The organism is Variovorax sp. OV329 (assembly GCF_900114785.1).
Taxonomy (GTDB): Bacteria; Pseudomonadota; Gammaproteobacteria; order Burkholderiales; family Burkholderiaceae_C; genus Variovorax.
Window position 1 is genome coordinate 392,526 of sequence record NZ_FOUG01000003.1, and the last position, 54,923, is coordinate 447,448.

The 54,923-nt window shown below is 68.4% G+C and carries 55 protein-coding genes (2 of these 55 cut by a window edge); 23 read left to right on the plus strand and 32 right to left on the minus strand.

The features are described from left to right. Positions 1–426: the end of a M20/M25/M40 family metallo-hydrolase gene (locus BM345_RS07000; RefSeq protein ID WP_254789636.1), read on the plus strand. 810 nt of this gene lie to the left of the window's left edge; only the last 426 of its 1,236 coding nucleotides appear in the window; the start codon falls outside the window, past its left edge; the stop codon is at positions 424–426. A gap of 15 nt (positions 427–441) precedes the next feature. On the opposite strand, the gene BM345_RS07005 is transcribed toward BM345_RS07000, so the two are convergent. Then, complete coding sequence (locus tag BM345_RS07005; RefSeq protein ID WP_093377078.1) at positions 442–1,668, minus strand: D-amino acid dehydrogenase; 1,227 nt, start codon at positions 1,666–1,668, stop codon at positions 442–444. Between the two features lie 155 nt (positions 1,669–1,823). On the opposite strand from BM345_RS07005, the gene BM345_RS07010 reads away from it, so the two are divergent. From BM345_RS07010 to BM345_RS07020, 3 genes are all read left to right on the plus strand, one after another. After that, positions 1,824–2,708 carry a transporter substrate-binding domain-containing protein gene (locus tag BM345_RS07010; RefSeq protein ID WP_093377081.1) on the plus strand — a complete coding sequence of 295 codons (885 nt, stop codon included), beginning with the start codon at positions 1,824–1,826 and terminating at the stop codon, positions 2,706–2,708. A 108-nt stretch (positions 2,709–2,816) separates the two neighbouring features. Beyond that, positions 2,817–3,713 carry a ZIP family metal transporter gene (locus BM345_RS07015; RefSeq protein WP_093377085.1) on the plus strand — a complete coding sequence of 299 codons (897 nt, stop codon included), beginning with the start codon at positions 2,817–2,819 and terminating at the stop codon, positions 3,711–3,713. A gap of 107 nt (positions 3,714–3,820) precedes the next feature. Then, positions 3,821–4,066, plus strand: a complete 246-nt coding sequence (locus BM345_RS07020) for a hypothetical protein (protein ID WP_093377088.1) — start codon at positions 3,821–3,823, stop codon at positions 4,064–4,066. 27 nt (positions 4,067–4,093) lie between these two features. Here the strand turns inward: BM345_RS07020 and BM345_RS07025 are convergent, their stop codons facing one another. The 3 genes from BM345_RS07025 to BM345_RS07035 form a co-directional block, all read right to left on the minus strand. Beyond that, on the minus strand, positions 4,094–5,005 hold the full coding sequence (locus tag BM345_RS07025; protein WP_093377091.1) for a sulfurtransferase: 912 nt from the start codon (positions 5,003–5,005) through the stop codon (positions 4,094–4,096). 32 nt (positions 5,006–5,037) lie between these two features. Then, complete coding sequence (locus BM345_RS07030; protein ID WP_175544926.1) at positions 5,038–5,961, minus strand: DMT family transporter; 924 nt, start codon at positions 5,959–5,961, stop codon at positions 5,038–5,040. 75 nt (positions 5,962–6,036) lie between these two features. Beyond that, positions 6,037–7,179: an aromatic ring-hydroxylating oxygenase subunit alpha gene (locus BM345_RS07035; RefSeq protein WP_093377097.1), complete on the minus strand. Its 1,143-nt coding sequence runs from the start codon at positions 7,177–7,179 to the stop codon at positions 6,037–6,039. 180 nt (positions 7,180–7,359) lie between these two features. On the opposite strand from BM345_RS07035, the gene xseB reads away from it, so the two are divergent. The 5 genes from xseB (at position 7,360) to BM345_RS07060 (ending at position 12,994) form a co-directional block, all read left to right on the plus strand. Then, positions 7,360–7,608, plus strand: a complete 249-nt coding sequence (xseB, locus tag BM345_RS07040) for an exodeoxyribonuclease VII small subunit (protein ID WP_093377100.1) — start codon at positions 7,360–7,362, stop codon at positions 7,606–7,608. Positions 7,609–7,619: 11 nt separating this feature from the next. Continuing rightward, on the plus strand, positions 7,620–8,534 hold the full coding sequence (locus tag BM345_RS07045) for a polyprenyl synthetase family protein (protein WP_093377353.1): 915 nt from the start codon (positions 7,620–7,622) through the stop codon (positions 8,532–8,534). Between the two features lie 21 nt (positions 8,535–8,555). Continuing rightward, positions 8,556–10,451, plus strand: coding sequence for a 1-deoxy-D-xylulose-5-phosphate synthase (gene dxs / locus BM345_RS07050; protein WP_093377103.1), 1,896 nt, complete (start codon positions 8,556–8,558; stop codon positions 10,449–10,451). Positions 10,452–10,548: 97 nt separating this feature from the next. After that, a complete protein-coding gene (locus BM345_RS07055; RefSeq protein ID WP_093377105.1) occupies positions 10,549–11,631 on the plus strand; it encodes a TRAP transporter substrate-binding protein in 1,083 nt (360 codons plus the stop codon). 376 nt (positions 11,632–12,007) lie between these two features. Continuing rightward, a complete protein-coding gene (locus BM345_RS07060; RefSeq protein ID WP_175544927.1) occupies positions 12,008–12,994 on the plus strand; it encodes an exostosin domain-containing protein in 987 nt (328 codons plus the stop codon). A 12-nt stretch (positions 12,995–13,006) separates the two neighbouring features. On the opposite strand, the gene BM345_RS07065 is transcribed toward BM345_RS07060, so the two are convergent. From BM345_RS07065 to BM345_RS07075, 3 genes are read right to left on the minus strand one after another with little or no spacing between them, the layout of a single operon-like run. Next, the gene (locus BM345_RS07065; RefSeq protein ID WP_254789621.1) at positions 13,007–13,456 is read right to left on the minus strand and encodes a hypothetical protein; all 450 of its coding nucleotides are present in this window, start codon (positions 13,454–13,456) and stop codon (positions 13,007–13,009) included. A 35-nt stretch (positions 13,457–13,491) separates the two neighbouring features. Continuing rightward, entirely contained in the window at positions 13,492–15,051 is a 1,560-nt protein-coding gene (locus BM345_RS07070; protein WP_254789623.1) for a TRAP transporter large permease, read from the minus strand. A 24-nt stretch (positions 15,052–15,075) separates the two neighbouring features. Beyond that, complete coding sequence (locus BM345_RS07075; protein WP_093377111.1) at positions 15,076–15,615, minus strand: TRAP transporter small permease subunit; 540 nt, start codon at positions 15,613–15,615, stop codon at positions 15,076–15,078. 199 nt (positions 15,616–15,814) lie between these two features. Between BM345_RS07075 and BM345_RS07080 the strand changes: the two genes are divergently transcribed. Beyond that, entirely contained in the window at positions 15,815–17,104 is a 1,290-nt protein-coding gene (locus BM345_RS07080) for an SUMF1/EgtB/PvdO family nonheme iron enzyme (protein ID WP_093377113.1), read from the plus strand. On the opposite strand, the gene BM345_RS07085 is transcribed toward BM345_RS07080, so the two are convergent. Next, a complete protein-coding gene (locus BM345_RS07085; RefSeq protein ID WP_254789625.1) occupies positions 17,101–18,228 on the minus strand; it encodes a substrate-binding domain-containing protein in 1,128 nt (375 codons plus the stop codon). The two genes, BM345_RS07080 and BM345_RS07085, sit on opposite strands and share 4 nt — an antisense overlap. A gap of 115 nt (positions 18,229–18,343) precedes the next feature. Between BM345_RS07085 and BM345_RS07090 the strand changes: the two genes are divergently transcribed. From BM345_RS07090 to BM345_RS07105, 4 genes are all read left to right on the plus strand, one after another. Then, positions 18,344–19,084, plus strand: a complete 741-nt coding sequence (locus BM345_RS07090) for an ABC transporter permease (protein ID WP_093377116.1) — start codon at positions 18,344–18,346, stop codon at positions 19,082–19,084. Beyond that, positions 19,081–19,785 carry an ATP-binding cassette domain-containing protein gene (locus BM345_RS07095; RefSeq protein ID WP_093377119.1) on the plus strand — a complete coding sequence of 235 codons (705 nt, stop codon included), beginning with the start codon at positions 19,081–19,083 and terminating at the stop codon, positions 19,783–19,785. Before BM345_RS07090 ends, BM345_RS07095 begins: the two co-directional genes overlap by 4 nt. A 23-nt stretch (positions 19,786–19,808) precedes the next feature. After that, on the plus strand, positions 19,809–20,648 hold the full coding sequence (locus BM345_RS07100) for an ABC transporter substrate-binding protein (protein ID WP_217653970.1): 840 nt from the start codon (positions 19,809–19,811) through the stop codon (positions 20,646–20,648). Positions 20,649–20,760: 112 nt separating this feature from the next. Further along, a complete protein-coding gene (locus BM345_RS07105) occupies positions 20,761–21,144 on the plus strand; it encodes a nuclear transport factor 2 family protein (RefSeq protein WP_093377122.1) in 384 nt (127 codons plus the stop codon). Positions 21,145–21,150: 6 nt separating this feature from the next. Here BM345_RS07105 and BM345_RS07110 read toward each other — a convergent pair whose 3' ends face one another. From BM345_RS07110 to modA, 3 genes are read right to left on the minus strand one after another with little or no spacing between them, the layout of a single operon-like run. Continuing rightward, the gene (locus BM345_RS07110; protein WP_093377126.1) at positions 21,151–21,837 is read right to left on the minus strand and encodes an ATP-binding cassette domain-containing protein; all 687 of its coding nucleotides are present in this window, start codon (positions 21,835–21,837) and stop codon (positions 21,151–21,153) included. A gap of 13 nt (positions 21,838–21,850) precedes the next feature. After that, positions 21,851–22,504, minus strand: a complete 654-nt coding sequence (gene modB, locus BM345_RS07115; protein ID WP_093377129.1) for a molybdate ABC transporter permease subunit — start codon at positions 22,502–22,504, stop codon at positions 21,851–21,853. Positions 22,505–22,521: 17 nt separating this feature from the next. Beyond that, on the minus strand, positions 22,522–23,289 hold the full coding sequence (gene modA, locus BM345_RS07120) for a molybdate ABC transporter substrate-binding protein (RefSeq protein ID WP_254789626.1): 768 nt from the start codon (positions 23,287–23,289) through the stop codon (positions 22,522–22,524). 61 nt (positions 23,290–23,350) lie between these two features. Between modA and BM345_RS07125 the strand changes: the two genes are divergently transcribed. Beyond that, the gene (locus tag BM345_RS07125; RefSeq protein WP_093377131.1) at positions 23,351–24,145 is read left to right on the plus strand and encodes a TOBE domain-containing protein; all 795 of its coding nucleotides are present in this window, start codon (positions 23,351–23,353) and stop codon (positions 24,143–24,145) included. Between the two features lie 7 nt (positions 24,146–24,152). Here the strand turns inward: BM345_RS07125 and BM345_RS07130 are convergent, their stop codons facing one another. Further along, entirely contained in the window at positions 24,153–25,292 is a 1,140-nt protein-coding gene (locus tag BM345_RS07130) for a helix-turn-helix domain-containing protein (protein WP_175544928.1), read from the minus strand. A gap of 209 nt (positions 25,293–25,501) precedes the next feature. Between BM345_RS07130 and BM345_RS07135 the strand changes: the two genes are divergently transcribed. The 8 genes from BM345_RS07135 to BM345_RS07170 all read left to right on the plus strand — a co-directional run bounded on the left by BM345_RS07135 (position 25,502) and on the right by BM345_RS07170 (position 34,812). Continuing rightward, positions 25,502–25,978, plus strand: a complete 477-nt coding sequence (locus BM345_RS07135) for a (2Fe-2S)-binding protein (protein WP_093377137.1) — start codon at positions 25,502–25,504, stop codon at positions 25,976–25,978. A 17-nt stretch (positions 25,979–25,995) separates the two neighbouring features. Next, entirely contained in the window at positions 25,996–28,440 is a 2,445-nt protein-coding gene (locus BM345_RS07140) for a xanthine dehydrogenase family protein molybdopterin-binding subunit (protein WP_093377140.1), read from the plus strand. A 16-nt stretch (positions 28,441–28,456) separates the two neighbouring features. Beyond that, positions 28,457–29,248: an FAD binding domain-containing protein gene (locus tag BM345_RS07145; protein ID WP_093377142.1), complete on the plus strand. Its 792-nt coding sequence runs from the start codon at positions 28,457–28,459 to the stop codon at positions 29,246–29,248. Between the two features lie 9 nt (positions 29,249–29,257). Further along, positions 29,258–30,259, plus strand: a complete 1,002-nt coding sequence (locus BM345_RS07150; RefSeq protein WP_093377145.1) for an AAA family ATPase — start codon at positions 29,258–29,260, stop codon at positions 30,257–30,259. 28 nt (positions 30,260–30,287) lie between these two features. Next, on the plus strand, positions 30,288–31,499 hold the full coding sequence (locus BM345_RS07155) for a vWA domain-containing protein (protein ID WP_093377147.1): 1,212 nt from the start codon (positions 30,288–30,290) through the stop codon (positions 31,497–31,499). Between the two features lie 49 nt (positions 31,500–31,548). After that, the gene (locus BM345_RS07160) at positions 31,549–32,115 is read left to right on the plus strand and encodes an SRPBCC family protein (protein ID WP_093377150.1); all 567 of its coding nucleotides are present in this window, start codon (positions 31,549–31,551) and stop codon (positions 32,113–32,115) included. A gap of 43 nt (positions 32,116–32,158) precedes the next feature. Further along, positions 32,159–33,163 carry an XdhC family protein gene (locus BM345_RS07165; protein WP_093377153.1) on the plus strand — a complete coding sequence of 335 codons (1,005 nt, stop codon included), beginning with the start codon at positions 32,159–32,161 and terminating at the stop codon, positions 33,161–33,163. Positions 33,164–33,861: 698 nt separating this feature from the next. Then, complete coding sequence (locus tag BM345_RS07170; protein ID WP_254789637.1) at positions 33,862–34,812, plus strand: Bug family tripartite tricarboxylate transporter substrate binding protein; 951 nt, start codon at positions 33,862–33,864, stop codon at positions 34,810–34,812. A 46-nt stretch (positions 34,813–34,858) separates the two neighbouring features. Here BM345_RS07170 and BM345_RS07175 read toward each other — a convergent pair whose 3' ends face one another. The 20 genes from BM345_RS07175 to pheA form a co-directional block, all read right to left on the minus strand. Beyond that, positions 34,859–35,782, minus strand: a complete 924-nt coding sequence (locus tag BM345_RS07175; RefSeq protein ID WP_093377158.1) for a LysR family transcriptional regulator — start codon at positions 35,780–35,782, stop codon at positions 34,859–34,861. Between the two features lie 28 nt (positions 35,783–35,810). Then, on the minus strand, positions 35,811–36,215 hold the full coding sequence (gene mnhG / locus BM345_RS07180; protein ID WP_093377161.1) for a monovalent cation/H(+) antiporter subunit G: 405 nt from the start codon (positions 36,213–36,215) through the stop codon (positions 35,811–35,813). Next, entirely contained in the window at positions 36,215–36,493 is a 279-nt protein-coding gene (locus BM345_RS07185) for a K+/H+ antiporter subunit F (protein WP_093377163.1), read from the minus strand. The genes mnhG and BM345_RS07185 overlap by 1 nt, the downstream gene beginning before the upstream one ends. Further along, complete coding sequence (locus BM345_RS07190; RefSeq protein ID WP_093377166.1) at positions 36,490–36,981, minus strand: Na+/H+ antiporter subunit E; 492 nt, start codon at positions 36,979–36,981, stop codon at positions 36,490–36,492. The genes BM345_RS07185 and BM345_RS07190 overlap by 4 nt, the downstream gene beginning before the upstream one ends. Then, complete coding sequence (locus BM345_RS07195) at positions 36,978–38,696, minus strand: monovalent cation/H+ antiporter subunit D (protein WP_093377168.1); 1,719 nt, start codon at positions 38,694–38,696, stop codon at positions 36,978–36,980. Before BM345_RS07195 ends, BM345_RS07190 begins: the two co-directional genes overlap by 4 nt. Then, on the minus strand, positions 38,693–39,037 hold the full coding sequence (locus tag BM345_RS07200; RefSeq protein ID WP_093377171.1) for a Na+/H+ antiporter subunit C: 345 nt from the start codon (positions 39,035–39,037) through the stop codon (positions 38,693–38,695). Before BM345_RS07200 ends, BM345_RS07195 begins: the two co-directional genes overlap by 4 nt. After that, the gene (locus BM345_RS07205; RefSeq protein ID WP_093377174.1) at positions 39,037–42,000 is read right to left on the minus strand and encodes a monovalent cation/H+ antiporter subunit A; all 2,964 of its coding nucleotides are present in this window, start codon (positions 41,998–42,000) and stop codon (positions 39,037–39,039) included. Before BM345_RS07205 ends, BM345_RS07200 begins: the two co-directional genes overlap by 1 nt. A 73-nt stretch (positions 42,001–42,073) precedes the next feature. Then, the gene (crcB, locus tag BM345_RS07210; protein WP_093377176.1) at positions 42,074–42,448 is read right to left on the minus strand and encodes a fluoride efflux transporter CrcB; all 375 of its coding nucleotides are present in this window, start codon (positions 42,446–42,448) and stop codon (positions 42,074–42,076) included. Between the two features lie 3 nt (positions 42,449–42,451). Further along, positions 42,452–43,762, minus strand: a complete 1,311-nt coding sequence (locus BM345_RS07215) for a TRAP transporter large permease (protein WP_175544931.1) — start codon at positions 43,760–43,762, stop codon at positions 42,452–42,454. 30 nt (positions 43,763–43,792) lie between these two features. Continuing rightward, positions 43,793–44,326 (minus strand): TRAP transporter small permease, encoded by a 534-nt coding sequence (locus BM345_RS07220; RefSeq protein ID WP_093377179.1) that lies wholly within the window; start codon positions 44,324–44,326, stop codon positions 43,793–43,795. Between the two features lie 89 nt (positions 44,327–44,415). Continuing rightward, a complete protein-coding gene (locus BM345_RS07225) occupies positions 44,416–45,396 on the minus strand; it encodes a TRAP transporter substrate-binding protein (RefSeq protein ID WP_093377181.1) in 981 nt (326 codons plus the stop codon). A gap of 175 nt (positions 45,397–45,571) precedes the next feature. Continuing rightward, the gene (locus BM345_RS07230; protein ID WP_093377183.1) at positions 45,572–45,913 is read right to left on the minus strand and encodes a ComEA family DNA-binding protein; all 342 of its coding nucleotides are present in this window, start codon (positions 45,911–45,913) and stop codon (positions 45,572–45,574) included. Positions 45,914–46,089: 176 nt separating this feature from the next. After that, on the minus strand, positions 46,090–47,139 hold the full coding sequence (locus tag BM345_RS30385; protein WP_217653963.1) for a fimbrial protein: 1,050 nt from the start codon (positions 47,137–47,139) through the stop codon (positions 46,090–46,092). 206 nt (positions 47,140–47,345) lie between these two features. Further along, positions 47,346–48,530, minus strand: coding sequence for a lipopolysaccharide assembly protein LapB (gene lapB / locus BM345_RS07240; protein ID WP_093377186.1), 1,185 nt, complete (start codon positions 48,528–48,530; stop codon positions 47,346–47,348). Beyond that, positions 48,520–48,888, minus strand: coding sequence for a LapA family protein (locus tag BM345_RS07245; protein ID WP_093377188.1), 369 nt, complete (start codon positions 48,886–48,888; stop codon positions 48,520–48,522). The genes lapB and BM345_RS07245 overlap by 11 nt, the downstream gene beginning before the upstream one ends. A gap of 40 nt (positions 48,889–48,928) precedes the next feature. Beyond that, complete coding sequence (locus BM345_RS07250) at positions 48,929–49,246, minus strand: integration host factor subunit beta (protein ID WP_093377191.1); 318 nt, start codon at positions 49,244–49,246, stop codon at positions 48,929–48,931. Positions 49,247–49,314: 68 nt separating this feature from the next. Further along, positions 49,315–51,042, minus strand: coding sequence for a 30S ribosomal protein S1 (rpsA, locus tag BM345_RS07255; RefSeq protein ID WP_093377193.1), 1,728 nt, complete (start codon positions 51,040–51,042; stop codon positions 49,315–49,317). Positions 51,043–51,195: 153 nt separating this feature from the next. Beyond that, a complete protein-coding gene (locus BM345_RS07260) occupies positions 51,196–53,229 on the minus strand; it encodes a bifunctional 3-phosphoshikimate 1-carboxyvinyltransferase/cytidylate kinase (RefSeq protein ID WP_093377196.1) in 2,034 nt (677 codons plus the stop codon). A gap of 13 nt (positions 53,230–53,242) precedes the next feature. Continuing rightward, a complete protein-coding gene (locus BM345_RS07265; protein WP_093377198.1) occupies positions 53,243–54,127 on the minus strand; it encodes a prephenate dehydrogenase in 885 nt (294 codons plus the stop codon). A 12-nt stretch (positions 54,128–54,139) separates the two neighbouring features. Next, positions 54,140–54,923: the 3' portion of a prephenate dehydratase gene (gene pheA / locus BM345_RS07270; protein ID WP_093377200.1), read on the minus strand. The gene runs 335 nt beyond the window's last position; the window shows 784 of its 1,119 coding nt (coding positions 336–1,119); its start codon lies beyond the right edge, outside the window; the stop codon is at positions 54,140–54,142.

Here is a 54,923-nt window from a genome sequence, read left to right on the forward strand (position 1 = left end):
GCTTCGGCCGGCGCCGACGTGCGCGTGCTGAAGGTGAGCGACTACGACCGCATCGAGAAGCAGGTGCAGGAGCGGGTGAAGAAGCAATTGGTGCCCGAGGCCAAGGTCGATATGCGCTTCGAGCGGCGCCGTCCGCCGCTGGAGGCCAACAACGCATCGCGTGCGATGGCGGCGCATTCGCAGGGTATCTACAAGGAACTCGACCGGCCGCTGGGCGCCGACGCGGTGGCCGCAGGGGGCGGCACCGATGCGGCCTTTGCCGCCCGGCAGGCAAAGGGCGCCGTGGTCGAGCGCTACGGACTGCAGGGCTTCGGCGCGCACTCGGCGGACGCGGAGTACGTGCTGATCGACTCCATCGAGCCCCGGTTGTACCTGGCGGCCCGGCTGATCATGGACATCTCGCGCGGGCAAGTGCCCGGGATGTGAGCAGTGGTTTCGGGGCTAGCCCCGGGCCAGCGCCTCGGCCACTCGAATCGCCGAACCAAATGCCAAGGTGAAACCCAGCGCCCCATGCCCTGTGTTGAACAACAGGTTGGACGGCGCATCCGGATGCCGGCCGATGATCGGCCGCCCGGTGGGCGTCGCCGGACGCATCCCCGTCCAGGGGTGCAGCTCCTCGAACCGGCTCGCATGCGGAAACAGCTCGCGCGTTGCCGCCTCCAGCGTCTCGATGCGCTCGGCCGGAATGCTCGCGTCATGGCCCACCAGCTCGGCCATGCCCGCCACGCGCAGGCGCGAGCCGATGCGCGCGAACACCACCTTGCGGGCGCTGTCCGTCACGCTCACATGCGGCGCTGTCGCCCGGCCCTCTTCCACGTCCACCGTGATGCTGTATCCCTTGAGCGGATACACCGGCAGGTAAGCGCCCAGCTGGCGCGCCAGGCGCTGCGAAGTGCTGCCCAGCGCCAGTACGTAGGCGTCGGCCTCGAAGGGTCCCGCGCTGGTCCGCGCCGCGACCACGCGTCCACCCGACTCCACGAAACCCTGCACTTCCACGCCCAGTTGGAAAGCCACGCCACGCTGCGCCAGGGCGGCCTCGAGCTCGGTGCACAGCTTCAGGCAATCGGCCGCGCATTCGCCGGGCGTGTGGATCGCGCCGGCCATGCGCTCGCGGTAGTGGACCAGCGCCGGCTCGATCGCGACGCATTCGTCGGGCGTCACCAGCCGTTGCGGGCTGCTCCCCAGTTCGCGCTGCAGGTCCAGTTGGCGGCGCGCGGATTCGAGCGAGGCGGCGCTGCTGTAGAGCACCAGCTTTCCGGTGGTGGAAAAGTCGCAGGCCGGCTCTAGCTCCAGCATCATCTCTTCGAATGCCTCGCGGCTCTGCGCGGCCAGGGCCAGCAGCTGCGAGGTGGTCTCGCGAGACGTGTCGGCATCGCAGGCCTCCAGGAAGGCCAGGCCCCATCGCCACTGCAGCGGATCGAGCGCGGGCCGAAGCTTGAGCGGAGAACTGGGCGAGAGCAGCAGCTTGGGCAACTGCTTCCAGATCGACGGGTCGGCCAGGGGCTGGACGTACGAATAGCTCAGCTGCGCGCCATTGCCGCCGCTGGCCCCATGGCCAGGCGCATCGCGCTCGATCACGCTCACCTCGTAGCCCTCGCGGTGCAGCTGCCAGGCGGTGGCCAGCCCGACGATGCCGGCGCCCAGGACGCAAACATGCTTTGGTTTCATTGAAGCCCCATTGTGTTGGCAAACGCCGGACCCGCGCCTGGAAAGGTCTGCATCGGGTCTGCCGCCATTGCGCGGCTGCGAAGCTCCTTCCTACACTGGCCCCGCTCTTGCTAAAGCCAAGGCCACGTCCATAAATAGTCAATCGAAAGGTTCGAATGAAGAAGAAACTATCCGTCCTGTTCGCGACCCTGACCCTCGCCGCCACCGGCGCGCACGCCGCCGACACGCTGGCCAAGATCGCCCAGAGCGGCAAGATCACCCTGTCCTACCGCGAGTCCTCGGTGCCCTTCAGCTACCTGAACGGGCCGAGCCAGCCGATCGGCTTCTCGGTCGAGCTGTCCAACGCGGTGGTCGATGCGGTCAAGAAGAAGCTGAACAAGCCCAACCTGGAAGTGGCCTGGATGCCGGTGACCTCGCAGAACCGGATCCCGCTGATCAGCAACGGCACCGTCGACCTGGAGTGCGGCTCCACCACCAACAACAGCGCGCGCGGCAAGGAAGTGAGCTTTGCCATCAACCACTTCTACACCGGCACGCGCCTGCTGGTGAAGAAGAGCAGCAAGATCAAGGACTACGCCGACCTGGCCAAGAAGACGGTGGCTTCCACCACCGGCACCACCAATGCGCAGGTCATGCGCAAGTACAACAACGACAAGGGCCTGGACATGGACATCGTGCTGGCCAAGGACCATGCCGATGCCTTCCTGCTGGTGGAGTCGGACCGCGCCGTGGCCTTCGCCATGGACGACATCCTGCTGTTCGGCCTGATGAGCAACGCCAAGACGCCCTCCGATTTCGAAGTGGTGGGCGAGTCGCTGCAGGTGGAACCCTACGCCTGCATGCTGGCCAAGGACGACACCGCCTTCAAGAAGGTGGTGGACGACACCATCATCGGCCTGATGAAGAGCGGCGAGTTCGAGAAGATGTACAACAAGTGGTTCCTGTCGCCCATCGCGCCCAAGAACACGCCGCTGGGCCTGCCCATGAGCCAGCAGCTGCGCGACAACATCAAGGCGCCCAGCGACAAGCCAGCCACTTGACAGCGTTGCTAAGATGACCGGAAGTGCTGCCACCCCAGTGGCAGCGCAGGTCACCTTTCCTGGGATGAAAAGCCGGCCCGCGCCGGCTTTCCCTTTTTCTGCATCGTCATGACTCTTCTTGCCATCCTTGTGGCGACCCTGGTCGCGGGTATCGGCAGCGTGTGGATCGCCGCCTTGCTGATGCGCCTGCGCCGCAGCGGCAGCAGCGCGGCCGATGCCGCCAGCGGCGCGCAGTCGCTCCTGAGCCTGGCCGCCGGTGCCTTGCTGGCCACTGCCTTCATGCACCTGCTGCCCGAGGCCTTCGAGAGCGGCCTGGCGCCTGGTGCGCTCTTCGCCACGCTGCTGGGCGGCCTGGTGCTGTTCTTCCTGCTGGACAAGGCGGAGCTGTGGCACCACGGGCATGAGCACCATCACGGCGGGCATGCGCATGGCCACGAGGACCATGCCCACGATCATCAGCATGACCACCACCACCAGCATCATCACCACGCGCCGCGCTCCGGCGGTGGCTGGGCGGTGCTGACGGGCGACAGCGTGCACTGCTTCGGCGACGGCGTCCTGATCGCCTCGGCCTTCATGGCCGACCTGCGGCTGGGTGCGGTGGCGGCGCTGGCGGTGCTGGCGCACGAGGTGCCGCACCACATCGGCGACCTGGTCGTGCTGCGCCGCAGCTCGTCCGACGCGCGTGCCGCGCTGATCAAGGTCTCGCTGGCCGGCACCATGACGGCGCTGGGCGGGTTGGCCGGCTGGTGGCTGGTCGACCAGCTGCAGGCCTTCCTGCCGTACTTTCTGGTGCTGGCCAGCAGCAGCTTCATCTACGTGGCGCTGGCCGACCTGATCCCGCAGCTGCAAAAACGCCTGAGCGCGCGCCAGACGGGCGCCCAGGTCGCCTGGCTGCTGGCCGGCATCGCGATGGTGACGCTGGTGAGCCTGGCGGTGCACGGCGGGCATGACCATGACCACCGCGACCACGGGCAACACGACGAGGCGGATCACCGTCACTGAATCGCCACGGCCCGGCGGCAAACTTTCTGACACGCACTGGCCCTAGAAAAAGCGCGCGAACGCGCGCAACATCGGGTTTTGCCTTGCCCGCCTAGGAAGTCCCGACCATGAAGCGCCAAGAAGCCAAAGTTCAGCCCGCCAAAACCGCCGCCACCGAAGCCAAGGGCCGCAAGCCCCTGCCGGGCGACGGCGAGGTCTTCGATCCGCCCGAAACCGAAGTCGACGACGAAACCGATGCCTTCGACGAACTCGAAGAGGAAACCGGGCTCGACCTCAGCGACGCCAGCGAGCTGGATGCCGACAACGTGACCGCGGACGAGGAATTCGACCGGGTGATGCAGGCCCCGGACTGAGCATTCGGTTCAGGCCCGTGCCCTGGATCAGGGCTGCGCGCCCTGGCGCGTCGGCAAGCCCGGCGTGTTGCTCCACTCGCTCCAGCTGCCCGCGTACAGCGCGGTCCCGCCCAGGCCGGCGATCTGCATGGCCAGCAGGTTGGGCACGGCGCTCACGCCGCTGCCGCACTGGTGCACCACCGTCGCAGGATCGCGTCCGCCTAGCAGGGCTTCGAACTCGGCGCGCAGTTGCGCGGCTGGCTTGAAGCGCCCGTCGGGCCCGAGGTTCTCCGCAAAGGGCCGGTTGAGCGCGCCGGGAATGTGCCCGGCGATCGGGTCCAGCGGCTCCACCTCGCCGCGGTAGCGCGGCGCGGCCCGTGCGTCGATCAGCGTCTGGGCCGGGTCCTCGAGCCGGTCGGCCACGGCGCGCGTGCCCACCAGGGCCACCAGCGGCGTCCCAGTCACGAAGTTGGAGCGGAAATGTGCAGGCTCTTCCGCGCTGCCAACCTCGCCGCCGGCGGCCTGCCAGGCGTGCAGCCCGCCGTCGAGCACCGCCACCGCATCATGGCCCATCCACTTGAGCATCCACCACAGGCGCCCGCAGTAGTTGGCGCCGTTGCGGTCGTACACCACGGCCTGCATCTCGTTGGAAAAGCCCACGCTGGACAGCCACGCGGCGAATGTCTCGCGGCTGGGCAAGGGGTGGCGCCCGCCGGACGCGGGCGCGCCGGCTTCCTTCTGCGCGATCACCACGCCGCCCTTGCCGGGCATGCCGTGCTTGGCGCTCAGTGCGGTGTCCAGGTTGGCGTAGACCGCACCGGGGATGTGGGCCTCCCGGTAAAGACGTTCGCCCGCGTCGGGCTGCATGAGGTCGAAGCTGCAGTCGAAGACCATGAGCGGCGCCTTGGCGTCGCGCAGGGCCATCAGCTCGTTGACGGAGATCAGGGTGGTGTAGGCCATGGCAGGACTTGCTCCTGATGAACGAAGGGGTTTCAGTGTTCCTCGGCGGGGGCCTTGGGCACGGCACGCTGGCGCAGCACCGTGGCCGCGATGCCGCTGGCCACGATCAGCCCCATGCCGCTCCAGCCCATCGCGTCGATGTGGTCGTTGAAGATGATGAGACTGTAGATCGCCGCGAACACGATGCCGGAATATTGCAGGTTTGCGACCACCAGCGTGGCCGCCTGGGTCTTGGCGGTGGCGTAGGCGCGCGTCATGCACAGCTGCCCCAGGGCGGCCAGCACGCCCACCGGCAGCAGCCACAGCGCATGGCCCCAGTCCCAGGCGGAGACGCCGGTGAGCAGCGTGGCGATGCCACCGGCCACCAGGGAGCCCAGGGCGAAATAGAAGACCGTGCGGGTCTCGGGCTCGCCGATGCGCGACAGCGCGATGACCTGCATGTAGGCAAATGCGGCCGTCAGGCCCGACAGCAGCCCCATCAGGCCGGCGAAGCCCTCGTTGGCGCCCATCGTGGGACGCAGCATCAGCACCACGCCGCCGAAGCCGACGAGCACGGTGAGCACCAGCGGGGCCTGCAGCGGCGGGCGCTGGGCCCGGCCGTCGCGCCCCGGAATGGGCACCCAGGCAAGCAGCGCGCCGCCCACCAGGAAGGCGGCGATCCACACGCTGCTCATGTAGTTGAGGGTCATGGCCGTGGCCAGCGGCATGTTGGCGATCGCGTAGAACCAAGCGGCCAGCGAGAACACGCCGATCAGGCTGCGCCAGGCGTGCATGCCCGGGTAGCGCGTGGCCAGCGACACGCCTTGCCGGCGCGCCAGCAGCCACAGGAAGACGACGCCGATGGCGCCGCGCCAGAACACCAGTTCGGCGCTGGTGAACCAGCTGGACGCGAGCTTGACGCACACCCCCATCGAAGCGAAGAAGAGGGCGGCCAAGACCATCCAGAGGGCTTGCATGTGCTGCTGCGTCCTAGAAATGAGCTCCGGCGCCGCAAGCATGGCGCCGGAGGATGGAAGAAGAAAGAAAGCGGATCAGGCAGCGCCGGAATCGTTCGCGGCCGTCTGGGCGCGGTACCACTCGTGGAAGTGCTGCATGCCGTCTTCCATGGGGCTCTGGTAGGGGCCGGACTCGTCGTCGCCGCGCAGCATGAGCGCGCGGCGGCCGGCGTCCATGCGCACCGCGATCTCGTCGTCTTCCACGCAGGTTTCCATGTAGGCGGCACGCTGCGCCTCGACGAACTCGCGCTCGAAGGCGACGATCTCCTCGGGGTAGAAGAACTCCACCATGTTCAGCGTCTTCTGCGGCCCGATGGGGTGCAGCGTGGAGACGGTGAGCACGTGCGGATACCACTCGATCATGATGTGCGGGTAGTAGGTGAGCCAGATCGCGCCGAACTTGGGCGGCTTGCCCTCGCGGTACTTGAGCAGCTCCTCCTGCCAGCGCTGGTACACCGGGCTCCCGGCGCGGCCCAGGCGGTTGGCCACGCCCACCGTCTGCACCGAGTAGTTCTTCTTGAACTCCCAGCGCAGGTCGTCGCAGGTGACGAAGCTGCCCAGGCCCGGGTGGAAGGGGCCCACGTGGTAGTCCTCGAGGTAGACCTCGATGAAGGTCTTCCAGTTGTAGTTGCACTCGTGCAGCTCGACGTGGTCGAGGGTGTAGCCGCCGAAGTCGAGTTCGGCACGCGGCCCCAGGCCCGCCAGGTCGGCCGCCACGTCGCGACCGTTGGCCTCGAACAGCAGGCCGTTCCATTCGGTCAGCGGGTAGTTGTGCAGGTTCAGGCAGGGGTCCTGCGAGAAATGCGGCGCGCCGATCAGCGTGCCGGTGGTGCGGGGGTCGGCCGCGGCGTAGGTCCAGCGGTGCAGCGGGCAGATGATGTTGCCGCCGCTCTGGGCGTCCAGGCTGCCGCGGCCCTGCAGGATCACGGCCTGGCGGTGCCGGCAGACGTTGGAGACCAGCTCCACGCCCTTGGGCGTGTGCAGCAGCGCCCGGCCCTCGTGTTCCTGGGGCAGGGTATGGAAGTTGCCCGGTTCGGGCACGGCCAGGCGATGACCGACGTACCGGGGGCCCCTGGCGAACAAGGTCTGCATCTCGCGGGCGAAGAGCGCCTCGTCGAAGTACGCGGACACATGGAGTTGGCTGGAGGCCTGCTGCAGTTGAAGACTTAAATCAGACATGGGCGACCTGACCAAGCTCCCCACAGGGAGACGACGCTAAGAAAAGCTGGGCAGTGAGCAAGCCCGGCCGCGTGGCGCACGCACGCGAAAGGCACGTTGCACGAAAAAAGAGGGGCAATTGTACCCGGCACCCGGCAGGGCGGCCGAGCCCTAAAATCCCCTGTTTGACCGCGAGAGAGCATGCCCAAGGCATCCCCATCCATTTCCCCCGAAACGAGCGAGCTGCCGGCCACCTACGAGGCCGGCCTGGCCGAACTCGAGCAACTGGTCTCGGCCCTCGAATCGGGCCAGCTTCCGCTCGACCAGCTGCTGGCCAGCTATCAGCGCGGGGCCGCCTTGCTGGGCTTCTGCCGCGACAAGCTGCAGGCCGTGGAGGACCAGATCAAGGTGCTGGACGCGGGCAGCCTCAAGACCTGGGCACCCGAGTGATGGCCGCCGTGATGCAAGAAGAAGACGAGCGCTGGGACGCCGCCCGCCTGTCGGCCTGGAGCGATCCGCAGCTGGCCCGCGTCGAGGCTGCACTTTCGGACTGGGTGGGCGTGAACGCCCCCGTGCTGCTGGGCGACGCCATGCGCTACGCGGTGCTCGACGGCGGTAAGCGCCTGCGGCCCCTGCTGGTGCTGGCCGCCAGCGAAGCCGTGGGCGGCAACGGCGACGCCGCCCTGCGCGCCGCCTGCGCGGCAGAACTCATCCACGCCTATTCGCTGGTGCACGACGACCTGCCCTGCATGGACAACGACGTGCTGCGCCGGGGCAAGCCCACGGTGCACGTCAAGTTCGGCGAGGCCGACGCCCTGCTGGCCGGCGACGCCCTGCAGGCCCTGGCCTTCGAGCTGCTCACCCCCGAGGACGCGAGCTTCGCCCCCGCCGTGCAGGCGCGCCTGTGCCGCCTGCTGGCGCGCGCCGCCGGCAGCGAAGGCATGGCCGGCGGCCAGGCCATCGACCTGGCCAGCGTCGGCGTGGCCCTGGACGAAGAAAGCCTGCGCCGCATGCACCGCTTGAAGACCGGCGCGCTGCTGCAGGGCAGTGTCGAGATGGGGGCGGCCTGCGCCGAGCAGGTGCCCGCCGTTGCGCTGGCCGGCCTGCGCGACTATGGTGCCGCCCTGGGGCTGGCCTTCCAGATCGTCGACGACATCCTGGACGTGACGGCCGACTCCCTGACCCTGGGCAAGACGGCCGGCAAGGACGCCGCCGCCGACAAGCCCACCTACGTTTCCCTGCTCGGCCTCGAAGGCGCACGCGCCGAGGCGGCGCAGCTGCACCGCGAGGCCCTGGCCGCGCTCGATCGCAGCGGCCTCTTGCAGACCGGCGCCCTGCGGGCCCTGTCCAGCATGGTGGTCGAGCGCGATCGATAACTACACAAACCCACCGAACTGATGGTTCCGCTCCTACCCACGATCAACGACCCCTCGCAGCTGCGCGGCCTGGACCGCGCTCAGCTCATGCAGCTGGCCGACGAGGTGCGTGCCTGCGTGCTCGACAACGTCTCGCGCACCGGCGGCCACCTGAGCTCCAACCTGGGCACGGTGGAACTCACGGTGGCCCTGCACCACGTGTTCGACACGCCGCACGACCGCGTGGTGTGGGACGTGGGCCACCAGACCTACCCGCACAAGATCCTCACCGGCCGGCGCGAGCGCATGCCCACGCTGCGCCAGCTCGGTGGCCTGTCGGGCTTTCCGCAGCGCAGCGAGAGCGAGTACGACACCTTCGGCACCGCGCATTCGTCCACCAGCATCTCCGCCGCCCTGGGCATGGCCATGGCGGCCAAGCAGAAGGGCGAGAACCGGCATGCGATTGCCGTCATCGGCGACGGCGCCCTGACCGCGGGCATGGCCTTCGAGGCCTTGAACAACGCCGGGGTGTGCGACTGCAAGCTGCTGGTCATCCTCAACGACAACGACATGTCGATCAGCCCGCCGGTGGGCGCGCTCAACCGCTACCTGGCGCAGTTGATGAGCGGCAACTTCTACGCCGCCGCCAAGAACGTGGGCAAGACCGTGCTGCGCAAGGCGCCACCGCTGTTCGAGCTGGCCAAGCGGCTGGAGGAGCAGGCCAAGGGCATGGTGGTGCCGGCCACGCTGTTCGAGAAGTTCGGCTTCAACTACGTGGGCCCCATCGACGGCCACGACCTCGACTCGCTCATTCCCACGCTGGAGAACCTCAAGCACCTGGACGGCCCGCAGTTCCTGCACGTGGTCACCAAGAAGGGCCAGGGCTACAAGCTGGCCGAGGCCGATCCGGTGGCCTACCACGGCCCGGGCAAGTTCGATCCGTCCGTGGGCCTGGTCAAGCCGGCCAGCGCGCCCAAGACCACCTTCACCCAGGTCTTCGGCCAGTGGCTGTGCGACATGGCCGCGCAGGACGCGCGCCTGGTGGGCATCACGCCGGCCATGCGCGAGGGCTCGGGCCTGGTGGAATTCGAGCAGCGCTTTCCCGACCGCTATTACGACGTGGGCATCGCCGAGCAGCATGCCGTGACCTTCGCCGCCGGCCTGGCCTGCGAGGGCCTGAAGCCGGTGGTGGCCATCTATTCCACCTTCCTGCAGCGCGCCTACGACCAGCTGATCCACGACGTGGCCATCCAGAACCTGCCGGTGGTGTTCGCACTCGACCGCGCGGGCCTGGTGGGCGCGGACGGCGCGACGCATGCGGGTGCCTACGACATCCCCTTCCTGCGCTGCATTCCCAACATGAGCATCGCCTGCCCGGCCGACGAGGCCGAGTGCCGGCAGCTGCTCACCAGCGCCTTCGAGCAGGACCACCCGGTGTCGGTGCGCTATCCGCGCGGCGCCGGCGTGGGCAAGGTGCCGCATGCCACGCTGGATGCGCTGCCTCTGGGCAAGGGCGAGATCCGCCGGCAGGGCTCGCGGATCGCGGTGCTGGCCTTCGGCACCATGCTCTACCCGGCACTGGCCGCGGGCGAGGCGCTGGGCGCCACGGTGGCCAACATGCGCTGGGTCAAGCCGCTGGACCGCGAACTGCTGCTGGAGATCGCGCGCACGCACGATTGCCTGGTGACGGTGGAAGAGGGCGCCCTCATGGGCGGCGCCGGCAGCGCCGTCTCGGAGGCGCTGCAGGAAGCCGGTCTCATCCGCCCGATGCTGCAATTGGGCCTGCCCGACCGCTTCATCGAGCATGGCGATCCGGCCAAGCTGCTCTCGGCCATCGGCCTGGACGCGCCGGGTATCGAGAAGTCCATCCGCGAACGCTTCGGACACCTGCTCGATGAGGGTTTTTCCGGGGGAAAGTCCCGAGCCAGCGCTGTGTAAGCGCTTTTTACAATCGTTCGGCTGAAACAAGTCGTCAGCGCGGCCACGAGCCGCGTTTTCTTTTGTCCCTACCCCAAGTTTCTCGGAGTCAAATTCAATGGATCGTCGTTCCCTTATCAAGAACGCTGGCATCGCCGGCGTCCTGGCTGCCGGCATCGCGCCCGCCGTTCACGCGCAGGCTGCGGTCCGCTGGCGCCTGGCTTCCAGCTTCCCGAAGCCGCTGGACACGATCTATGGCGGTGCCGAAGTCTTCGCCGCTGCCGTCAAGGCCATGTCGGGCGGCAAGTTCGAGATCTCGGTGCATGCAGCCGGTGAACTGATGCCCGCCTTCGGCGTGGTGGACGGCGTGCAGCAGGGCTCGGTGGAAATGGCCCACACGGTGCCTTACTACTTCTACGGCAAGAACCCCGCCTTCGCGATCGGCTCGGCGATTCCCTTCGGCATGAACGCGCGCCAGATGAACGCGTGGATGATGCACGGCAACGGCCGCAAGCTCATGGACGAGTTCTATGCCAACTACGGCATGCTGAGCCTGGCCGGCGGCAACACGGGCACCCAGATGGGCGGCTGGTTCCGCAAGGAAATCAAGACCGTGGCCGACCTCAAGGGCCTGAAGATGCGCCTGGGCGGCGGCCTGGTGGGCGACGTCATGACCAAGATGGGCGTGGTGCCCCAGAGCCTGCCCGGTGGCGAGATCTACCAGGCGCTGGAGAAGGGCACCATCGACGCGGCCGAGTGGGTCGGTCCTTACGACGACCAGAAGCTGGGCTTCAACAAGGTCGCCCCGAACTACTACTACCCCGGCTGGTGGGAAGGCGGTCCGGAAGTGGACTTCTACATCAACAAGAAGGCCTTCGACGCGCTGACGCCCGAGTACAAGGCGATCGTCACTGCCGCCGCGGCCCAGGCCTCGGTGGACATGCTGGCCAAGTACGACGCCCGCAACCCCACCGCGCTGAAGCAACTGCTGGGCGCCAAGACCAAGCTGCTGCCCTTCAGCAAGGAAATCCTGGACGCCTCGTACAAGGCCTCGCAAGAGGTCTATGCCGAGAACAGCGCCAAGAGCCCCGAGTGGAAGAAGATCTTCGCCGACTTCCAGGCCTTCCAGCGCGACCAGGTGGCCTGGTTCCGTGTGGCCGAAGGGCGCTTCGACAGCTACATGCAGAGCATCAAGCTCTGATGACGGCATCGGCCGCCGATGGCGGCCGGGATCGGATGAAGAGAGCCGCACGCGATGTGCGGCTCTTTTTTTTTGGGGAGAGCCCTTCGCCTTTGCACGCTGGCGAGAGCTTGCGTTGCAGCAGTGGCGGTTGTGTGGGCCCAGCCGGCGCGGCGTCGCGACCGCCAAAAGCCATCGCCGGATGCGCCATCCGATGGCGTGCAACGTCGGCCTGCGCCGACAGTCGGAATCATCGGCAACGGTTAGAAGTCTTAGTGGCGAACGGCGCCGGCGGCCCTTGCTTCCATGGGCGCCTGCGCCTCGCTCGATGCGCCGAGCGCGGCCTCCACGGCTTCGCGCCTTGCCCCTGCCAACCGCTGTCGAGGGACCTGCTGTGATGAGACTTGGATTTTTGGGCCCCGGCGATCTACCGCTGGCCAATGCCGAAGTCACCTTGCTCGGCGAATTGAGAAAGGAACTGCTGCAACGGCCCGGCATCGTCGAAGACCGCAACTTCGAGACTGCCGACGCGTTGGTCCTGCACGAGCCGTGGGCCTTCAGGGAGTGGCGCTACATCGACCGGCTGATCGCCGATCCGGTCATCGGCCGCTTTGCGCACAAGGTCTACACCGTCAACAGCGACGACGCGGGCACGGGCCTGCTGCGCGGCGCTTACTGCTGCCTGCCGACGCGGCGCTTCGAGCCCGGCCTGCACGCGGCCATTCCCTTCTTCACCCGGCCCAACGAGGAAGTGCTCGCCCAGGCCGGCACGCCCCGGCCGCGTGCGCCTCTCCTTGCCACCTGGCGAGGCAACCCGAAGTCCAACCGCCGCTTGCGCGGCCACCTGCTGGAGATGCTGGCCCGCAATCCCTCCTTCCAGGTGGAGTCGACCGAGAGCTGGCTGGACCATGGCGAAGAGGAGAAGCTGCACTACGTGCGGCTGCTGCGCTCGGGCAAGTTCTCGCTGTGCCCAGCCGGTTGGGGAGCCGCTTCGATCCGGATCTTCGAGAGCATGGCCCTGGGCGTCGCGCCGGTCATCATCGCCGACGAGTTCGTGGAACCGGCCGGCCCCGACTGGCGCTCCTTCTCCTTACGGGTGCGCGAGGCGGACCTGGGGCAGCTCGAAGACATCCTGCGCCGCCACCTCGGCCGGCACGAGGCCATGGGCGAACGCGCCTACGAGGCCTGGCGCAAGTACTTCCAGCCCAGGCACCTGATGGGCTTCTATGCCGATGCGCTGCTGGGATGCATGCGCGCGAATGCCGCGCCGGGATCGCCGAAGGCGGAGATCGAGCGCTGGCGCTCGCACCGCATGTACCAGACCAACGGCTGGACGGTGCCGCAGCGCCTGTCGAACCGGCTCAGGCGGATGATGAAGCAGTAGCTGGAATCGGCACTAGAGCGCGCGCGCCTTGCGCAGCTCTTCGACCAGCCGCTCGAACTCGGCCAGCATCTGCGGCGAGGCCGCATAGAACACCGCGAACTTGCCCATCAGCGTGCGCGCATAGAGCCGCGGCGCGACGAGCCAGTCGAGCCCGCGGATGCGGATCAGCTTGCCGAAGGCCAGGTCGTCCAGGGCCATGTGCTTGTCCCAGATCCAGCGCTGGTGCAGGCCCTTGTCGTCCAGGCGGGTGGTGCTGGTCATGATGGAGAACCAGGTCCACACCATCAGCGCCATGCCGGCCAGGAACCAGCCCAGGCCGCTGGACCTGGCGCTGCCCAGCGCGCCGGCCGACCACAGTTGCCCCAGCCAGATGGCGCAGCCACCCACGATCACCGTGGCCAGCAGCTTGAAGGGCCGGGAGAATGCCGGCCCTTCGATGAAGCCCTCCGGGGTGGAGGGCACGAAACGAAACGGAGCGGGACCCAAGCGATGCCGTGTCAGTTCTTGGGCGCATCGCTCTTCGGCGGATCGCCGAAGGGATTCTCGCCGGTGCTGGCGCCTTCGCCTTCCTTCGCCGCGCCGTCCTTGGGCGCGTTGTCGAAGGGGTTCACGCCGCCCGAATCCTTGTCGGTCTCGGGCTCCGCATCGGGCACCACGATCTGGATCTTGTCGGTGTCGATCACCTCTTCCTTGGGCAGGAACATGGTCACCGTCTGCGGCACGAAGATCACGATGGCCACCAGGATCAGCTGCATCGCCACCCAGGGAATGGCGCCCATGTAGATGTCGCTGGACAGCACCGGCTTGTCGATGCGCTTTTCCTTGAACAGCGTGTCCGCGATGCCCCGCAGGTAGAACAGCGCGAAGCCGAAGGGCGGATGCATGAAGCTGGTCTGCATGTTCACGCACAGCAGCACGCCGAACCACACCAGGTCGATGCCCAGCGTGTGGGCCACCGGGCCCAGCATGGGCAGGATGATGAAGGCGATCTCGAAGAAGTCCAGGAAGAAGGCCAGGAAGAAGATGAACAGGTTGACCACGATCAGGAAGCCGATCTGGCCACCCGGCAGGCCGGTGAGCAGGTGCTCCACCCACTTGGCCCCGTCCACGCCCTGGAACACCATCGAGAACACGCGCGCGCCGATCAGGATGAACACGACCATGGCCGTCAGGCGCATCGTGCCCACCATGGCTTCCCACAGCAGCGCCTTCGACAGGCGCTTGTGCATGGCGGCCAGCAGCAGCGCACCCACCACGCCCATGGCGCCGGCTTCGGTCGGCGTGGCGATGGCGGTGTCGATGCCCGGCAGGCCACCCATGGAGCCCAGCACGGCGAAGATCAGGATGGCCGAGGGGATGATGCCGCGCAGGCACTTGGCCCACAGCTTGGGGCCGCTGAGCGTGCGCGCTTCCTTCGGGATGCCCGGGATGTGATGGGGCCGGAACACGCCCAGCAGGAAGGTGTAGAGCGCGAAGATCAGCACCTGCAGGATCGAGGGACCCCAGGCGCCGCGGTACATGTCGCCCACCGAGCGGCCGAGCTGGTCGGCCATCACGATCAGCACCAGCGAGGGCGGCACCAGCTGCGTGATGGTGCCCGAGGCCGCCAGCACGCCGGTGGCGTAGCGCATGTTGTAGCCGTAGCGGATCATCACCGGCAGCGAGATCAGCGCCATGGCGATCACCTGGCCGGCCACCGTGCCAGTGATGGCACCGAGGATGAAGCCCACGATGATCACCGAGTAGCCCAGGCCGCCGCGCACCGTGCCGAACAGCTGGCCCATGGAGTCCAGCATGTCCTCGGCCAGGCCGCACTTCTCCAGGATCGCACCCATGAAGGTGAAGAAGGGAATGGCCAGCAGCAGCTCGTTGGAGAGGATGCCGAAGATGTTGATCGGCAGGTTCTCCATGAACACCGCCGGGAACCACCCCATCTGGATGGCGAAGAAGCCCGAGGCCATGCCCAGCGCGGACAGCGAGAAGGCGACCGGGAAGCCGATCAGCATGATCACCACCAGCCCGGCGAACATGATCGGCGCGAAATTTTCCATCTGCATTTTGTTGTTGTCCTTCTGCGCGCTTTACTGCACCGGCTTCTCGTAGTGCGTGTCCATCTCGATCAGGCCGCGCAGGTAGGCCACGCGCTTGATCACCTCCGACACGCCCTGCAGGAACATGAGCGCGAAGCCCAGCGGCAGCAGCAGCATCGCGGGCCAGCGGATCAGGCCGCCGGAGTTGCCCGACATTTCCTTGGTGACGTACATGTTCACGAACAGCGGCCAGCAAAGCCAGGCGATGATGCCCATCACCGGCAGCAGGAAGAACAGCAGGCCGAACAGGTCGACGTACACCGGGCCGTGGCGCTTGAGCTTGCCGTAGAAGATGTCCACGCGGACGTGCTCGTTGAGCTTGAGCACCACCGGCGCGCCCATCATCACGGTGGCCGCAAACAGGTACCACTGGATCTCGAGCCAGGCGTTGGAGCTGGTGTTCAGGCCGAAGCGCACGAAGGCGTTGCCTGCCGAGATGAGGGCGGCGGCCAGCACGGCCCAGGCGGCGAACTTGCCGAGCTGGGTGCTGATCCAGTCCATCCAGTATGAGAATTTGAGAAGCACAGACAAGGTCTTGTCTCCGGGTCTGGTGAAGGCGAAAAAAAGGCGCGCGATTGCCGCAGCGCACAAAGCCCGCAATGGTAACGCTCTGTGCATGCGGCTCCGGGGGTGGCGGCAGGGGGCTTTCCCTGAGCACCACGATGAAGCACGGGCCTTTCATTTGGCTTTCATCCAGGCCTGGAATTGCGCTCGCGATAATGGCCGGAGAATGCCCTCGACCACCCCCGTGCTGCCCGCGCCGGGCCTGCCGCACTCCATCGACTCGCCCGACATGCGGCGCGCCGGCCGCGAGTTGCTGTCGCTGGCCCTGATCGACGCGCGCAACCACACGCTGCACCTGCTGGGCTTGCACGAGCAGGCGATGCAAAAGGCCGGCATGGCATCGGTGCCGCAGGTGGCCGGCGTGATGCCGCAGGCCTGGCTGGCCGGGCACATCGGCTGGTTCGCCGAATGGTGGATCGCCCGCAACACGCAGCGCGCCTTCGGCCTGGATTGTCCCGCCCGGCCGACGCGGCTGGCCGCCATCGAGCCCATGGCCGACAGCTGGTGGAACCCGGCGCAGCGAGGCGTGGCCGATCGCTGGTCGCAGGATCTTCCCGACCTGGCGGCCACCAGGGCCTACCTGCTGGAGACGCTGGAGAGCACGCTCGAGCTGCTCGAACGCGCGGCGGAGACCGATGCCGGCCTGTACTTCTATCGCCTCGCGCTTTTTCACGAAGACCTGCGCGGCGAGCAACTGGTGGCGATGGCGCAGACCCTGGGCCTGCAGCTGGGCGCCGAGCTGCCCCCGCCGGGCGCGGCGCGCGAGCCGATCTCCATGCCGGCCACGCGCTGGCGCCTGGGCCTGGTGCCGGGCGAGGGCAGCGGCTTTGCCTTTGCCCAGGAGTGCGGCATCGAGGAACTGGAGGTGCCCGAGTTCGAGATCGACGCCCAGCCCGTCACCTGGATGCAGTTCGTCGAGTTCGTGGAGGACGGCGGCTACGACCGCGAGGACCTGTGGTCGCCCCAGGGCTGGGCCTGGCTGCAGGCCGAGGGGCGTCGCGCGCCACGCCACGTGGAGCAGATCGGCGCCGCGCACCGCGGCACCGGCGGCTCGGTGCTGCAGCGACGTTTCGGCGTCGCCACCCGGGCCGCCGGCCATCAGAGCGCCATGCACGTGAGCTGGTGGGAGGCCGAGGCCTGGGCCCGCTGGGCCGGCCGGCGCCTGGCCACCGAGGCCGAGTGGGAGATCGCCGCCCATGGCGCCTCGCGACGGGGCTTTCGCTGGGGTGAAGTGCACGAATGGGCCGCGGGCACGCTGCGCCCCTGGTCAGGCTTTCGCCTCGATCCGTGGAGCGCCGGGAGCGACTTCGATCCGCTGCCTGCCTTCGGCCATGCCCGCGTGCTGCGCGGTGCCTCCTTCGCCACGCGGGCACGCCTGCGCTCGCTGCGCTTTCGCGGCTTCGCTGCGCCCACGCGCGACGATCTCTTCGTGGGCTTCCGGACCTGCGCGATCTAGGCGGCGCGCGCTGCCGGCGTGTCCGCCTTCTCCGACTTGAAGTTCCACCAGGGCAGCAGGGTGCGCAGCGACTGCACCTCGCCGCTGGCCACCGCCTGGTAGCCCGCCAGCGTGCCCAGCCGGTGCTGCCAGGCCTGGCTGCGCAGCACCGCGAGCAGCGCCTGCGTGGCGGGCTGCTCCAGCGCGGTCTTCAGGCACACCAGGTGGTAGCGCTCCTGCACCAGCGGCACGAAGTCCAGGCCCCCGGCGAGCGCGGCCGACTCGAGGCCCAGGCCTGCATCGGCCTGGCCGGACTGGATGGCATGCGCCACCGCCGCATGCGAGGGCTCGTGGCGGTCGTAGCCCTCGATGGCGCGCGGCGCGAGCGCCTGCTGGTCCAGCAGTTCGTCCAGCAGCACGCGGGTGCCGGTGCCCAGCGCGCGGTTGACGAACCTGGCACGTCGCCGGGCGACGTCCGCCATCGATTGCAGCGCCAGCGGATTGCCCGGCGCGACCATCAGGCCCTGCGTGCGCCTGGCGAAGCCGATCACCTTGTGCTGGCCGGGCTTGAGCAGCGGCTTGTAGGTGCGATGCGAGAGCGAGCCCACCGGCGGATGCTCGCGCGCGTGAAAGCCGGCCATCACGCAGCGCCCCTGGTTGAGGGCGCGGATGGCGTCCACGCTGCCGCTGAACTGGATGTCCAGGTGCACCTGCGCCGTCGCGGCCGCGTAGGTTCGAAGGGCCACCAGCGCATCGTCATAGCTGGCATGCAGGCTCAGCACGTGGGTGCTGTCGTCGAAGGCGAGGGCGAAGGCGCGCTCCAGGTCGGCATGCAGCGCCTCGATCTGCGCGGACAGCCGAGCCTGGGCCTGGCGCTCCGCCCACAGCAGCTTGTCACCGAACTCCGAAAGCTGCGCCGACTGGCCTGCATCGCCGGCCACGAGCCGGTGGCCCAGCAGCTTCTCCCAGCGCTTGAGTTCACCCCACACGTGGCGGTACGACAGGCCCAGCGTGCGTGCCGCGGCGGAGATGGAGCCGCTGTCGCGCACCGCCTGAAGCATTTCCATCAGCGCATTGCGGATGCGCGGCGCGCCGACGCTGCGCGCCCCGATGGCATAGGAGAGTTCGATCTGCTGGGGCTGCACGCGGCGATTATGCAGACCACCCTCAACCTATGAAATGAATTGCATAGGTCCGAATTGTCACAGATCGATACTTGCACCGTCATTTCCACTACGCCGGTCCAAGGGACTACGAAGCATGAACACCTTCGCGCAGAGCATCACCGCTGCCTGGCACCTGCTGGTGTCGGACGACGCCGTGCTCTGGACCATCGTCGGCCGTTCGCTGTGGGTCAGCGCCTGCGCCTGCGTGCTGGCCTGCGGCCTGGGGCTGCTGGCCGGCGCCTGGCTGGGCGTGGCCCGCTTCCCCGGCCGCGGCGCGCTGCTCACGGTGCTCAACACGCTGCTCGCGCTGCCTTCCGTGGTGGTGGGCCTGGTCGTCTACCTGCTTTTGTCCGCCTCGGGTCCGCTGGGCTTCCTGGGCTGGCTCTTTTCCTTCAAGGCCATGGTGCTGGCGCAGGCGGTGCTGGTGCTGCCGGTGGTCACCGCGCTCACGCGGCAGGTCGTCGAGGACGCCGAGCGGGCCCATGGCGAGCAGCTGCGCTCGCTGGGCGCGCCGACCGCATCGCGCGCCGTGCTGCTGGTGTGGGACGAGCGCTACGCCCTGGTCACCGTGCTCATCGCCGCCTTCGGCCGCGCCGTGTCCGAGGTGGGCGCGGTGATGGTGGTGGGCGGCAACATCGACGGCTTCACACGCGTGATGACCACCGCCATCGCGCTGGAGACCAGCAAGGGCGACCTGCCGCTGGCGCTGGCCCTGGGCACGGTCCTGCTGCTGGTGGTACTGGTGCTCAACCTGGCCATCTCCTGGCTGCGCGCCTGGCGCGAGCGGGTCGATGGCGGCGCGGTGCAGGCCGCGGCCCGCGGAGCCATGGCATGACCCGCGCACCCGCCGCGCCGCTCTTCGTGCTGCGTGGCGCCGGCGTGCGCTACGGCGGCATCGAGGCGCTGCACGAGGTCACGCTCACCATCCTTGCCGGCGAGCGGGTCGCGCTGGTTGGCGCCAACGGCAGCGGCAAGAGCACCCTGCTGCGCCTGCTGCACGGCCTGCTGCCCGCGGCGACGGGCGATGTCGCCAGCCTCGCGCCGGCGCGCGATCAGGCCATGCTCTTCCAGCGCCCGCACATGCTGCGTGCCAGTGCGCTGTCGAACGTCGCGCTGGCGCTGTGGCTGCGCGGTGCGCGCTGGCGCGACGCACAACGCTGGGCCGGCGCGGCGCTGGCGCGGGTGGGCCTCGAGCAGGTGGCGCGGCAGAACGCGCGCACCCTGTCGGGCGGCCAGCAGCAGCGCCTGGCGCTGGCGCGGGCGTGGGCGCTGTCGCCCGCCGTGCTGCTGCTCGACGAGCCCACCGCGAGCCTGGACCCCACCGCCAAGCGCGACGTCGAGGCCCTGATCGGCGAGGTGGCCGACGGCCGCACCCTGGTCTTCGCCAGCCACAACCTCGGGCAGGTCAAGCGCCTGGCCACGCGCGTGATCTACCTGGAACACGGCCGCGTGCTGGCCGACCTGCCGGTCCACGATTTCTTCCATGGCGCGCTGCCCAAGGAAGCCCAGTTGTTCGTCAAAGGAGAACTTGCATGACGATGAAGGAGACGAAGCGAAGCCTGTGGATGCTGTCCGCGCCCACGCTGGCGCTGGCCGCCGCGCTGCTGGCCGCTGCGGCGCCTGTGGCACAGGCCGAGGAGATCACCATGGCCTCCACCACCTCCACAGAGCAGTCTGGCCTGTTCTCGACGCTGCTGCCCGACTTCAAGAAGGCGACGCAGATGGACGTGAAGGTGGTGGCCGTGGGCACCGGCCAGGCCATCGACATGGCACGCCGCGGCGATGCCGACGTGCTCTTCGTGCACGACACGGCGGCCGAGGAGAAGTTCGTCGCCGAAGGCAACGCCGTCAAGCGCTTCCCGGTCATGTACAACGACTTCGTGCTCATCGGCCCGGCCAAGGACCCGGTGGGCGTGAAGGGCAAGGACATCGTGGCGGCGCTCAGGAAGATCGCCGCGGCCAACGCGCCCTTCGTCTCGCGCGGCGACAAGAGCGGCACCGACGCGGCCGAGCGGCGCCTGTGGTCGCAGACCGGGCTGGCCGAATCGGGCCAGCAGGTCGCCAACGAGAAGAAGGGCAGCGGCTACAAGGAATGCGGCTGCGGCATGGGCCCGGCCCTCAACATCGCGGCCTCCACCGGCGCCTACGTGGTGTCGGACCGCGGCACCTGGCTGTCGTTCAAGAACAAGGGCGAACTGGCGGTGGTGGTGGAGGGCGACAAGCGCCTGTTCAACCAGTACGGCGTGATGGTGGTGAACCCGGCGAAGTTTCCCAACCGCAACACCGCCGGCGCGCAGAAGTTCGTCGACTGGGTGATCTCGCCTCAGGGCCAGGCCAGCATTGCCGGCTACAAGATCGGCGGCGAGCAACTGTTCTTTCCGAACGCGACGGCCAATTGATCGGCAACCGCGCGCCGGGCCATGACCTCCCACGTCATGGCCTGCCAGCGCGCAAGTGGCGACCATTCCTTCACCCGCCAACCGGCGGCATCAACCAAGGAAAGGAATCGCCATGAACACCGCCCTCCAGGCCCACCTCGCCGACGACATCGCCGCCCGCTACATCTCGCTGTGGAACGAGACCGATGCGGCGCGCCGCCTGGGCATGCTGGCCGAAGGCTGGACTGCCGATGCGAGCTACATCGACCCGCTGGCGAAGGCCTCGGGCGCCGAAGGCATCAGCGCGCTGATCGCCGCGGTGCAGGCGCGCTTCCCGGGCTTTCGCTTCAAGCTGCTGGGCAAGCCCGATGCGCACGGCGAGCACCTGCGCTTCTCCTGGACGCTGGGCCCCGAGGCCAGCCAGGACCTGATCCAGGGCACCGACTTTGCGCAGCTGTCCGACGGCCGCCTGCAGGCGGTCACCGGCTTCCTGGACAAGGTGCCGGCCGCCGCCTGAGCCGATTCAGGCCAGGGGGGCGGCCACGGCCGGCGCCTCGGCCACGCGGCCATTGGCGATGCGCACCACCGACTGCGCCAGGGCCCGGACGTCCTCCGGGTCGTGGCTGACGAGCAGCGTGGGCACCTGCACGCGCTCCAGCATCTCGGCCAGTTCGTCGCGCAGGCGCACGCGCAGGTCCAGGTCGAGCGCGGACAGCGGCTCGTCCAGCAGCAGCATGCGCGGCTCGGTGGCCAGGGCACGCGCCAGCGCCACCCGCTGCTTCTGCCCGCCCGAGAGGTGGCGCGGCAGCGCGCGGCGCACCGGCTCCAGGCCGAACTGCGCGAGCAGGGCCGACACGCGCTCGCGCGCCCCCGCCGGCATCGCGTGGCCCATGCGGCGCACGCCGAACATCAGGTTCTGCTCCACGCTCAGGTGTGGGAAGAGGGCGTAGTCCTGGAACACGAAGCCCACCCCGCGCTCGCGCGCCGGCAGGTCGATGCCGCGCTGGCTGTCCAGCAGCGTGCTTCCGCCCACGCGGATGTGGCCGCTCGCATGGGGCGCCAGGCCGGCGATGGCCAGCAGCACGGTGGACTTGCCGGCGCCGGATGGGCCCAGCAGCGCGGTGCGTGCGCTGTTTGAGCGCAGCGCCACGTCCAGGTCGAAGTGGCGGTCCTCGGAGCGCAGGGTCAGTCGAAGGTGCAGGTCGAGCATGTCTTGCATTCCTTCAGTGCTTCGCCTGCAGCAACCGGCCGGCGATCACCAGCAGCACGATGCACAGCAACGAGATCACCAGCGTGAGGCTGAAGGCCAGCGGATCGTCGCCCGCCTGCACCGCGCTGTACACCGCCACCGACAGCGTCTGCGTGCGCCCCGGCAGGTTGCCCGCGACCATCAGCGTGGCGCCGAACTCGCCCATGGCGCGCGCGAAGGTCAGGGCCAGGCCGGCGGCGATGCCGCGCCGGGCCAGCGGCAGGCTCACGCGCCAGAACAATTCCCACTCGCTGGCACCCAGCGTGCGGGCCGCCTGCGGGAAGCGGATATCGATGTCCTCGAAGGCCGCGCGCGCAGCCTTGTAGACCAAGGGAAAGGCCACCACCGCCGCCGCCACCACCGCGCCCTGCCAGGTGAAGAGCAGGCGGATGCCGAAGAGCCGATCCAGCCAGACGCCGAGGAAGCCGTTGCGGCCGATCAGCACGATGAGGTAGTAGCCCAGCACGGTGGGCGGAAGCACCATGGGCAGCACGAGCACGGCATCCAGCACGTTCTGGCCGGCGAAGCGGTGGCGTGCCATCCAGTGGCCGGCCGCGATGCCCAGGGCGCCGGCGACCAGCGTGGCCAGCAGCGCCACCTGGAGCGTCAGCACCAGCGGCTGCAGCATGGCCGATGTGAACGGACTCACGGCGGCGAGAAGCCGTGGCGCTGCAGGATGGCCTGGCCACTGCTGCCGCGCACGAAGGCGATGAAGTCACGGGAAGCCTGCGCATTCCTGCTGGCGGCCACCTGCGCGATCGGGTAGCGCACCGGGCTGGCCGTGGGCACGGTGAAGGCGATGCGGGTCTTGCCGGCCTCGATCATCGCGTCGGTGCGGTAGACGAAGCCGGCGTCGACCTCGGCGCGCGCCACGTAGTTCAGCACCTGGCGCACGCTCTCGCCGAACACCCAGCGCTGCTGCAGCGCATCGGCCAGGCCGGCGGCGGCCACTGCGTCGGCGGTGTACCTGCCGGCCGGCACCGAGGCCGGCGTGCCGCTGGCAATTTTGGCGAAGGCCGGGTCGCTCAGGTCCTTCAGTTCCTTGGGCGACTTCGTACTGCTTGCGGGCAGCACCACCACCAGCGAGTTGCGCGCGAAGTCGGCGCGCGTGCCCTCGGCCAATAGCCTGGCGGCGGCGGCGCGGTCCATGGTGGGCTGGTCGGCCGAGGCGAACACGTCCACCGGCGCGCCCTGCTGGATCTGCGCCAGCAGCGCGCCCGAGGCCGCGAAGTTGAACACCACCTTCTGGCCCGGGTGCGCCTTCTGGTACTCGGTGGCGACGTCCTGGAAGGCCTGCGTCAGGCTGGCGGCGGCGGACACCACGATGTCCTGCGCCAGAGCTGGCAGCACCATCGCCAGCGCGGCCAGGGGCGCGGCCAGGCGGGCGAGGCGGCGGGAGGCGGTGGTGCTCATGGCGCTTGTTCGCTATTCATGGACGGAATAGCGCCTAGTGTAGCGGCCGCACAATCGGCGCATGAGCAGCACGCACCGCTACATCGACGCCCTGGGCCACGGCCTGTCGGACAAGCGCATCGACATCCTGCGCGGCATCGGCCGCACCGGCAGCATCTCGCAGGCGGCGCGCGACGCGGGCGTCAGCTACAAGGCCGCCTGGCAGGCGATCGACACGCTGGGCAACCTGGCGGGCGTGGCGCTGCTGGAGCGCGCGGTGGGCGGCGCGGGCGGCGGCGGCGCCACGCTCACCGGGCCGGGCCTCGAACTGCTGGCCCTGGCCGATGCGATGGAGGCGGCGCGCCGCGAGGTGCAGCAGCGCTTCACCTCTGGCGCTGCGGCCGTACCGCAGGACGCCCCGCGCGGCGCCGGCCCGGCGCTGGGCTGGCTGGCGCTGCGCACCAGCATGCGCAACCAGCTGCCGGCGCGCATTGAACAGCTGGAGGGCAGCGGCCCGGTGGTGCGCGTGGGGCTGCGCCTGGGCCAGGACGGGCACATCGCCGCACGCATCACGCAGGAAAGCGTGCAGCTGCTGGGCCTGGCGCCTGGCATGGCGGTGATCGCGCTGTGCAAGGCCACCGCCGTGCAGGTCAGCCGCGCCGCGCCCGGTGCGAAGCCGTCGCGTGCAGCAGCCAACCGCCTCGAAGGCAGCGTGATCCGCGTGGCGCGCGGCGACAGCGGGGACGAGATCACCCTGGCGCTCGCGCCCGGCCTGCAGCTGGTCGGCTTCGCGCCGTCGGGCAGCGGGCTGCGCGTGCGCCAGCGGGTGCGCGCTTCGGTGGACGAATCCTCGGTGGTGGTGGCGCTGGGCGCCTAGTGATCGCTCAGGGCTCGCGCCGGCGTGCCTGCCAGAGCTTGCGGTAGACGGTCGCCCGGCTGATGCCCAGGGCGCGCGCCGCCTCGGCCACGTTGCCGCGGGCCTCGTCGACGGCGCGGCGGATCAGCTCGCTTTCCATCTCGCGCAGCCTGGGCTTGCCGGGCGCCTGGCCGTGGGCCGCGGACGCGCGGCCGGCATGCTGTACCCGGGCGCGCACGCGCAGGCCGGACCACAGCGGCACTTCAAGCGCCGGGTCCGCGCGCTGCGCGGCATCGAAGAGCATCGCCAGCGGCATGGCGAACAGGTCGTTGGAATGCAGCGCGCCCCGGCCCGCCAGCAAGGGCTGGTGCAGCATCTGGCGCGCCGCGGCGTTGGCGCCCGTGACATAGCCTTCCTCGTCCAGGCCCAGCAGGCCCATCGCTTCCGCCCCCACGCTGTAGCCCGGCCAGGCCAGGTGCAAGAGCAGGGCGCAGCGGTGCTGCAGCACCAGCGCGTTCTCGATGGCGCGCGCCGAGGTGGCGGCCAGGTGCTTGAGCTCGGGCCGCTCCTGCTCGTTCACGCCGGTCAGGTCCAGCATGCCTACGCACTCGCCCTGCGGATCGAACAGCGGTGCGCCGGCGCAGCTGTAGACGCTGGTGGCGTCGAAGAAATGCTCGCCGCGATGCAGCCACACCGGCTCCAGCTCGGCCAGCGCGGCGCCGATGGCGGAGGTGCCCACCGCGCCCTCGGACAGGTCGACGCCCACGCGCGCCAGGTCCAGCGCGCGCCGCTCGGCGCTTTCGCTCAGGCTGGGCAGCGCGCCCACGTCGACAACGATGCCGCGCGCATCGGTGAGGATGGGGAAGTAGCGCGTGTCGGCCAGCGTGCGGGCCAGGTGTTCCAGCACCGGCCGCGCGGCGGTCGCCAGCCGGCGGTTGCGCTCGCCCACCTCGCGCGCCTGGCCCCGCGAGACGGCGTCGAAGCTGATGGTTTGGTGCGGCCGTTGCCCGGCGCCCAGGCAGCGCTGCCAGGAGCGGGTGATCCATGGCTCGATGCGAAGCTGCGGCGCGAGGCTGGGGGCGGCGGCGCCCTCGATCCATTCGCGGCGCGCCTGCGCAATGAGTTCGCCGCGTTCGGGCCGCGGCAGGGAGGGGGTGGAAGTCAGCATTCGCTCTGTTGTCTCGTGCCTTGTGCGAAGGGCGCGTGGGGCGCCCTGTTTCATTTTGAGAATTTCAGGCCCGGCGCGCAACGCGTCTAGGGTTTTGCCTAGCATCCCACAAGTGGGTGGCGTCCAATATCGCCAACCGCCCCCAGGCCTCTCGCGCTGGCACGCGCGCGGGCAGACCCCAGCCATCACCAAACTTTGGAGACAGCCACATGCAGGTCAAACTCAAGGTCAACGGCCAGGCCGTCACGGTCGACGCGCCGCCCAACACCCTGCTGGTGCAGGCCATCCGCGAGAACCTGCGGCTTACCGGAACCCACGTCGGCTGTGACACCGCCCAATGCGGCGCGTGCACCGTCCACGTGAACGGCAAGGCGATCAAGTCCTGCAACGTGCTGGTGGCCCAGGTGGATGGCGCCGAGATCACCACCATCGAGGGCATCGCCGCCACCGACGGCACGCTGCACCCGATGCAGGCGGCCTTCAAGGAGTGCCACGGCCTGCAATGCGGCTTCTGCACGCCGGGCATGGTGATGAGCGCCATCGACCTGTGCAAGAACCATCCGAATGCCAGCGAGACCGAGGTGCGCGAGCTGCTGGACGGCAACCTGTGCCGCTGCACCGGCTACCAGAACATCGTCAAGGCAGTGATCATGGGCGGCAAGGCCATGGCCACGCCCAACGTCTGAACCCGGGAGCAACGACCATGGGTGCCAACGATTTCGCCAGCCTCCCGCACATCGGTGAGTCCCTCAAGCGCAAGGAAGACGCGCGCTTTCTCACCGGCGCCGGCCAGTACACCGCCGACGTGTTCCTGGAGCGCCAGGCCCACGCCGTGTTCGTGCGCTCGCCGCACGCCCACGCCAATGTCAACAGCATCGACATCTCGGCCGCCAAGGACATGCCCGGGGTCATCGGCATCTTCAGCGGCAAGGACATCGATGGAAAGATGGGCGGGCTGCCCTGCGGCTGGCTCATCAACAACCCCGACGGCACGCCGATGAAGGAGCCGCCACATCCCATCCTGGCCATCGGCAAGGTGCGCTACGTGGGCGACCACGTGGCGGTGGTGGTGGCCGAGACGCAGGAGCAGGCGCGCAACGCCGCCGAGGCGGTGCAGGTCGACTACGAGGTGCTGCCGGCCCTGGTGAGCGTGGCCGACGCCGCGAAGAAGGCCAGCGGCGTCACCATCCACGAGCAGGCCGCCGACAACCAGTGCTACAAGTGGGCGCTGGGCGACAAGGCGGCGGTGGACGCGGTCTTCGCCACCGCGGCGCACGTCACCACGCTGGACCTGGTCAACAACCGGCTCATTCCCAACGCCATCGAGCCGCGCGTGGCCGTCGCGGCCTACAACCGCGCGAACGAGGAATACACCCTCTACGTCGCCAACCAGAACCCGCACGTGGAGCGCCTGCTGATGACGGCCTTCGTGCTGGGCCTGCCCGAGCACAAGGTGCGCATCATCGCGCCGGACGTGGGCGGCGGTTTCGGCTCCAAGATCTTCCTGTACGCGGAAGACGTGGCGCTGACCTGGGCCTCCAAGCAGCTCAACCGCAGCATCAAGTGGGTGGCCGACCGCTCCGAGTCCTTCCTATCGGACGCGCATGGCCGCGACCACGTGAGCCATGCCGAGATGGCGATGGACAAGGACGGCAAGTTCCTGGCCATGCGCGCGCACACCGACGCCAACCTGGGCGCCTACCTGTCGACCTTCGCGACGGCGGTGCCCACCATCCTGTACGCCACGCTGCTGGCGGGCCAGTACACCACCCCGCTGATCTACATCGAGGTGGATGCCTGGTTCACCAACACCGCGCCGGTGGATGCCTACCGCGGCGCCGGCCGGCCCGAGGCCACCTACCTGCTGGAGCGCCTGGTCACGCGCTGCGCCTGGGACATGAAGCTGGGGCAGGACGAGATCCGCAAGCGCAACTTCATCACCCAGTTCCCCTACCAGACGCCGGTGGCGCTGCAGTACGACACGGGCGACTTCCATGCGTCCATGAACAAGGCCCAGCAGCTGGCCGAGGTCGATTCCTATGCGGCCCGCAAGTCCGCTTCCGAGGCCAAGGGCAAGCTGCGCGGCATCGGCTACTCCAGCTACATCGAGGCCTGCGGCATCGCGCCCTCGAACATCGCCGGTGCGCTCGGTGCGCGCGCCGGCTTGTTCGAATGCGGCGAGATCCGCGTACACCCCACCGGCAGCGTGACGGTGTTCACCGGCTCGCACAGCCACGGGCAGGGCCACGAGACCACTTTCGCGCAGGTGGTGGCGGCGCGCCTGGGCATCCCGGTGGAGAACGTGGACGTGGTGCACGGCGACACCGGGCGCGTGCCCTTCGGCATGGGCACCTACGGCTCGCGCTCCATCTCGGTGGGCGGCGCGGCCATCATGAAGGCGCTGGACAAGATCGAGGCCAAGGCCAAGAAGATCGCGGCCCACCTCATGGAGGCCAGCGACGCCGACATCGACTTCGCGAACGGCGAGTTCAGCGTGAAGGGCACCGACAAGAAGCTGCCCTTCGGCTCGGTGGCGCTGACCGCCTACGTGCCGCACAACTACCCGCTGGACAAGCTGGAGCCGGGCCTGAACGAGACCGCCTTCTACGACCCGACCAACTTCACCTTCCCCGGCGGCACCTACATCTGCGAGGTGGAGATCGACAAGGCCACGGGTGAAGTCACCGTCGACCGCTTCACCGCGGTGGACGACTTCGGCACCATCATCAACCCGATGATCGTGGAAGGGCAGGTGCAGGGCGGCATCGTGCAGGGCATCGGCCAGGCGCTGCTGGAGAACTGCGTCTACGACAACGAGACCGGGCAGCTGCTCACCGGCAGCTTCATGGACTACGCCATGCCGCGCGCCGCCGACTTTCCCAACTTCAAGCTGGACACCACCTGCACCCCCTGCACCCACAATCCGCTGGGCACCAAGGGCTGCGGCGAGGCCGGCGCCATCGGCTCGCCGCCCGCGGTGATCAACGCAGTGCTCGACGCGCTGGGACCGCTGGGCGTCAAGGACCTCGACATGCCCGCATCGCCGCACCGCGTGTGGGAAGCCATGCAGCGCGGCAGCACCACGCCCACGCAGCAGCCGCAGATCCCGCCATTGACCGCCAGCACCCAGGGCCGTCCGACCGCCTGACGACAAGGAACGCACCATGTACGCATTCACTTTCGAACGTCCCGCCTCGCTGGCCGATGCGGTGAAACTGGCCGGTGCCGGCGGCAAGCCGCTGGCCGGCGGCCAGACCCTGCTGGCCTCGATGAAGCTGCGGCTCTCGGCGCCCGAGCAACTGGTGGACCTGGGCGGCATCGCCGAACTCGCCGGCATCAAGAAGGACGGCAACCAGCTGGTCATCGGCGCGATGGCGCGCCATGCCGAGGTGGGCCGCAATGCCGACGCGAAAGCGGCCTTCCCGGCGCTGGCCTGGCTGGCCGGCCACATCGGCGACCGCCAGGTGCGGGCCATGGGCACCCTCGGCGGCTCGCTGGCCAACAACGACCCGGCCGCCTGCTACCCCAGCGCGGTACTGGCCAGCGGCGCCACCGTGGTCACGACCCAGCGCGAGATCGCCGCCGACGACTTCTTCCAGGGCCTGTTCGCCACGGCGCTGAAGGACGGCGAACTCATCACCGCCGTGCGCTTCCCGCTTCCCAAGCGGGCAGCCTATTCGAAGCAGCGGCAGCAGGCCTCGCACTTCCCGCTGGTGGGCGTGTTCGTCGCGCAGTTCGACAACGGCGTGCGCGTGGCCGTCACCGGTGCGGGCAATGGCGTGTTCCGGCACAAGGGCCTGGAGGACGCGCTGTCCAAGGACTTCACTGCGCAGGCCGCGGCCGGCGTGAAGATCGATTCGAGCAACCTCAATGCGGACCTGCATGCTTCGGCCGCCTACCGGGCCAACCTGATCAGCGTGCTGGCCCAACGCGCGGTCGCGAAGGCCCTGGAGTAACCTCGGCCGATGACTGCCACGCCTGACGCCACCGCTCCCTGGTCCTCCATCGACGCGGTGGTGCAGGCGCTGCAAGGCGCGGGCTACTACGCCGACCGGCGGCTGGCCACGGCGGTGTACCTCGCCCTGAAGCTGCAGCGCCCGCTGCTGCTCGAAGGCGAGCCCGGCGTGGGCAAGACCGAGCTGGCCAAGGCGCTCGCGCTGGCCCTGAGCCGCGAGTTGCTGCGCCTGCAGTGCTACGACGGCCTGGAGCAGCGCGAGGCGCTCTACGAGTGGAACTACGCCGCGCAGCTGCTGCACATGCGCGCCGCCGAGGCGCAAGGCGCAGCAATGGCCCCCACGCTCGGCACTGGCGTGTCCTCGCTGCCCCCCGAGGGGGCGCTCGCGTCTTCGGGCGGCCGTGCGCCGCTCGTGCGCGACATCGAGTCCGAGGTCTACCAGCCGCGCTACCTGGTGCGCAGGCCCCTGCTGCAGGCGCTGGAGACGCCGGTACCGGGCGCGGTGCTGCTCATCGACGAGGTCGACCGTGCCGACGAACCTTTCGAGGCCTTCCTGCTGGAGTACCTGGGCGAGTACCAGGTGAGCATTCCCGAGCTGGGCACCATCCGCGCCCAGGTGCCGCCGGTGACCCTCCTCACCAGCAACCGCACGCGCGACCTGAACGACGCGGTCAAGCGCCGCTGCCTCTACCACTGGCTGGACTATCCCGAGCGCGATCGCGAACTCGCGATCGTGCGTGCCCAGGTGCCGCAGGCCAGCGACGTGCTGTCGCGGCAGGTGGCCGACTTCGTGGGCCGGCTGCGGTCCATGCCGCAGTCCACCGCCTTCCAGCGCGTGCCCGGCATTGCCGAAAGCGTGGAATGGGCGCGCGCGCTGGTGGCGCTGGACACGCTGGAGCTCGACCCCGAGGTGGTGGTCGACACCGCCGGCATCCTGTTCAAGCAGCGCGACGACGTCGCGGCCCTGGACAGCGCGCTGGCCGGCGAACTGCTCAAGCCGGCCGAGGCCTGAGCCCCGGGCAGGCAACACGGCAAGCACCATGGCCTCCGTCCAGCAGCTGGGCGATGCCCGTCGCGGCAAGCTCGCGGGCAACATCGCCGCCTTCGGCCGTGCGCTGCGCCGTGCCGGCGTGCCCATCGATGCCGCCCGCATCGCACTGGCCGCGCAGGCCGCCATGCTGGTGGGCGTGCACACGCGCGAGGACCTGAGCGCCGCCATCGAGGCGGTGATGGTCAGCCGCGAGCAGGACCGCATGGTGTTCCGCGAACTCTTCGAGGCCTGGTTCCAGGACCCGGAGCTGGCCAACAAGATGCTCGCCCAGATGCTGCCCAGCAGCGAGGGCAAGGCCGAGCCGCCACGTCGCCGCCCGCGTGTGCGCGAAGCCCTCGCGGCCCCGGCCGTGGTCAGCAAGCCCGCGGCGCAGAACGAGAAGGAAGTGCAGTTCGACGCCGCCATGACCGCCAGCGAACGTGCCCGCCTGCACCATGCCGACTTCAACGCGCTGGGCGCGGGCGAGTACCAGCTGGTCGAGCGACTGGCACGCGAGATCGCGCTGCCCGTGCCCACCGTTCCGGCACGCCGCCTGCGCCATGCCGGCGCGGGCCGAGCCCATTCGCGCATGCACTGGCCCGGTGTGCTGCATGAAGCCGGCCGCACCGGCGGCGAACTGGTCTGGCTGCCGCGGCTCATCCGGCGCCAGCAGCCGCTGCCGCTGCTTGTGCTGGTGGATGTGTCGGGCTCGATGGAGCGCTATGCGCGCCTGCTGCTGGCCTTTCTGCATGCCGCCACGCGGCGGGCCGGACGGCGCGACGTGTTCGCCTTCGGCACGCACCTCACTGATCTGACGCCGGCATTCCGCCTGGCCGACACCGACGAGATGCTGATGGCCGCCGGCGCCGCCATCGACGACTTCGCCGGCGGAACGCGCCTGGGCGAATCGCTGGCGCAGCTTCGCGCAGGGCATGCGCGGCGCCTGACCGGCCGGCGCAGCCTGGTGCTGCTCATCAGCGATGGCCTGGACACCGGCGAGCCGCAGGTGCTGGAGCAGGAGCTGCAGTGGCTCAAGCGCCATTCGCGGCGCGTGCTGTGGCTCAACCCGCTGCTGCGCTTCGAGGGCTACGCTCCCCTTGCGCGCGGTGCGGCCATGCTGGACCGGCATGCGGATGCGATGCTGGCGGTCCACAATCTCAATGCACTCGAACAGCTGGCCCGCAGCCTGGCCGCGCTGATGAAGACCGGCGGCGCACGCTGACGCGCTCGCACCCCCACTCACGAAACAACCTCAACAAGGAAGAACCAGCATGGACATGCAAGGCACGCGGCAACTGGCCGTCACGCAGCAGCAGGCCTGGGATGCGCTCAACGATCCCGAGATGCTGAAGAAATGCCTGCCCGGTTGCGACCGCTTCGAGAGCACCGGCGAAGGCCAGTACACCGTCGGCATGGCGGTGAAGGTGGGCCCGGTGTCGGCCAAGTTCAGCGGCAAGGTCACGCTCAGCGACATCACGCCGCCCACCGGCTACAAGCTGGCCTTCGAAGGCCAGGGCGGCGTGGCGGGCTTCGGCAAGGGCGCCTCGGAAGTGAGCCTGGCGCCCAACGACGCCGGCTGCGAGCTGGGCTACACGGTGCAGGCGCAGGTGGGCGGCAAGATCGCGCAGCTGGGCCAGCGCCTCATCGACGGCGCGGCCAAGTCGATGGCCGACGACTTCTTCAAGCGCTTCGACCAGGAGCTGCAGGCCCTGCACGCGCCTGCGGTGGCCGACGATGCGGCGGCGGGCGAAGACAAGTCGGAAGAGGGCGAGCCGGCCAAGCGCAGCTGGCGCGAGCGGCTGGGCCTGGGCGGCGGCGGCGACAACAAAAAGGACTGACGGAGCACCTGCTCTCTCGCTTCGCGCGATATTCGGAACCGATATGGAAAACTTGGACGTGATGGTGCTGCGCACCTTGCGCGACTGGCGCATGGCCGGCCGGCGCGCCTTGCTGACGACGGTGGTGCGCACCTGGGGCTCGTCGCCGCGGCCCATCGGCTCGATCATGGCGCTGGCCGAGGACGGCGCGGTGGTGGGCTCGGTGTCGGGCGGCTGCATCGAGGACGACCTGATCGCGCGCTACAGCCGCGCGCATGGCGCCACGGAGGCGATGCCCAATGGTGCGCCGGTGCTGGTGAAGTACGGCATCACCGCCGACGAGGCGCATCGCTTCGGTTTGCCGTGCGGTGGCACGCTGGAATTGCTGATCGAGTTCGATCCCGATCCTGAATCGCTGAAGACGCTGGTGGCCGAGCTGGAGCAGGGGCGCCTGATGCAGCGCACGGTGTCGCTGAAGGACGGCAGCGTGCAGCTTGCGCCATCGCACGCGCCGGCCGAGCTGACGGTGGACGACGAGCAGCTGGTCAACACCTTCGGCCCCGAGTACCGCATGCTGCTGATCGGCGCGGGGCAATTGGCGGAGTACCTGGCGACGATGGCGCGCTTCTCCGGCTTTGCGGTGACGCTGTGCGACCCGCGCTCCGAGTACCGTAGCACCTGGGAGCTGCCGGGCGTGGCCATCAGCACCGAGATGCCCGACGATGCGGTGCGCAGCTTCAAGCCGGATCGCCGCACCTGCGTGGTGGCGCTGACACACGATCCCAAGCTGGACGACCTGGCCTTGCTCGAGGCGCTGGAGACCGACGCCTTCTACGTCGGCGCCATCGGTTCGCGCCGCAACGCACAGGCGCGGCATGACCGCATGATCGAGCACTTCGACCAGACCGAGGCGTCGCTCGCCCGTCTTCGCGGGCCCATCGGCATCTACGTGGGCAGCAAGACGCCGCCGGAGATTGCGGTGAGCGTGATGGCGGAGATCCTGGCGGTGAAGAACGGTGTGCCGCTTCCTCGGGAAATGGAAGTGGGGCACGCGAAGTCTCTGCTTTAGGTCTTCTGTTCTTCTGTTCTTCTGTTCTTCTGTCCGTCTGGTTCACGGTTCAAGGTTCAAGGTTCAAGGTTCAAGGTTCAAGGTTTGGGGCGCACGGGGCGCGGCAGGCGGTCTGGGCTGGGGGCTCATCCGGGGCGGTCGATGCTTCGCATCGACTCCGTTGCGGTGCTCGCGCTGGGGCTTGTGCGGCAGAACTCGCGACTCCGTCGCTCAGACAGCTGCCGCAAGTCAGTTCACGAGGTTTTGCCTGTCCTTCGGCAGGCAAAACCAAGCCCCAGCGCTGCGCTCCTCACCGCCCCGGAAATCGCCCCCAGCCCAGACCGCCTGCCGCACCCCGTGGGAAACGGTGTGACGGTTTCCAGAACGGCCGACCCACCCACCGCTTGAAGTGGTCGCGCCCGCTGTGCACAACGGTTGGATCACCACCGCCGTGTGCAGGCCTTTGACCCGCCCCGAACAAGTCCCGACACAGGCCGTCAAACGGAGGCGTCCAAAACAAAACCTGATATCGCATTCGACTATGGGCCCATTCTCCGATCGAGAAGATGGGAACGCACGACGTGCTGCACACTCCCACCCATTTGCACGACGCACGCCACTGGCTCCCGGCCAGGCATCGCACCGGCGCCGCGTCGAAAGATAGACAGGAGACTTCCCCCATGACCCCCACTAGCAGACTGCTGCTCTCCGCGGCCGGCATGGCGCTGGCCCTTTCCGTGCTGCCCGCCCACGCCCAGGGCGCTGCCGCCAGCTACCCCGCCAAGCCCATCCGCCTCATCGTGCCCTTCCCGCCCGGGGGCGGCACGGACATCCTGTCGCGCCTCGTCGCCACCAAGCTCACCGAAGTCAGCAAGTGGACCGTCGTGCCCGACAACCGCGGCGGCGCGGGCGGCACCATCGGCATCTCGGAAGCCGCGCGCGCCGCGCCCACCGGCTACGACATGGTCATGGGCCAGAAGGACAACATGGTCGTCGCGCCCTGGCTGTACAAGAACCTCAGCTACGACCCGACCAAGGACCTCACCGCCGTCGCCCACGTGGCCTACACGCCCGTGGTCATCGTCACCCGCGCCGACTCCAAGTTCAAGACACTCAAGGACGTGGTCGACGCCGCGCGTGCCCAGCCCGACGCCATCACCTTCGGCTCGCCCGGCAACGGCACCACCATCCACCTGGCCGGCGAGATCTTCAAGTCGGCGGCCAACATCAAGATCCGCCACGTGCCCTACAAGGGTTCCAACGCCGCCATGATGGACGTGCTGGCCGGCAACGTGGACCTGCTGGTGTCCTCGCTCCCCTCGGCGATCAGCCAGATCAAGTCCGGCAAGCTGCGCCCGCTGGCCGTCACCTCGGCCAAGCGCAGCACCTCGCTGCCCGACGTGCCCACCGTCGCCGAGCAGGGCTACAAGGACTTCGACGTCAGCACCTGGTATGGCCTGTTCTTCCCGGCCGGCACGCCGCCCGAGATCGTCGCCAAGGTCAATGCCGAAGTGAACAAGCTCCTGGCCCAGCCCGACGTGAAGGAAGCCATCCACGCCCAGGGCGCCGAGCCGCAGGCCATGACGCCTGAGCAGTTCGGCAGCCTGCTCAAGACCGACTACGCCAAGTGGAAGGGCATCGTGCAGGCCTCGGGCGCGACGATCGAATAAGAAGACCGCTGCCGTTCACGCGGCATGCAGATGACAAGGCCCGGCCTCAGCTCCGGGCTTTTTTCTCGTTGGCGCCGCTGCTTCCGACGAAGTCGGCCATGAACTCGACAAAGCTCTGCGCCGCCGGCGACAGCGAGCGCGCCGCGGCGCTGAAGATGCACACCTCGCGGTAGAAGACCGGGTCCACCAGCGGACGCATCACCAGCCCGTGTCCTTGCACCAGCGGCGCGGCATACGAAGGCACCGCGCTCACGCCCAGGCCCGCGGCCACCAGGCCCAGCGCGGTCGTCATGTACGACACCTGGTGCACCGGCAGCACCATCGGCGCTTCGAGACCCGCTGCAGCCAGTTCGGGTGCGAGCCGGCGCATGAAGTCGTGCGTTGGCGCGATGAAGGGCAGACCTGCCAGCTCGCGCCAGCGTACCTGCTTCCTGCGCGCCAGCGGGTGGTCCGGCTGGCAGATGAAGTGGTGCCGGTCGCGCAGAAGCGGGCGGCGCTCCAGCTCGGGCGGGGCCGCCACGTCGGGGCCCACGGCCAGCTCCACCTGGGCCGACAGCACGCGTTCCAGCATCAGCTCAGGCACCGTGTCCGACAGTTGCACCTCCACCTGTGGATGGCGCTCGCGGTAGGCGGCGATCACCTGCGGCATCAGCGTGCAGGCCATCATCTGCGGCGCGGCCACGCGCAGCAGGCCCTTCTTCTTGTCGCGCAGCTCGCCCACGCTGTGCACCGCATCTTCCAGCTCGCGCAGTACGCGCTGGGCGAAGGGGTAGAGGTCGCGGCCAGCTTCGGTCAGGTCGACGCGGCGCGTGCTGCGGTCCAGCACGCGCACGCCAAGCTCCGCTTCCAATTCGCGCACCAGCACGCTCATGGCGGCCTGCGTCAGGTGCAACTGGCGCGCGGCCTCGGTGAAGCTGGCGCAGTCGGCCACCGCGAGGAAGGCGCGAAGCTGGCGCAGGGTGAGGTTCATGCCGCCACCGCGCCGCCCATGCGAGGCCTCACGCCTGCGGCGGCTCGCTGCTGCTGCTGACCTCGCGGCGCGAGGTGGAGGCAGGCGGCACCTTGTGCAGGCCGATGTCGGTGGTGCGCGCGCGGAACAGCGCCGCACGCACCAGGAAGATGGTAGTGATGGGCGCAGTGAGCGCGACGAAGCCGGCGATCAGCACCGCGTGCAGAAAGAGGCTGTGGCCCTGCACCGAGAAGTAGACGATGGTGGCGATGGTCAGGCTCCACACGCCCACCGTCGCGCCCAGCGTAGGGGCGTGGATGCGCCTGAAGAAGGTGGGCAGGCGCACCAGGCCGAAGGAGCCCACCGCCGCGAAGAAGGCGCCCACGACGCAGAACACGCCGGTGATGATTTCGGCCCACAGCGGAAGCGGCCCGATGATGAAGTCCTCGGCCATTACTCGATGACCTCCCCGCGCAGCAGGAACTTGGCCAGCGACGTCGAGGCCACGAAGCCGAAGAGCGCGATCATCAGCGCCGCCTCGAAGTACACGGCACTCGCGTAGTTGATGCCCAGCACCAGCATCATCAGCATGCCGTTGATGTAGAGGCAGTCCAGCGCGGTGATGCGGTCCTGCGCGGTGGGGCCGGCCAGCAGGCGGAACAGGGCGCACAGCATCGCCACCGCCAGGAGGAACAGCGCGAGCTTCAGGCACCAGAAGAGCACCGGGGTCATGACTCGAAGATCTCCATGAGGGGGCGCTCGTAGCGGGACTTGATGAGCGCAATGAAGGCCGCGTCGTCCTGCAGGTCGAACACGTGGATGATCAGCGTGCTGCGGTCCAGCGAGAGCTCGGCCCAGGCGGTGCCCGGCGTCAGGCAGAAGATCATGGCCAGCACGGCCAGGCCGCTGGGGTCGCGCATGTCCAGGGGGATGTGGATGAAGTGCGAGGCGATGTCCTGCGTGCGGCGCGTGAGGATCAGGCGGCCCACGTCCCAGGCGGACTGCAGCAGGTCCTGCATGACGTGGCCGCCCAGCTTCAGCGCCACCAGCGGGCGCCGCACGCGGGCATCCTTGGGACGCAGGCTGCGCGTGAGCACCGGAACCACCAGCGCCAGGATCGCCGCGAACACCAGGGTGGCCGGGTGCAGCGACTGGTTGAGCAGGATCCACACCGCGAACAGCGCGATCGACAGGGTGGGCGAGGGCAGCCAGCGCTTCACGGCCTGGCCTCCGCCGGTGCAGCAGCCGTGCCGGCGGCAGGAGACGGCTTCTGCCGCGCCGTCAGCACCGCGCGGCGGTAGTCGTCAGGAGTGCGCAGTTCGCGCGCCGTGGCCTGCGCATGGCTCATGGCCGGGCCGGCGCCGATGGTGAGCGCCAGGGCAGCGCCCAGCAGCGCCGCCACCGGCAGCACCTCCACTGCGCGCAGCTTGATCTGCCCGCCTTCGGGCGTGGTCCAGAAGGTCCGGATGCCGGCGCGGCTGAAGGCCACCAGCGTGAAGAAGCCCGAGACCAGGATGAGCGCCAGGAAGATCCAGCCCGCGGATGTCAGCGTCGGCGCCCGCATCACGCCCGAGAGCATGGCGAACTTGCCGATGAAGCCCGACAGCGGCGGCAGGCCGGCCAGCAGCAGCGTGCAGAAGACGAAGGCCAGGCCGAGAAAGGCGACGCCCGCCGGAATGGCACGGCCGTAGAGCGCCTGCTCGTCGTCGTCCAGGTTCACTTCGCCCAGCGGCTTGAGGTCTTCCGCCAGGAAGGGCGCGGCACCGGCGCTCTCGAAGGCGGCGATGCTCGCGCCCGCGTTGCGCCAGCGCTCGATCATGTCGATCAGGAGGAAGAAGCCCGCGGCGGCCAGCGTGGAGCTGAGCAGGTAGTAGAGCGCCCCCGACCACACGCCCGGCTGCGCCAGGCCGATGGCCGCGAGCAGCGTGCCGGCCGACGTCAGCACGGCGAAGCTGGCCAGGTTGGCCAGGCGCTGCGTGCCGATGGTGCCCAGCGCCGCCACGAAGAGCGTCGCCAGGCCGATGGCGATGAGGGTGTTCTGGCCGAAGTAGCCGGCGCCGAGCGGCGAGCCGGCGACGAAGAAGAGCGACCACAGGCGCAGGATGGTGTAGACGCCCAGCTTGGTCAGCAGCGTGAACACCGCGCTCACCGGCAGCACGGCCGCGCTGTAGGCCGGCACCAGCCAGAAGTTCAGCGGCCACGCACCGGCCTTGGCGAAGAAGGCCACGGCCAGGATGGCACCGGCCGCATGCACCAGGCCGCGGTCGGCCACGGGCAGCTGCGCGATCTTCACGCTCAGGTCGGCCATGTTGAGCGTGCCGGTGATGCCGTACATCATCGCGGCGCCGATCAGGAACAGCGCCGAGGCCGCGAGGTTGATCGCGATGTAGTGCAGCCCGGCGCGCGCGCGCAGCTTGCCCGATCCGTGCAGCAGCAGGCCGTAGGAGGCGGCCAGCATCACTTCGAAGAAGACGAAGAGGTTGAACAGGTCACCGGTCAGGAAGGCGCCGTTCAGGCCCATCAGCTGCAGCTGCAGCAGCGGATGGAAATGCACGCCCGCGCGGTCCCAGCGCGAGGTGGAGTAGATGGACGCGGCGAAGGCCACGACACCCGTCAGCGCCACCATCATGCTGGAGAGCCGGTCGGCCACCAGCACGATGCCGAAAGGCGCGCGCCAGTTGCCCGGCAGGTACACGCCGATGGAGCCCGCGCCGCCGCCCGTGCTGGGCGCGTTCACCCAGCGCAGCAACGCCAGCGCCACCAGCAGCCCCACCAGGCCGGAGACGACGGTGAGCACCGACTTGATGCGGCGGTGCCGTTCCTCCAGCGTGAGCATCAGCGCGGCGGTGAGCAGCGGCAACAGGATGGGCGCCGCCACCAGGTGGGGCATGGTGGCTTCGAGCAGCCGGTCCAGGAGCGTGAAGAACTGGTTCATCGCTCGCCGTCCTCGCCGTCCACGTGGTCGGTGCCGTGCAGGCCGCGCGAGGCCAGCAACACGACCAGGAAGAGGGCCGTCATGGCGAAGCCGATCACGATGGCCGTGAGCACCAGGGCCTGGGGCATCGGGTCGGCCGTGTTGGCCAGCGTCGAGTTCACGCCGGCCAGCAGGATCGGCTCGCTGTCGACCTTGAGCCGCCCCATGCTGAAGATGAAGAGGTTGACCGCGTAGGACAGCAGGGTCAGGCCCATGATGACCTGGAAGCTGCGTGGACGCAGCAGCAGGTACACGCCCGAGGCGGTGAGGATGCCGATGGCGATGGCGAGCACGGCTTGCATCAGGCGGGGTCCTTCTGCACGGCGACGGCCTTTGTCGACAACGCGGCTTGCTCTTCTGCGGCGCGCTCGCGCTGCTCTTCGGCCCAGCGGTGGCTGCGCACGGACTGGTGCGCCAGCGCGGTGAGGATCAGCATGGTGGAACCCAGCACCAACGTGAACACGCCCATGTCGAAGAAGAGCGCACTGGGCAGGTGGATCTCGCCCAGCACCGGCAGGTGCAGGTGCGCGGTGTGCGTGGTCAGGAAGGGATAGTCGAGCAGCTCGGCGCCCAGGCCGGTGGCCAGTGCCAGCAGCAGGCCGGTGGCGATCCAGCGGCGCGGGTAGATGCGCAGGTGCTCTTCCACCCACTCGGTGCCCGAGACGATGTACTGCAGCAGCAGCGCCACCGACATCACCAGGCCGGCGACGAAGCCGCCGCCCGGCTGGTTGTGGCCGCGCATGAAGAAGTACACCGACACCAGCACCGACAGCGGCAGCAGCAGGCGCACCAAGACCGCCGGCACCATCAGGTAGCCCACCGCGGTGTCGTGCGCCAGGCGCGGGTTGACCAGGTCGCTGTCGCCGTCCTGCGGTTGCGCCAGCTGCTGCGGTGGCAGGGCCATCGATTCCACCGCCGGGCGGAAGCGCCGCAGCAGCGCGTACACGGTGAGCGCCACCGCGCCCAGCACGGTGATCTCGCCGAAGGTGTCGAAGCCGCGGAAGTCCACCAGCATCACGTTGACGACGTTGGTGCCGCCGCCCTGGCTCAGCGCGTTGTCCAGGAAGAAGCCGGAGATGCTCTGCGGGAAGGGCTTGGTCATCATGACCCAGGACAGCGCTGCCATGCCGCAGCCGGCCGCGCCGGCGATGGACAGGTCGCGGCTGCGGCGGCCCCAGCGGCGCACGCGCGAGCCCACCGGCTCCTCGCCCTGCTTGCGCAGCGGCAGCCAGCGCAGGCCCAGCAGCATCAGCACGGTGGTCACCACTTCGGCGATGAGTTGCGTCAGCGCCAGGTCGGGCGCCGAGAACCAGATGAAGGTGATGCAGCACACCAGCCCCGCGCCCGAGCTGAGCATCAGCGCCGCGAGCCGGTGGAACTTGGCATTCCAGGCCGCAGCCAGCGCGCACACGCCGCCCAGCAGCCAGATCATGGCGAACATCGGCGAGAAGGGCAGCAGCTCGATGGCCTGGTGGCGTGGTGGCTGCAGGTAGATGGAGCCAGCGGCGCCGGCCACCGCCAGCGCGGTCATGAACAGCAGCTGTGTCTGCAGGCGGCGCGTGCCCAGCACGCGGCGACCGCGCCGGCCGGCCTCGCTCAGGCGCGCCAGCGAGTTCTCGAAGATGCGCTGGCCGTCGAAGCGGTGCAGCAGCGGCGTGACCTCCAGGCCTCCTTGTCGGCGTAGCCCACGTTGCACCAGGTAGATGAGCGCGCCGCCCACCAGGGCCACACCGCTCATCAGCAGCGGCAGGTTGAAGCCGTGCCACAGCGCCAGCGTGTAGTCGGGCAGCGTGCCGCCCACCACCGGCCGCGCCGCTGCGGCCAGCATGGGACCGACCGACCAGGCCGGTGCGATGCCCACCACCAGGCAGATGGCCACCAGCACCTCGCCGGGCACGCGCATCCAGCGCGGCGGCTCGTGCGGCACCTTGGGCACGTCGGCCGTGGTGCAGGACGGGCCGAAGAACACATCCACCACGAAGCGCAGCGAGTAGGCCACGCTGAACATGCCCGCCAGCGTGGCGACGATCGGCAGGCCCACGCTCATCCAGGGTGCGGCCTCGATGTAGACCGTCTCGGCGAAGAACATCTCCTTGGACAGGAAGCCGTTGAGCAGCGGCACGCCCGCCATGGCCGCGCTGGCGATGATGGCCAGCGTGCCGGTGATGGGCATCAGCCTGAACAGGCCGCTGAGCTTGCGGATGTCGCGCGTGCCGCTCTCGTGGTCGATGATGCCCGCCGCCATGAAGAGCGAGGCCTTGAAGGTCGCGTGGTTCATCACATGGAAGACCGCCGCCACCGCGGCCATCGGGCTGCCCAGGCCCAGCAGCAGCACGATCAGGCCCAGGTGCGAGATGGTGGAATAGGCCAGCAGCGCCTTCAGGTCGCGCTGGAACATCGCCACGTAGCCACCCAGCAGGAGGGTGGCGGCGCCGGTGCAACTCACCACCCAGAACCAGGTCTCGGTGCCCGAGAGCACCGGCCACAGCCGCGCCAGCAAGAACACGCCCAGCTTCACCATGGTGGCCGAGTGCAAGTAGGCCGACACCGGCGTGGGCGCCGCCATGGCGCGCGGCAGCCAGAAGTGGAAGGGGAACTGCGCGCTCTTGGTGAAGGCGCCCATCAGCACCAGCAGCAGCGCCGGCAGGTACAGCGGGCTGGCGCGCACCTCGTCGCCGGCGGCCAGCACGTCGCTCAGCTCATAGCTGCCGGTGATGCGGCCCAGCACCAGCACGCCGGCCAGCAGGCACAGCCCGCCCGCGCCGGTGACGGTGAGCGCCATGCGCGCGCCGCGCCGCGCGTCGCGGCGGTGGTGCCAGTAGCCGATCAGGAGGAAGGAGAAGAGGCTGGTGAGTTCCCAGAACAGCACCATCTGGATCAGGTTGCCCGAGAGCGCCACGCCCAGCATCGCGCCCATGAAGGCGAGGAAGAAGCTGAAGAAGCGCGGCACCGGGTCCGAGGCGGACATGTAGTAGCGCGCATACAGCACCACCAGCGCCCCGATGCCCGAGACCAGCATGGCGAAAAGCCAGGCGAAGCCGTCCAGCCGCAGCGCGAAATCCAGTCCCAGCGCTGGCACCCAGGTGAAGCGCTCCTCGATGACCTGGCCTTGCGAAATCTGCGGGAAGAGCCAGGCGATGGAGACGGCACAGGCGAGCGCGACCAATCCCGCCAGCGTCGATTCCCGGTTGCGTGCGTCTGAAGGCAACAGGGCCGCAAGGATGCTGGCGATGAAGGGCAGCGCGACAACGAGGACCAGCGACATCGCGGCCGATTCTATAGACCGGCCATGCCGACCCCGAGGCACCGCAGCGCGGCGAAGGGAGATCGGGGCAGCTTCAGGCGGTGAAGGCGCGCACCGTGCGCACGCCCAGCCAGGTGAGCACCAGCGATCCGGCCAGGTGCGTGCTGGCGGTGACCAGCGCGGTGCCCAGCTGGCCTTCCATGAGCATCGTCGTTACCTCCATCGAGAAGCTCGAGAAGGTGGTCAGGCCGCCCAGGAAGCCGGTGACCAGTGCCAGCCGCCAGATCGGCGAGATCTCGGGCATGAGCGCCAGGGCCGCCACCACGATGCCGATGAGGTAGCCGCCGATCAGGTTGGCCGCGAGCGTGCCCCAGGGCATGGCGCCCACGCCCAGCCACAGCGTGAGGCCCCAGCGGGCGAGGGCGCCCAGGGCGGCACCGATGCCGATGGCGAGGATGGGAAGAAGCATCCCCTATTTTTCCACGCCCATCACCAGGTTCGGCAGCACCGTCACGATGCTGGGGAAGACGGTAATGATGGCAATGCAGGCCACCAGGCAGAAGAAGAAGGGAATGGCCGCCCGCGCGATGACGTTGCTGTCCTTGCCGGTCATGTTCTGCAGCACGAAGAGGTTGAAGCCCACCGGCGGCGTGACCTCGGCGATCTCGACCAGCAGCACCACGAAGATGCCGAACCACACCAGGTCGAAGCCGGCCTTCTGCACCATGGGCAGCACCACCGCGCTGGTCAGCACGATCATCGAGATGCCGTCCAGCGCCGTGCCCAGCACCAGGTACACCAGCACCAGCGCGCTGATGAGGGCGTAGGGCGACAGGTGCATGCCGTCCACCCATTCGGCCAGTTCGCGCGGGATGCCGGTGAAGGCCATCGTCTTGGTGAGGAAGGCCGCGCCCGCCAGGATGAACATGATCATGCAGCTGGTGCGCGTGGCGCCCATCAGCCCGTCCTTGAAGTTCTGCCAGGTGAGGCTGCGGCCCCAGGCCGCGATGGCCAGCGAGCCCAGCACGCCGAAGGCGGCGCACTCGGTGGCGGTGGCCCAGCCGGCCACCAGCACCCAGACGATGAAGATGATCAGCAAGGCGCAGGGAATGAGGTTGCCCGACAGCCGGATCTTTTCCATGAAGGTGGTGGGCGGATCGGCCGGCGGCACCTGGTCGGGGTGGCGCAGGCTCCACCAGCCGATGTAGCCGGAGAACAGCAGCATCAGCAGGAAGCCCGGCAGGAAGCCGGCCAGGAAGATGCGGATGATCGAGGCGTCGGCCGCCACCGCGTACACCACCATCGTGATCGAGGGCGGGATCAGGATGCCCAGCGTGCCGGCCGTGGCCAGCGAGCCGATGGCCAGCTTCTCGTTGTAGCCGCGGCGCTGCAGTTCGGGCAGCGCCACCTTGGCGATGGTGGCGCAGGTGGCGGCCGAGGAACCCGACACCGAGCCGAACACGCCGCAGCCCAGGATGGTGGTGTGCATCAGCCGGCCCGGCACGCGGTTCAGCCATGGGCGCAGGCCCTCGAACATTTCTTCCGACAGCTTGGTGCGGAACAGGATCTCGCCCATCCAGATGAACAGGGGCAGGGCGGCCAGCTCCCAGCTCGCGTTGCTTTCCCAGAAGGCCGAGAACAGGTTCTTGCCTGGAATGGTGTTGGTGAAGAAGGCCTGGCCGACCCAGCCGACGATGGCCAGGGTCATGGCGATCCACACGCCACCAGCGAGCAGGACCAGCATGATGGCGAGCAGCAGCGCGCCCATGAGAAGGGTTTCGATCACGTCAGGGCTCGTTGTTGTGGTTGTTGTTCAGACGTCGGAGGAGAAATCGCCCGCCGCGTGCCGTTCTTCCACCGCCCGCTGGTAGCTGGGCTTCTCGCCGCGCAGCACGCCCACCAGCTCGTCGAGCATGGCGATGAGCAGCAACCAGCAGCCGACCACGAAGGTCGACTGCGGAATCCAGATCGGAATGACCAGCAGCCCGGTGGCCATCTCGTGGAACTCGTAGCTCTCCCACGTGAAGCTGGTGGCCCAGTAGGTGAGGTAGGCCACCGACGCTGCGGCGATCAGCAGGCAGGTGACGTCGAGCGCGCGCCGCACCTTGGGCGGCACCGCCTCCAGCAGCAGCGTCACGCGCACGAAGTCGCCGTGCCGGAAGGCATGGGCCATCGCGAAGAAGGCGGCGGCCGCGCACAGCCAGGCCACCGCGTCGTTCAGGCCGCTCACGTGCCAGTTCATCTGCCGGCCCACGCCGGCGACGATCATCAGCACGAAGATCAGGAAGACGCAGAAGCCGCCCAGGGCGCCCGCACCGTTGTAGAGGCCGTCCAGCAGGCGCCGCATGGATCAGGCCTTCCGCCGGGCGGCCCGAAGGGAGGCCTGCGCCCCCTCGGGGGGCAGCGATACGCGAAGTGACGAGCGTGAGGGCTTCATCAGTTCTTCTTGTAGGCGTCGACGATGGCCTGGCCGTCCGCGCCGGCCACCTTGAGCCAGTCGGCCTGCATGATGCCGCCCACCTGGCGCATGTCGGCGTCCAGCTTGGCCGAGGGCTTGTGGATCTTCATGCCGCGCTCGGTCAGCAGGCGCTTGTACTCGTCGTTCTTTTCCTGCGCCACCTTCCAGCCGCGCGCTTCCGCATCGGCAGCGGCCTTGGTCACCGCGGCCTTGGTGGCCGGGTCCAGCGCCTCGAAGGCCTTGATGTTCACCAGCACCGCGTTCTTCGGGATCCAGGCCTGGGTGTCGTAGAAGTTCTTGATGTGCTCGTAGGTCTTGGTGTCGTAGCCGGTGGAGCCCGAGCTCATGTAGCTCTCGATCACGCCGGTGGCCATGGCCTGCGCCAGCTCGGCCTGCTGGATCTGCACCGGCTGCGCGCCGATCAGCTCGGCGATCTTGGCGGTGGCCGGGCTGTAGGCGCGCCACTTGATGCCGCGCAGATCGGCCACCGAGGCGATCTCCTTCTTCACGTAGATGCCCTGGGGCGCCCACGGCACCATGAACAGCACCTTGATGCCCTGCGCGGCCAGCAGCTTGTCGGTCGCGGGCTTGGACACCTCGTAGAGCTTCTTCGCCTCGCCATAGGTGGTGGCCAGGAAAGGCACGCCGTCGAGTGCGTAGATGGGGTTCTCGTTGGCGAAGTTGGCCAGCAGGATCTCGCCGGCCTGGGCCTGGCTGCTCTGCACCGCGCGCTTGATCTCGGGCGCCTTGAACAGCGAGGCATTGGCATGCACCGCGATCTTGAGCTTGCCGCCGGTGGCCGCTTCCACGTCCTTGGCGAACTGAACGATGTTCTCCGTGTGGTAGTTCGCCGGCGGGTAGGCGGTTGGCAGGTCCCACTTGGTCTGCGCCAGGGTGGTGGAGCCCAGGCCCATGCCCAGGCTGAGTCCGGCGAGCGCGACGCGAAGCTTGCGATTCATGTGTTCTCCAACAAAGGCTTGCGAAAAGAGAAGAGGCGAGCTTACGTGCAAGTTATGGGCCACGGCCTGGGGCATTTCCCTGCCTGCGCCAGCGCCGCAGACCCTTGCAACGGGCCGGCGCCGGCCAAGAAAAAGGGCCGCGCAATGGCGGCCCCTGGCATGCGTGAGTGAATGGCTACTGCTTGGCGGGCGCACCCTTGGGCGCCGCCGCGGCTGCGGCCTGCTTGCCTGCCGCCGGCGCCGCACCTGCGCCCTGGAAGGGCTGGCCGTTCACCGTGAGGCCTTCGCCCGAGAGCTTGGCGGCTTTCTTGGCCTTGACGCCCTTCACGCGTGCCATGAAGTCGTCCCAGCTCTTGAACTCGCCCTGCTTGCGCGCGTCCACGATGCCTTGCGACATGGCCGGGCCCACGCCCTTGAGGCCATCGAGTTCGGCGGGCGTTGCCTTGTTGGCCTCGACCGCGGCAAATGCGGTGGCGGCCGCAAGCATGGCCAAGCTGGCCACAATCTTCTTCAACATTGATCTTCTCCCTGAAAACTTCTTGCGTTGGAAGCAACCTTGCATTGCTTCGCCGGAGGCGGAATGCGCCCGGCTCATGCGCAACGGTGGGAAGCGTGCATCCGTTGACAGAAGGGTCGCTAGGGGCGAGCGGGCACTCGAGCAGCAGAGCGAGGCCATTCGCCTGCGACTGCAGCCTACTGATAGGACATCGTGAAAGTTACCGACGTATTGGCCGTGCCCGGTGCGATCGGGCTCGACGTCTGGTAGTAGCGCGCGTTCAGCGGAATGGAGAAATTGCCGCCGGCGGTGTCGTATCCCGCGAAAGTCATCGCTGTGCCCACCGGGAAAGGGTTGCCGCCAGCGTCGAGCAGCTGCACACCGATGCCTTTGGCTGTCGAAGAGGAATCCAGAGCGACAACCGATGAATCCGTGGTGGGACTCGGTGTCACGGAATCCAATCGATACTTGATGACGTTGATTCCGGTCGGGCAACTGTTGAGCGAAATGGTGAAACCCTTGGACGAGGCATGGCTGCCGACCCCGGCGAACTCGCTCGTCTTGTGCTTGCCCAGGTCGACGGACACGTTCGGCGTGGCGCAAGCCGCCATGCTGACCGAGCCGTTGAAGGCGCCGGTGTACATGATGGTGAGCGGCCAGGATCCAGCCTGGTTGTTCAGCGAATAGGACATCGTGACCGCTGGCAGCGAGGTCAGCGAACCCGCGGAAATCGTCCCGGTCTTGATGAACTCCACGGAACTTCCCCATGACCAGCTGAAGGTGGTTCCCGCAAGGATGTGGCAGGTGATCGCATAGCTGGAGTTCGAGATTGTCTGGTCGAACGGCATGCCGCAACCGGTACCGGAATTGGTGGCAAAGTGGTACTTGACGCCCAGCCCCGCGAGGTTGGTCGGGTACACGTCCGAATATCCGGCGACGGGCGCGGAGACAACTTGGAAGGTGACAAAGGCATCGCGGTCCTGGTTGCTGTCGCCCGGGCAAGCCATCGAATAGGCGGTCTGCGTTCCGATCTTGGGGATGACGATGCTGCCCACCGGTGCATCCGGTGGAATCATTCTCGTGCCTGCTGCCACGCTGAAATTTCCGCCACCGCTTGAACAGGTCGCAGCCAGTACCGGCGCGCACAGGCTGCTCAGGCACAAAAGAATCATCAGGCGTCCGCTGGCCCCTAAGCGCGCGCGAAGATGGCCGCAAGCAATGTTGAGGAAAGTGGTCGCTACTTGCATTGGAATGCTCCCTGTCTGGATTTCTTGTGGCGCACATTTTGGCCGTCAGAGATCCCTCGAGTGCCGTGCTCGAGCAGGAACTATCCGAGGTACGACGCGTTTCCTCGCATCCGTCGTGACGTACCAACGGAATGCTTCCTGGAGTTCACGAAGTCAAGGGCAGAGCTTCGCGATGAGCGCCGCGCGCCCCGGACGCGCCGGGCTGATCAGAGCTCTTCGACCCGTCGGGGCGGATAGCTGTCCCATGCCTGGCAGCCGGGGCAATGCCAGAAGTACTGGTGCGCCTCGAAGCCGCAGGCCGCGCAGCGATAGCGCATCAGCGGGCGCACGGCCTGGTCGAGTGCGCGCTGCACCGGCGGGTGCAAGGCCTCGCGTTCGAAGCGTTCACCGGCCAGCCAGCGGCTGGCGGCAGCCAGCGAAGGCTGGTTCTGCAGGTGGGCGATGTAGCTGTCGCGCGGCGTGGTCGCGGGCGCGGCTGCGTCGTTGCCGGACTCTGCAGCCACGGTCGTTCCACCCAGGGCCACGATGGCTTCCACCACGTCGATGGACGGCGCCGCGGCATAGCGCCGCTGAAGCAATGCCAGGGCCTCGCCTGAGCGCTGCGCCGCCGCGCCTGCCTGCTGCAGCAGCGAGGCATAGAGCGGCAGTGCAAGTGGCGCAGTCTCCGACAGGGCTACCAGCGTGTCGAAGGCCTTGCTGGCCTCGCCGTTGCGAAGCTGCAGCGTGGCCGATTCGATGGCCGGGCGCGGCGCGGTGGGCGCGGTTTCCATCGCCTGATGAAGCAGCTTGCCGGCTTCTTCCAGTTCACCGCGGGCGACGTGCTCGTTCGCCTGCTCGCACAGGTAGTGCGCACGGCGCGTGCCGTAGCTGGCCTGGTCGGATTCGTCGAGCCGGCGCGCCACCTCGGACGCCTGCGTCCATTCGCGCGAGCGTTCGTAGATGGCCAGCAGCGACAGGCGCGCCTCGTTCTCGTAGCGCGTGCCTTCCAGCTTCTGCAGCGCGGCCTCGGCCCGGTCGAGCAGGCCGGCGCGCAGGAAGTCCTGTGCCAGCGCGTGCTGGGCGCGGTCGCGGTCCGCACGGCTGAGGTCGCCGCGCGAGAGCAGGTGCTCGTGCACGCGCACGGCACGCTGGTACTCGCCGCGGCGGCGGAACAGGTTGCCCAGGGCGAAGTGCAGCTCCTGCGTGTCGGGGTCGTTCTGCACCGCCTCGATGAAGGCGTCGATGGCCTGGTCCTGCTGCTCGTTGAGCAGGAAGTTCAGGCCACGGAAGTAGGCCTTGGGTGCCTGCCGGTTCTCCAGCCGAAGCTGGCGCAGGTCGAAGCGCGAGGCCAGCCAGCCCAGCACGAAGGCGAGTGGCAGCCCCAGGAGGAGCCAACTGAGATCAAAGTCCATGGTGGCGAGCGACGGTCAGGTCGGTGCTGCCGTTGTTGTTGCTGTCGTCGTTGACGATGAGGGCGTTGCCGCTCACCGGGCTGCCGCCTGTGGTGCCCGTCGGGCTCGCCACCGGCATGGTGGCTGGGGCTGCGGGAGTCCGTGCCGCGTTGCTGCGGTGCCGCCACCAGCCGGGCAGCATGCCCAGGGCGCCGACCACGATGCCGCCGGCAAAGGCCACCAGCACCACGATCACCAGCGGCGCGCGCCAGTAGGTGCCGAAGAAGAAGTTGACCGTCGCATCGTGCTGGTTGTTCAGCGCGAAGGCGAAGAGGGTAAAAAAAATGGCTGCCTTGAGCAGCCACAGCAGGTATTTCATGGGCGCTTTCCGGTGGACCGGAAAGATTCTACGTATGTCCTCAGTCCTTGCGGACCGGCGGCTCGTCCATTTGCGCACTGCGCTCGTCCACCGCCTCGCGCAGGGCCTTGCCCGGCTTGAAATGGGGAACGCGCTTCTCGGGCACTGCCACGCTCTCGCCCGAGCGCGGGTTGCGTCCGATGCGCGGCGGCCGGCGGCTGACCGAGAAACTGCCGAAGCCGCGGATCTCGATGCGGTTGCCTCGAACCAGCGCGTCGCTCATCGCGTCAAGAATGGTCTTGACGGCGGACTCCGCGTCGCGGTGCGTGAGCTGCGCGAAGCGTGCGGCAAGTTCTTCAACCAGATCGGAACGGGTCATGGCGGCGAATATAAAGAAAAAAAGGGACAGGGAGCCCCTGCGGGCCGGCCCTGTCCCTCTGTGGCGGCTTACTTGTCGCCGTTGTTGTCCAGCTTGGCGCGCAGCAGGGCGCCCAGGCTGGTGGTGCCGGCGTTCTCGCGCGACGACTGCTGGCTCAGGTTGGCCATCGCGCCTTGCTCGTCGGCCATGTCCTTCTGCTTGATCGACAGCTGGATGTTGCGGGTCTTGCGATCCACGTTGACCACCACGGCCGTGACTTCGTCGCCTTCCTTGAGCACGTTGCGGGCGTCTTCCACGCGGTCGCGGGAGATTTCCGAAGCGCGCAGGTAGCCGAGGATGTCGTTGCCCAGGTCGATCTCAGCGCCACGCGGGTCCACGGTCTTGACCTTGCCGGTCACGATCTGGCCCTTGTCGTTCACCGAGGTGAAGGTGGTGAACGGGTCGCTGTCCAGCTGCTTGATGCCCAGGCTGATGCGCTCGCGGTCGACGTCGACAGCCAGCACCAGCGCCTCGACTTCCTGGCCCTTCTTGTAGTTGCGCACGGCGGTTTCGCCGGGCTCGTTCCACGAGAGGTCGGACAGGTGCACCAGGCCGTCGATGCCGGCAGCCAGGCCCACGAAGACGCCGAAGTCGGTGATCGACTTGATCGGGCCCTTGACGCGGTCGCCGCGCTTGGTGTTTTGCGCGAACTCTTGCCACGGGTTGGCCTTGCACTGCTTCATGCCCAGGCTGATGCGGCGCTTGTCTTCGTCGATTTCCAGGACCATGACTTCGACTTCGTCGCCCAGGGAGACGATCTTGTTCGGAGCAATGTTCTTGTTGGTCCAGTCCATTTCGGAGACGTGCACCAGGCCTTCGATGCCGGGTTCGAGTTCGACGAACGCGCCGTAGTCGGCGATGTTCGTGACCTTGCCGAACAGGCGGGTCGATTGCGGGTAGCGGCGCGAAACGCCCATCCACGGGTCGTCACCCATTTGCTTCAGACCCAGCGAGACACGGTTCTTCTCGGTGTCGAACTTGAGGATCTTGGCGGTGATTTCCTGGCCGGCCTGAACGACTTCGCTCGGGTGGCGGACACGGCGCCATGCCATGTCGGTGATGTGCAGCAGGCCGTCGATGCCGCCGAGGTCCACGAACGCACCGTATTCGGTGATGTTCTTGACGACGCCGCGAACCACGGCGCCTTCCTTCAGCGTTTCCATCAGCTTGGCGCGCTCTTCGCCCATGCTGGCTTCGACCACGGCACGGCGCGACAGCACGACGTTGTTGCGCTTGCGGTCGAGCTTGATGACCTTGAATTCGAGGGTCTTGTTCTCGTAGGGCGAGAGGTCCTTGATCGGACGCGTGTCGATCAGCGAACCCGGCAGGAAGGCGCGGATGCCGTTGACCAGCACGGTCAGGCCGCCCTTGACCTTGCCGCTGGTGGTGCCGGTGACGAACTCGCCGGACTCGAGAGCCTTTTCCAGGCTCATCCACGAGGCGAGGCGCTTGGCGGTGTCGCGCGACAGGATGGTGTCGCCGTAGCCGTTCTCGACCGAGCCGATGGCCACGGAAACGAAATCGCCGGCCTGGACTTCGAGTTCGCCCTTGTCGTTCTTGAATTCTTCGATCGGCACGTAGGCTTCGGACTTGAGGCCAGCGTTGACGACGACGTGGTTGTGCTCCACGCGAACGACTTCAGCGGTGATGACTTCACCGGCGCGCATTTCAGAGCGCTTCAGCGATTCTTCGAATAGGGCGGCAAAAGATTCAGACATTGTGTTCCTTTCCGTCACGCAGGTTTCCAGTCGCACCATTGCGACTGTTTCTAGGGCTGGAGACGGCGGGTTTGGGCAGGTGCCCGGTTGGTTGAACAACCCATCAAGGCCGGTGCGCTGACGCGCGGCGGGGACCCGATGGACGGTAGGCCTTCAGCTTGGGGCCGAAGACCAGCTTCTCAAGACGCCTTGCTACCTGGCTGGTGGCGAGGCCGCCCCGAAAGGCTGCGCTTGCTGCCACCAGTCCAGCACCTGATCGACCGATTGCGAAACCGTCTGATCGGAGTTGTCCAGGAGGCGAGCATCCTGCGCCGGTTTCAAGGGAGCCGTGCTGCGGGACATGTCCCGGGCATCACGCGCCTCCAGATCCTGGCGAAGACTGTCGAGTGTAACGGAAATTCCCTTAGAAATCAATTGCTTATACCGCCGCTCGGCGCGATGGGCAGCGCTGGCGGTCAGGAAGACCTTCAGGGGCGCGTCGGGGAAGATCACCGTGCCCATGTCGCGACCGTCGGCCACCAGGCCGGGCAGGCGGCGCAGGCGCTTCTGCAGCTCGACCAAGGCCTGGCGCACTGCCGGCAGCGCGGATACACGGGAAGCGTCCATGCCGGCCGCCTCGCTGCGGATGGCCTCGGTGACGTCCTCGTCGCCCAGCATGACCCGGCCGGTGGAGAAGTCCAGCGGCAACTCGCGGGCAATTGCGGCGATGCGGGCCTCGTTTTCGGGCGTCGCCTCGAGGCCGGCGCGGCGCATGGCCAGGCCGGTGACCCGGTACAGCGCGCCCGAGTCCAGGTAGTGGTAGCCCAGGCGGTTGGCCACTTCCAGCGCCAGCGTGCCCTTGCCCGAGGCGGTGGGTCCGTCGATGCAGATCACCGGCACGATGCCCGGCTCGCTCACCGCGAACAGGGTCTCGAAGTAGTCGGGGAAGGTCTTGGCCACGCACTTCGGATCGAGGATGCGCACCGGAAGTCGGTCCGGGTTGAAGGCAGCCAGCGAGAAGCACATGGCCACCCGGTGGTCGTCGTAGGTGCGGATGCTGGCGGCCTTCCAGCGGCCGGCGGGCAGGGGCTGGATGCGGATGAAGTCGGAGCCCGTTTCCACCTGCGCCCCGAGCTTGCGCAGCTCGTTGGCCATGGCGTCGATGCGGTCGGTTTCCTTCACCCGCCAGCTGGCGATGTTGGTGAGCTGGCTGGGACCATCGGCGTACAGGGCCATCACCGCCAGCGTCATGGCGGCATCCGGGATGTGGTTGGCATCCAGGTCGATGGCGCGCAGCGGCCAGGCGCCGCGCGAGATCTGCAGCCAGTTGGGGCCGCTTTCCACCCTGGCGCCCATGGCCTGCGCCGCCTCGACGAAGCGGATGTCGCCCTGGATGGAGTCGGCACCGACGCCCTCGATGCGGATGCCTGCCGGCTGCCCCTCGACGGGCGCGGCAATGGCGCCCAGCGCAATGAAGTAGCTGGCCGAGGAGGCGTCGGACTCGATGTGGATGCTGCCCGGCGAGCGGTAGCGGCTGCCGGCCGGGATGACGAAGCGGCGCCATTCCTCGCGCCGCACCTGGATGCCGAAGCGCGCGAGCAGGTTCAGCGTGATCTCGATGTAGGGCTTGGAGATCAACTCGCCGATCACGTCGATGGTGATGTCCTGGCGCGCGCAGGCCAGCGGCAGGGCCAGCAGCAGGGCGGTGAGGAACTGGCTGGAGACGTCGCCGCGCACGCGGATCGGGGTGTCCAGACGCAGCGAATCGAGCGACACCGGGTGGATCTGCAACGGCGGGTAACCGGGGTTGCCCAGGTAGTCGATGTCGCAGCCCAGGCCGACCAGCGCGTCCACCAGGTCGCCGATGGGGCGCTCGTGCATGCGGGGCACGCCGCTGAGCTTGAACTCGCCGCCCAGCAGGCTCAGTGCCGCGGTAAGAGGGCGCATGGCGGTGCCGGCGTTGCCCAGGAAAAGCTCGGCCTTGCGCGCGCCGTCCTTCAGCTGCCCGCCCAGGCCGGTGATGCGCGTGAGGCCCGACTCCTGCTCGACGCCGCAACCCAGTTGGCCGAGCGCAGCCAGCATCACGCGGGTGTCGTCGGAGTCCAGCAGGTCGTGCACCTCGGTCGTGCCCTCGGCCAGGGCGGCGAGCAGCAGCACGCGGTTGGAAATGCTCTTGGAGCCGGGCAGACGGACCGTGCCGCCGGCGCCACGCAGCGCGGGAAGGTCGAGAAAGACGGTGTCGTACATGGAGGGGCGCCCTTCAGGCGTCCAGCGATTCGGTGCTGCTGCCCAGCTTCCACTGGCCGCGCAGCACACTGGCTTCGGTGATGGCCTGTTCCAGGTCGGTGAGGTTGCCGGTGCGCATCATGGTCTCCAGCTCTTCCAGCGCCTTGCGGAAGTGCTGCGACTGGCGCAGCACCTGCTCGCGGTTGGCCAGCAGCACGTCGCGCCACAGGGTGGGCTCGCCGGCGGCGATGCGGGTGAAGTCGCGGAAGCCCGGGCCCGCCAGGTCCATGAAGGCCTGGCCGTCGGGCTGGGAGGTGATGCCGTTCATGTAGGCGAAGGCCAGCAGGTGCGGCAGGTGGCTCACGGCGGCAAAGGCGCTGTCGTGGGCCTGGTGCGTCATCTGGCTCACATGGGCGCCGATGGCCGTCCAGACCTGGGTGGCCCGCTGCACGTTGGAGCGCAGCGTCGCCTTGACGGGGGTGAGCACCACCTGGCGCCCGGTGAACAGGTCGGCCTCGGCGTGCTCGATGCCGGCCACTTCCTTGCCCGCGATGGGGTGCGCGGGCACGAAGGTCTTGAGCTTGCCCTCCAGGCCCAGCTGCGCGGCCTCGATCACGTCGCTCTTGGTCGAGCCCACGTCCATCACCAGCGTCTCGGCGCCGATGCCGTGGCGGATGGCCTTGAAGGTGGCTTCCGAGGCGGCCACCGGCACCGCCAGCAGCACCAGGTCGGCGCCCGACACGGCCAGCAGCGCCGACGGCGCGGCCACGTCGATCACGCCCAGTTGCTTGGCGCGCTCGGTGGTGGAGGGCGACTTGCTGTAGCCGACCACGCGCTTGACCAGCTTGGCGCGCTTGAGCGCCAGGGCGAAGGAGCCGCCCATCAAACCGCAGCCGATGAGTCCCAGTTGTTCGAACATCGTGCCGGAACCCTAGGCCTTGACCGGGTAGGCGCCGAGCACCTTGTAGAAGGCGCACAGCTGGCGCAGCTCCGACAGCGCAGCCGCCACGTGGGGTTGCGAGGGATGGCCGTCCAGGTCGATGTAGAAGTAGTACTCCCACTGTCCGGTTCGCGCCGGGCGCGATTCGAAGCGGGTCATGGAGACATTGTTGGTCTTCAGCGGCACCAGCAGGTCGTGCACAGCGCCCGGCCGGTTGGGCACCGACAGCACAAGGCTCGTGCAGTCATGGCCCGAGGCCGGCGGCATGGCCAGCGTGGCAGGTAGCGTGATGATGGCGAAACGGGTGCGGTTGTACGCGTCGTCCTGGATGGCGTGGGCCACGATGTGCAGGCCGTACTGCGTGGCGGCACGCTCGCTGGCCAGGCCGGCCCAGGCCGGATTGGTGGCGGCGAGGCGGGCGCCCTCGGCATTGCTGGAGACCGCGCGGCGCTCGGCATGCGGCAGGTGCTTGGACAGCCAGGCCTGGCACTGGGCCAGCGCCTGCGGATGGGCCAGCACGGCCTCGATGCCGTCCAGCGAATTTTCCTTGCGCAGCACGTTGTGGCGGATCAGGAGGCCCACCTCGCCCACGATGTGCGTGGGCGTGTGCAGGAACATGTCCAGAGAGCGCGTGACCACGCCCTCGTTGGAGTTCTCCACGCCGACCACGCCGTACTGGGCGCTGCCGCTGGCGGTGGCATGGAAGACCTCGTCGAAGCTGGCGCAGTAGATCAGGTCGGCGGCGCCGCCGAAGTACTCGATGGCGGCCTGCTCG

What these genes read in the sequence shown, in the direction of transcription:
- BM345_RS07005 (WP_093377078.1), bottom strand. Translation starts at nt 1,668, where the DNA reads ATGAAACCAAAGCATGTTTGCGTCCTGGGCGCCGGCATCGTCGGGCTG.
- BM345_RS07010 (WP_093377081.1), top strand. Translation starts at nt 1,824, where the DNA reads ATGAAGAAGAAACTATCCGTCCTGTTCGCGACCCTGACCCTCGCCGCC.
- BM345_RS07015 (WP_093377085.1), top strand. Translation starts at nt 2,817, where the DNA reads ATGACTCTTCTTGCCATCCTTGTGGCGACCCTGGTCGCGGGTATCGGC.
- BM345_RS07020 (WP_093377088.1), top strand. Translation starts at nt 3,821, where the DNA reads ATGAAGCGCCAAGAAGCCAAAGTTCAGCCCGCCAAAACCGCCGCCACC.
- BM345_RS07025 (WP_093377091.1), bottom strand. Translation starts at nt 5,005, where the DNA reads ATGGCCTACACCACCCTGATCTCCGTCAACGAGCTGATGGCCCTGCGC.
- BM345_RS07030 (WP_175544926.1), bottom strand. Translation starts at nt 5,961, where the DNA reads ATGCAAGCCCTCTGGATGGTCTTGGCCGCCCTCTTCTTCGCTTCGATG.
- BM345_RS07035 (WP_093377097.1), bottom strand. Translation starts at nt 7,179, where the DNA reads ATGTCTGATTTAAGTCTTCAACTGCAGCAGGCCTCCAGCCAACTCCAT.
- xseB (WP_093377100.1), top strand. Translation starts at nt 7,360, where the DNA reads ATGCCCAAGGCATCCCCATCCATTTCCCCCGAAACGAGCGAGCTGCCG.
- BM345_RS07045 (WP_093377353.1), top strand. Translation starts at nt 7,620, where the DNA reads ATGCAAGAAGAAGACGAGCGCTGGGACGCCGCCCGCCTGTCGGCCTGG.
- dxs (WP_093377103.1), top strand. Translation starts at nt 8,556, where the DNA reads ATGGTTCCGCTCCTACCCACGATCAACGACCCCTCGCAGCTGCGCGGC.
- BM345_RS07055 (WP_093377105.1), top strand. Translation starts at nt 10,549, where the DNA reads ATGGATCGTCGTTCCCTTATCAAGAACGCTGGCATCGCCGGCGTCCTG.
- BM345_RS07060 (WP_175544927.1), top strand. Translation starts at nt 12,008, where the DNA reads ATGAGACTTGGATTTTTGGGCCCCGGCGATCTACCGCTGGCCAATGCC.
- BM345_RS07070 (WP_254789623.1), bottom strand. Translation starts at nt 15,051, where the DNA reads ATGCAGATGGAAAATTTCGCGCCGATCATGTTCGCCGGGCTGGTGGTG.
- BM345_RS07080 (WP_093377113.1), top strand. Translation starts at nt 15,815, where the DNA reads ATGCCCTCGACCACCCCCGTGCTGCCCGCGCCGGGCCTGCCGCACTCC.
- BM345_RS07090 (WP_093377116.1), top strand. Translation starts at nt 18,344, where the DNA reads ATGAACACCTTCGCGCAGAGCATCACCGCTGCCTGGCACCTGCTGGTG.
- BM345_RS07095 (WP_093377119.1), top strand. Translation starts at nt 19,081, where the DNA reads ATGACCCGCGCACCCGCCGCGCCGCTCTTCGTGCTGCGTGGCGCCGGC.
- BM345_RS07105 (WP_093377122.1), top strand. Translation starts at nt 20,761, where the DNA reads ATGAACACCGCCCTCCAGGCCCACCTCGCCGACGACATCGCCGCCCGC.
- BM345_RS07110 (WP_093377126.1), bottom strand. Translation starts at nt 21,837, where the DNA reads ATGCTCGACCTGCACCTTCGACTGACCCTGCGCTCCGAGGACCGCCAC.
- modB (WP_093377129.1), bottom strand. Translation starts at nt 22,504, where the DNA reads ATGCTGCAGCCGCTGGTGCTGACGCTCCAGGTGGCGCTGCTGGCCACG.
- modA (WP_254789626.1), bottom strand. Translation starts at nt 23,289, where the DNA reads ATGAGCACCACCGCCTCCCGCCGCCTCGCCCGCCTGGCCGCGCCCCTG.
- BM345_RS07125 (WP_093377131.1), top strand. Translation starts at nt 23,351, where the DNA reads ATGAGCAGCACGCACCGCTACATCGACGCCCTGGGCCACGGCCTGTCG.
- BM345_RS07130 (WP_175544928.1), bottom strand. Translation starts at nt 25,292, where the DNA reads ATGCTGACTTCCACCCCCTCCCTGCCGCGGCCCGAACGCGGCGAACTC.
- BM345_RS07135 (WP_093377137.1), top strand. Translation starts at nt 25,502, where the DNA reads ATGCAGGTCAAACTCAAGGTCAACGGCCAGGCCGTCACGGTCGACGCG.
- BM345_RS07140 (WP_093377140.1), top strand. Translation starts at nt 25,996, where the DNA reads ATGGGTGCCAACGATTTCGCCAGCCTCCCGCACATCGGTGAGTCCCTC.
- BM345_RS07145 (WP_093377142.1), top strand. Translation starts at nt 28,457, where the DNA reads ATGTACGCATTCACTTTCGAACGTCCCGCCTCGCTGGCCGATGCGGTG.
- BM345_RS07150 (WP_093377145.1), top strand. Translation starts at nt 29,258, where the DNA reads ATGACTGCCACGCCTGACGCCACCGCTCCCTGGTCCTCCATCGACGCG.
- BM345_RS07155 (WP_093377147.1), top strand. Translation starts at nt 30,288, where the DNA reads ATGGCCTCCGTCCAGCAGCTGGGCGATGCCCGTCGCGGCAAGCTCGCG.
- BM345_RS07160 (WP_093377150.1), top strand. Translation starts at nt 31,549, where the DNA reads ATGGACATGCAAGGCACGCGGCAACTGGCCGTCACGCAGCAGCAGGCC.
- BM345_RS07165 (WP_093377153.1), top strand. Translation starts at nt 32,159, where the DNA reads ATGGAAAACTTGGACGTGATGGTGCTGCGCACCTTGCGCGACTGGCGC.
- BM345_RS07170 (WP_254789637.1), top strand. Translation starts at nt 33,862, where the DNA reads ATGGCGCTGGCCCTTTCCGTGCTGCCCGCCCACGCCCAGGGCGCTGCC.
- BM345_RS07175 (WP_093377158.1), bottom strand. Translation starts at nt 35,782, where the DNA reads ATGAACCTCACCCTGCGCCAGCTTCGCGCCTTCCTCGCGGTGGCCGAC.
- mnhG (WP_093377161.1), bottom strand. Translation starts at nt 36,215, where the DNA reads ATGGCCGAGGACTTCATCATCGGGCCGCTTCCGCTGTGGGCCGAAATC.
- BM345_RS07185 (WP_093377163.1), bottom strand. Translation starts at nt 36,493, where the DNA reads ATGACCCCGGTGCTCTTCTGGTGCCTGAAGCTCGCGCTGTTCCTCCTG.
- BM345_RS07195 (WP_093377168.1), bottom strand. Translation starts at nt 38,696, where the DNA reads ATGAACCAGTTCTTCACGCTCCTGGACCGGCTGCTCGAAGCCACCATG.
- BM345_RS07200 (WP_093377171.1), bottom strand. Translation starts at nt 39,037, where the DNA reads ATGCAAGCCGTGCTCGCCATCGCCATCGGCATCCTCACCGCCTCGGGC.
- BM345_RS07205 (WP_093377174.1), bottom strand. Translation starts at nt 42,000, where the DNA reads ATGTCGCTGGTCCTCGTTGTCGCGCTGCCCTTCATCGCCAGCATCCTT.
- crcB (WP_093377176.1), bottom strand. Translation starts at nt 42,448, where the DNA reads ATGCTTCTTCCCATCCTCGCCATCGGCATCGGTGCCGCCCTGGGCGCC.
- BM345_RS07220 (WP_093377179.1), bottom strand. Translation starts at nt 44,326, where the DNA reads ATGCGGCGCCTGCTGGACGGCCTCTACAACGGTGCGGGCGCCCTGGGC.
- BM345_RS07225 (WP_093377181.1), bottom strand. Translation starts at nt 45,396, where the DNA reads ATGAATCGCAAGCTTCGCGTCGCGCTCGCCGGACTCAGCCTGGGCATG.
- BM345_RS07230 (WP_093377183.1), bottom strand. Translation starts at nt 45,913, where the DNA reads ATGTTGAAGAAGATTGTGGCCAGCTTGGCCATGCTTGCGGCCGCCACC.
- BM345_RS30385 (WP_217653963.1), bottom strand. Translation starts at nt 47,139, where the DNA reads ATGCAAGTAGCGACCACTTTCCTCAACATTGCTTGCGGCCATCTTCGC.
- lapB (WP_093377186.1), bottom strand. Translation starts at nt 48,530, where the DNA reads ATGGACTTTGATCTCAGTTGGCTCCTCCTGGGGCTGCCACTCGCCTTC.
- BM345_RS07245 (WP_093377188.1), bottom strand. Translation starts at nt 48,888, where the DNA reads ATGAAATACCTGCTGTGGCTGCTCAAGGCAGCCATTTTTTTTACCCTC.
- BM345_RS07250 (WP_093377191.1), bottom strand. Translation starts at nt 49,246, where the DNA reads ATGACCCGTTCCGATCTGGTTGAAGAACTTGCCGCACGCTTCGCGCAG.
- rpsA (WP_093377193.1), bottom strand. Translation starts at nt 51,042, where the DNA reads ATGGTGCGACTGGAAACCTGCGTGACGGAAAGGAACACAATGTCTGAA.
- BM345_RS07260 (WP_093377196.1), bottom strand. Translation starts at nt 53,229, where the DNA reads ATGTACGACACCGTCTTTCTCGACCTTCCCGCGCTGCGTGGCGCCGGC.
- BM345_RS07265 (WP_093377198.1), bottom strand. Translation starts at nt 54,127, where the DNA reads ATGTTCGAACAACTGGGACTCATCGGCTGCGGTTTGATGGGCGGCTCC.